At 31.4% G+C, this 46,567-nt stretch carries 46 protein-coding genes, 1 riboswitch and 1 other annotated feature (1 of these 48 running past the window's edge); of the genes, 42 read left to right on the forward strand and 4 right to left on the reverse strand.

From position 1 onward, the window contains the following. The 16 genes from J2Z44_RS12155 to J2Z44_RS12230 form a co-directional block, all read left to right on the forward strand. A protein-coding gene (locus J2Z44_RS12155; RefSeq protein WP_245353272.1) for a M1 family aminopeptidase crosses the window boundary here: on the forward strand, positions 1 to 996 show its 3' portion. Its footprint begins 384 nt before the window's first position; only the last 996 of its 1,380 coding nucleotides appear in the window; the start codon falls outside the window, past its left edge; its stop codon occupies positions 994 to 996. Positions 997 to 1,219: 223 nt separating this feature from the next. Beyond that, positions 1,220 to 1,474 carry a hypothetical protein gene (locus J2Z44_RS12160; protein ID WP_021285263.1) on the forward strand — a complete coding sequence of 85 codons (255 nt, stop codon included), beginning with the start codon at positions 1,220 to 1,222 and terminating at the stop codon, positions 1,472 to 1,474. Between the two features lie 198 nt (positions 1,475 to 1,672). After that, entirely contained in the window at positions 1,673 to 2,119 is a 447-nt protein-coding gene (locus tag J2Z44_RS12165; RefSeq protein ID WP_021285264.1) for a GNAT family N-acetyltransferase, read from the forward strand. A 49-nt stretch (positions 2,120 to 2,168) separates the two neighbouring features. Continuing rightward, positions 2,169 to 2,486: a hypothetical protein gene (locus J2Z44_RS12170; RefSeq protein ID WP_242833448.1), complete on the forward strand. Its 318-nt coding sequence runs from the start codon at positions 2,169 to 2,171 to the stop codon at positions 2,484 to 2,486. A gap of 22 nt (positions 2,487 to 2,508) precedes the next feature. Then, positions 2,509 to 3,399 carry a class I SAM-dependent methyltransferase gene (locus J2Z44_RS12175; protein ID WP_021285266.1) on the forward strand — a complete coding sequence of 297 codons (891 nt, stop codon included), beginning with the start codon at positions 2,509 to 2,511 and terminating at the stop codon, positions 3,397 to 3,399. Between the two features lie 96 nt (positions 3,400 to 3,495). Beyond that, positions 3,496 to 3,942 (forward strand): GNAT family N-acetyltransferase, encoded by a 447-nt coding sequence (locus J2Z44_RS12180; protein WP_021285267.1) that lies wholly within the window; start codon positions 3,496 to 3,498, stop codon positions 3,940 to 3,942. 142 nt (positions 3,943 to 4,084) lie between these two features. After that, entirely contained in the window at positions 4,085 to 4,618 is a 534-nt protein-coding gene (locus tag J2Z44_RS12185; RefSeq protein ID WP_021285268.1) for a GNAT family N-acetyltransferase, read from the forward strand. A gap of 69 nt (positions 4,619 to 4,687) precedes the next feature. Continuing rightward, on the forward strand, positions 4,688 to 5,182 hold the full coding sequence (locus J2Z44_RS12190; protein ID WP_209649602.1) for a GNAT family N-acetyltransferase: 495 nt from the start codon (positions 4,688 to 4,690) through the stop codon (positions 5,180 to 5,182). 32 nt (positions 5,183 to 5,214) lie between these two features. Further along, positions 5,215 to 5,712, forward strand: coding sequence for a GNAT family N-acetyltransferase (locus J2Z44_RS12195; protein WP_021285271.1), 498 nt, complete (start codon positions 5,215 to 5,217; stop codon positions 5,710 to 5,712). A gap of 225 nt (positions 5,713 to 5,937) precedes the next feature. Next, the gene (locus J2Z44_RS12200) at positions 5,938 to 6,684 is read left to right on the forward strand and encodes a hypothetical protein (RefSeq protein ID WP_021285272.1); all 747 of its coding nucleotides are present in this window, start codon (positions 5,938 to 5,940) and stop codon (positions 6,682 to 6,684) included. A gap of 163 nt (positions 6,685 to 6,847) precedes the next feature. After that, a riboswitch (purine riboswitch) is annotated at positions 6,848 to 6,949 on the forward strand. 372 nt (positions 6,950 to 7,321) lie between these two features. After that, the gene (locus tag J2Z44_RS12205; protein ID WP_021285273.1) at positions 7,322 to 7,891 is read left to right on the forward strand and encodes a xanthine phosphoribosyltransferase; all 570 of its coding nucleotides are present in this window, start codon (positions 7,322 to 7,324) and stop codon (positions 7,889 to 7,891) included. A 134-nt stretch (positions 7,892 to 8,025) separates the two neighbouring features. Then, positions 8,026 to 9,132 (forward strand): BMP family ABC transporter substrate-binding protein, encoded by a 1,107-nt coding sequence (locus J2Z44_RS12210; protein WP_021285274.1) that lies wholly within the window; start codon positions 8,026 to 8,028, stop codon positions 9,130 to 9,132. 18 nt (positions 9,133 to 9,150) lie between these two features. After that, positions 9,151 to 10,683 carry an ABC transporter ATP-binding protein gene (locus J2Z44_RS12215; RefSeq protein ID WP_021285275.1) on the forward strand — a complete coding sequence of 511 codons (1,533 nt, stop codon included), beginning with the start codon at positions 9,151 to 9,153 and terminating at the stop codon, positions 10,681 to 10,683. Continuing rightward, positions 10,680 to 11,771 carry an ABC transporter permease gene (locus J2Z44_RS12220; protein ID WP_021285276.1) on the forward strand — a complete coding sequence of 364 codons (1,092 nt, stop codon included), beginning with the start codon at positions 10,680 to 10,682 and terminating at the stop codon, positions 11,769 to 11,771. Before J2Z44_RS12215 ends, J2Z44_RS12220 begins: the two co-directional genes overlap by 4 nt. Next, positions 11,771 to 12,706: an ABC transporter permease gene (locus J2Z44_RS12225; protein WP_021285277.1), complete on the forward strand. Its 936-nt coding sequence runs from the start codon at positions 11,771 to 11,773 to the stop codon at positions 12,704 to 12,706. The genes J2Z44_RS12220 and J2Z44_RS12225 overlap by 1 nt, the downstream gene beginning before the upstream one ends. 271 nt (positions 12,707 to 12,977) lie before the next feature. Further along, positions 12,978 to 14,153, forward strand: a complete 1,176-nt coding sequence (locus tag J2Z44_RS12230; RefSeq protein ID WP_209649603.1) for a Gfo/Idh/MocA family protein — start codon at positions 12,978 to 12,980, stop codon at positions 14,151 to 14,153. Between the two features lie 17 nt (positions 14,154 to 14,170). Here the strand turns inward: J2Z44_RS12230 and J2Z44_RS12235 are convergent, their stop codons facing one another. Next, on the reverse strand, positions 14,171 to 15,070 hold the full coding sequence (locus J2Z44_RS12235; protein WP_021285279.1) for an AraC family transcriptional regulator: 900 nt from the start codon (positions 15,068 to 15,070) through the stop codon (positions 14,171 to 14,173). A 203-nt stretch (positions 15,071 to 15,273) separates the two neighbouring features. Here J2Z44_RS12235 and J2Z44_RS12240 point away from each other — a divergent pair, with 203 nt between their 5' ends. The 3 genes from J2Z44_RS12240 to J2Z44_RS12250 are packed head-to-tail and all read left to right on the forward strand — an operon-like array spanning position 15,274 to position 17,628. Beyond that, positions 15,274 to 15,603, forward strand: a complete 330-nt coding sequence (locus tag J2Z44_RS12240) for a Gfo/Idh/MocA family protein (protein WP_021285280.1) — start codon at positions 15,274 to 15,276, stop codon at positions 15,601 to 15,603. Beyond that, on the forward strand, positions 15,600 to 16,529 hold the full coding sequence (locus tag J2Z44_RS12245) for a sugar phosphate nucleotidyltransferase (RefSeq protein WP_021285281.1): 930 nt from the start codon (positions 15,600 to 15,602) through the stop codon (positions 16,527 to 16,529). The genes J2Z44_RS12240 and J2Z44_RS12245 overlap by 4 nt, the downstream gene beginning before the upstream one ends. Further along, positions 16,522 to 17,628, forward strand: coding sequence for a phosphotransferase enzyme family protein (locus J2Z44_RS12250; protein WP_021285282.1), 1,107 nt, complete (start codon positions 16,522 to 16,524; stop codon positions 17,626 to 17,628). The genes J2Z44_RS12245 and J2Z44_RS12250 overlap by 8 nt, the downstream gene beginning before the upstream one ends. A 167-nt stretch (positions 17,629 to 17,795) precedes the next feature. Here J2Z44_RS12250 and J2Z44_RS12255 read toward each other — a convergent pair whose 3' ends face one another. Further along, positions 17,796 to 17,978, reverse strand: a complete 183-nt coding sequence (locus tag J2Z44_RS12255) for a hypothetical protein (protein ID WP_021285283.1) — start codon at positions 17,976 to 17,978, stop codon at positions 17,796 to 17,798. A gap of 359 nt (positions 17,979 to 18,337) precedes the next feature. Here J2Z44_RS12255 and J2Z44_RS12260 point away from each other — a divergent pair, with 359 nt between their 5' ends. From J2Z44_RS12260 to J2Z44_RS12355, 20 genes are all read left to right on the forward strand, one after another. Next, a complete protein-coding gene (locus J2Z44_RS12260) occupies positions 18,338 to 18,799 on the forward strand; it encodes a MarR family winged helix-turn-helix transcriptional regulator (RefSeq protein WP_021285284.1) in 462 nt (153 codons plus the stop codon). 205 nt (positions 18,800 to 19,004) lie between these two features. Continuing rightward, positions 19,005 to 20,732 (forward strand): ABC transporter ATP-binding protein, encoded by a 1,728-nt coding sequence (locus J2Z44_RS12265; RefSeq protein ID WP_021285285.1) that lies wholly within the window; start codon positions 19,005 to 19,007, stop codon positions 20,730 to 20,732. Positions 20,733 to 22,246: 1,514 nt separating this feature from the next. After that, positions 22,247 to 24,061 (forward strand): ABC transporter ATP-binding protein, encoded by a 1,815-nt coding sequence (locus J2Z44_RS12270; protein WP_483416444.1) that lies wholly within the window; start codon positions 22,247 to 22,249, stop codon positions 24,059 to 24,061. Positions 24,062 to 24,533: 472 nt separating this feature from the next. Further along, on the forward strand, positions 24,534 to 25,829 hold the full coding sequence (locus tag J2Z44_RS12275; protein ID WP_021285287.1) for a helix-turn-helix transcriptional regulator: 1,296 nt from the start codon (positions 24,534 to 24,536) through the stop codon (positions 25,827 to 25,829). 75 nt (positions 25,830 to 25,904) lie between these two features. Further along, positions 25,905 to 26,045 carry a hypothetical protein gene (locus J2Z44_RS12280; RefSeq protein WP_021285288.1) on the forward strand — a complete coding sequence of 47 codons (141 nt, stop codon included), beginning with the start codon at positions 25,905 to 25,907 and terminating at the stop codon, positions 26,043 to 26,045. Positions 26,046 to 26,838: 793 nt separating this feature from the next. After that, complete coding sequence (locus J2Z44_RS12285; RefSeq protein ID WP_209649604.1) at positions 26,839 to 27,276, forward strand: hypothetical protein; 438 nt, start codon at positions 26,839 to 26,841, stop codon at positions 27,274 to 27,276. 69 nt (positions 27,277 to 27,345) lie between these two features. Next, positions 27,346 to 28,140, forward strand: coding sequence for a hypothetical protein (locus tag J2Z44_RS12290; protein ID WP_031271954.1), 795 nt, complete (start codon positions 27,346 to 27,348; stop codon positions 28,138 to 28,140). Beyond that, positions 28,127 to 28,924 carry a hypothetical protein gene (locus tag J2Z44_RS12295; RefSeq protein WP_021285291.1) on the forward strand — a complete coding sequence of 266 codons (798 nt, stop codon included), beginning with the start codon at positions 28,127 to 28,129 and terminating at the stop codon, positions 28,922 to 28,924. Before J2Z44_RS12290 ends, J2Z44_RS12295 begins: the two co-directional genes overlap by 14 nt. 4 nt (positions 28,925 to 28,928) lie before the next feature. Further along, on the forward strand, positions 28,929 to 29,723 hold the full coding sequence (locus tag J2Z44_RS12300) for a hypothetical protein (protein ID WP_021285292.1): 795 nt from the start codon (positions 28,929 to 28,931) through the stop codon (positions 29,721 to 29,723). A gap of 12 nt (positions 29,724 to 29,735) precedes the next feature. Beyond that, a complete protein-coding gene (locus tag J2Z44_RS12305) occupies positions 29,736 to 30,401 on the forward strand; it encodes an ATP-binding cassette domain-containing protein (RefSeq protein ID WP_021285293.1) in 666 nt (221 codons plus the stop codon). Then, a complete protein-coding gene (locus tag J2Z44_RS12310; RefSeq protein ID WP_021285294.1) occupies positions 30,401 to 30,934 on the forward strand; it encodes a hypothetical protein in 534 nt (177 codons plus the stop codon). Before J2Z44_RS12305 ends, J2Z44_RS12310 begins: the two co-directional genes overlap by 1 nt. A 9-nt stretch (positions 30,935 to 30,943) precedes the next feature. After that, complete coding sequence (locus J2Z44_RS12315) at positions 30,944 to 31,852, forward strand: hypothetical protein (RefSeq protein WP_209649605.1); 909 nt, start codon at positions 30,944 to 30,946, stop codon at positions 31,850 to 31,852. A gap of 98 nt (positions 31,853 to 31,950) precedes the next feature. After that, entirely contained in the window at positions 31,951 to 32,859 is a 909-nt protein-coding gene (locus J2Z44_RS12320; RefSeq protein WP_209649606.1) for a hypothetical protein, read from the forward strand. Positions 32,860 to 32,957: 98 nt separating this feature from the next. After that, a complete protein-coding gene (locus J2Z44_RS12325) occupies positions 32,958 to 33,362 on the forward strand; it encodes a hypothetical protein (RefSeq protein WP_021285297.1) in 405 nt (134 codons plus the stop codon). Beyond that, complete coding sequence (locus tag J2Z44_RS12330) at positions 33,353 to 33,865, forward strand: hypothetical protein (protein WP_209649607.1); 513 nt, start codon at positions 33,353 to 33,355, stop codon at positions 33,863 to 33,865. Before J2Z44_RS12325 ends, J2Z44_RS12330 begins: the two co-directional genes overlap by 10 nt. Before the next feature lie 346 nt (positions 33,866 to 34,211). Continuing rightward, positions 34,212 to 34,616: a type VII toxin-antitoxin system MntA family adenylyltransferase antitoxin gene (mntA, locus tag J2Z44_RS12335; protein ID WP_209649608.1), complete on the forward strand. Its 405-nt coding sequence runs from the start codon at positions 34,212 to 34,214 to the stop codon at positions 34,614 to 34,616. A gap of 9 nt (positions 34,617 to 34,625) precedes the next feature. Beyond that, entirely contained in the window at positions 34,626 to 35,048 is a 423-nt protein-coding gene (gene hepT / locus J2Z44_RS12340; RefSeq protein WP_021285301.1) for a type VII toxin-antitoxin system HepT family RNase toxin, read from the forward strand. Positions 35,049 to 35,125: 77 nt separating this feature from the next. After that, on the forward strand, positions 35,126 to 35,572 hold the full coding sequence (locus J2Z44_RS12345; protein ID WP_021285302.1) for a GNAT family N-acetyltransferase: 447 nt from the start codon (positions 35,126 to 35,128) through the stop codon (positions 35,570 to 35,572). A gap of 20 nt (positions 35,573 to 35,592) precedes the next feature. Further along, positions 35,593 to 35,901, forward strand: coding sequence for a nucleoside triphosphate pyrophosphohydrolase family protein (locus J2Z44_RS12350; RefSeq protein WP_021285303.1), 309 nt, complete (start codon positions 35,593 to 35,595; stop codon positions 35,899 to 35,901). Positions 35,902 to 36,220: 319 nt separating this feature from the next. Further along, on the forward strand, positions 36,221 to 37,120 hold the full coding sequence (locus J2Z44_RS12355; RefSeq protein ID WP_021285304.1) for a pentapeptide repeat-containing protein: 900 nt from the start codon (positions 36,221 to 36,223) through the stop codon (positions 37,118 to 37,120). Positions 37,121 to 37,253: 133 nt separating this feature from the next. Here J2Z44_RS12355 and trpB read toward each other — a convergent pair whose 3' ends face one another. After that, positions 37,254 to 38,447, reverse strand: a complete 1,194-nt coding sequence (gene trpB, locus J2Z44_RS12360; RefSeq protein WP_021285305.1) for a tryptophan synthase subunit beta — start codon at positions 38,445 to 38,447, stop codon at positions 37,254 to 37,256. A 245-nt stretch (positions 38,448 to 38,692) separates the two neighbouring features. After that, positions 38,693 to 38,941, reverse strand: a binding site (T-box leader). A gap of 191 nt (positions 38,942 to 39,132) precedes the next feature. Continuing rightward, positions 39,133 to 41,049: an ABC-F family ATP-binding cassette domain-containing protein gene (locus J2Z44_RS12365; RefSeq protein ID WP_209649609.1), complete on the reverse strand. Its 1,917-nt coding sequence runs from the start codon at positions 41,047 to 41,049 to the stop codon at positions 39,133 to 39,135. 844 nt (positions 41,050 to 41,893) lie between these two features. On the opposite strand from J2Z44_RS12365, the gene J2Z44_RS12370 reads away from it, so the two are divergent. From J2Z44_RS12370 to J2Z44_RS12380, 3 genes are all read left to right on the forward strand, one after another. Continuing rightward, positions 41,894 to 42,457, forward strand: a complete 564-nt coding sequence (locus J2Z44_RS12370; protein ID WP_021285308.1) for a nitroreductase family protein — start codon at positions 41,894 to 41,896, stop codon at positions 42,455 to 42,457. Positions 42,458 to 42,824: 367 nt separating this feature from the next. Further along, positions 42,825 to 44,618 (forward strand): ABC transporter ATP-binding protein, encoded by a 1,794-nt coding sequence (locus J2Z44_RS12375; protein WP_021285309.1) that lies wholly within the window; start codon positions 42,825 to 42,827, stop codon positions 44,616 to 44,618. Beyond that, entirely contained in the window at positions 44,611 to 46,374 is a 1,764-nt protein-coding gene (locus tag J2Z44_RS12380) for an ATP-binding cassette domain-containing protein (RefSeq protein ID WP_209649610.1), read from the forward strand. The genes J2Z44_RS12375 and J2Z44_RS12380 overlap by 8 nt, the downstream gene beginning before the upstream one ends. Positions 46,375 to 46,567 lie beyond the last annotated feature (193 nt).

The following is a 46,567-nucleotide window of genomic DNA, read 5'->3' on the forward strand; positions in this document are numbered from 1 at the left end:
CTGAGACCTGATTGTCATGCCTATCCTATTATTGCAGAGCCAAGTTTTAGTAGTATTTTAAAGAGTTATAAAAATAACTTTATTTATAACATTTCAGTAAAGGTTCCTAAGGTCTATAAGGTAGGGTGTGGTGGAGTATTAAAAAATGTTACAGAAATAAATGATTATAATATCTTTAATTATGTAAGTGATTCCCCTACATGGAGATTTGATATTGCTGTTGCGGATTATTCAATTGTAGAAGACAAAGATATTAACCTAAAAATATTTGCATTTCCAGAACATAAAGCAAATGCTGAAAATATTGTAGTAAATGAAATAAAAAGAGCTTTTCATTTATTTGAAGACTTGTTTGGAGACTTACGGGAGGATAAATACTTTACTGTAGTGGAGATAAAAGAAGCTTATGGATCACAAGCAGGAGATAACTATATTTTAATGGAGGAGCATGGATTTAGCAATGATATTAGGAAGTTAACTCATTTATATCACGAAGTTGGACATGCTTGGAATGTTAAAGCAAAACATGACATCCAAAGGACTAGATTTTTTGATGAAGCCTTTGCTTCATATTTTGAAGCACTAGCAATTAAGAATTTTTACGGTTATAAAGAATTTATTGCAAAAATGGACCTCTATAGAAATTTATTTATTGAAAATGTTAATGAGGACAGAATTAACTGTACTACTCCTATATGTAACTATGGAAAGTATGAAATAGGCCATAATAGCTACACCAAAGGACCGTGGGTACTATATTTACTGAATGAAATCTTAGGTGATGAAATGTTTTGCAGGGCTATAAGAATTTTCTTAAGCAAGCATAGGCATAAAGAGGTTGATTTCGAAGACTTTAAGGAATCAATTGAAGAGGTTTCAAATATTGACCTAAGTATGTTCTTTAAAAAGTGGATATATGGAATAGAATCATCAGAGCTTTTATGTAGTGATGTTGACGTAAAACATATGATTAATAACTATAAAAGTGCAGAATGAGGTTTATTAAAGGGATTATTCTAGAAGTTCCTAAGAACGCATAAAAGCCTTAAAACCCGCATAAACACTATATATTGTTATATTCTTATATTTATAACAATATTTCTTGTTATAAATATATAAATACAAGCGGTACTTATGAAGGATAGTAAGCTTTAAAAATTTGTAGTATATTGCACGTTTCTTATGCGTGTAATGGGGAATTAAAGAAGGGGAAGAGAATATGGATGATAGAGTAAAAGCATTAAGTGGTGGAAATTTAGATATAGATTTGGCAAGTGAGGGTGTTGATTGGGCACAGACTCAATGTCCTTGGAACGTTGCTGAGAAAAACAATGAACATAAATGTGCGATAAAAGGCACTTCAATATGCAAATACTTTTGTGGAATTAGATTTTTAGATAGCGTATTGTGTAGTTATCCTTATGAAAACAAAGAGGTACTTACAAGAAGTGATATGGATAGGGATTTATGGTAAAGCTGCAATTTGTTGAGTTTAATCAAGTGATGGTTTTAGAATATCTTTTTTGTAAGAGGACTTAAGATAAGTAATTATGATATACCTTAAAATTTATATATTTTTAACGAGATTTTAAAACATAGGCCCAAAGTAAGAAAATAAATACAGTGAAATTAAGTCTAAAATTAAATTAAGTTAAATTAATGGGGATTTTTCATGAGTGAGGTTATACGTTTAGCTAGATATGAAGAATTAAAAGAAATATTAAAACTTTATAGGCAGCTACAACCAAATGATCCTGATGTTAGTGATAATAGTGAATTAAAAGAATTATGGGACTCTATTAATAAAGATCCAAATCTTTATTATATTGTGGTTGAGGTAGATGGGAAGATAGTTTCCTCATGTAACATAGCAATTATAAAAAATCTTACTAGAAATTTACGACCTTATGGATTAATAGAAAATGTTGTTACAGACCTAAACTTTAGAAAAAGGGGCTATGCAACTAAGGCATTAAATCTAGCTCTTGATATTGCTAAGAAAAATAACTGCTATAAGGTAATGCTTTTAACTGGCTCAAAGAGAGAGGAAACATTAAGATTTTATGAAACTGCTGGATTTGAAAGAGGTGTGAAAACAGGATTTGTAATAAGTTTTTAGTGACATTTAATATGCTTGGTGCTATCAAATTATTAGTAAATAGTGTGGGGTGATTAATTTGGGAGAATACAATATTTTTATAAGTATTTTTGGGTTAATGTATCTAGTATATGCAATTATATTTAGGAATAAGGTAACCTTATACAATAGAAGAAATGACATGGTAGTCCTAAACAAAGAAAGATACTTTAAACTACAATTATATTTTTCTATTGTAAATTCTTTATGGATGATAATTGTAGGTATAATAATAGCAAGAGAAAATCTTATTACTCCAAATATATTTTTGATACCAATTCCCTTTCATATCATCAACCTGATATCAACTTTAGTTGCAAGAGCTCTTGGGTATATTGATTACGATTAATGCAAAACATGGAGGAGAAGTTATGAAGGAATCTTATTGGAATGGAAGATTAGAGTTTTTAAAAGCTATCCGCACTGGAGGGTGTAACGATGACTATATAGAATTCTTGGTTGAAAAGGTTTGGAAAATTGATAAACCGGTAAATGTAATTGATTTTGGATGTGGCTTTGGATACATTGGGTTATTATTAATGCCGCTTTTACCAGAAGGAAGTACATACACCGGAGTTGATATTAGTGAAACACTCTTAGAGGATGCAAGAAAGATTTTTGCAGATTCAACCTTTGTTACTAATTTTATAAAGGCAGATTTAAATGAATATATAACAAATGAAAGTTATGATATAGCTATATCCCAAGCAGTTTTAAGGCATATCCCTAATGCAAAGGGTGTTCTTGAAAAAATGCTTCAATCAGTTGTAAAGGGTGGCTTAGTGGTTTGTATGGAAGGGGATTTAGAAATTGAAAAGACGGGTCAGTACTTTAGTGGATTAGATTATACTGAACTTGGTATGGTACCTTTACATCGAAAAATGTACAAGCAGGAGTTGGAAAATGGAGGAAGAGACTATAGAATTGGAGTTAAAATTCCTGTGTTAATGCAAGAATTAGGGTTAAATAATGTTGGTGTTAGAATGAATGATAGAGTCAAATTTATAAACCCTTTTGGTGATAAAGAAGAACATGAAAAGCATTTTAACGCAGTTACCTCAGCTTGGGGATGGAACAAACAGTTAACTGAAGCTGAGAAGGTGGAATATAAAGCTAGTCTTATAAGTAGAGGCTTAAGTGAAGAGGAAGCTGAAACTTATGTTATGGGTGAGGTTAAAATAAGAGATTATGTTATGAATAATAAGGATAAAGCTTATATTATTCAAAGCCCATGTATTTTGATATCTTATGGCAGGAAGTAAAAAGTTCATTGCATGACAAGGAAGAAACAACTAAAAAGCTATAAAACTATATAAGTATAGCTGATGAAGTTATTGGGAATATTGGGGGAAAATACTATGATAAATATACATTTTAAAGCTATTGATAGTACTAATGAAAGTGAAGTTAGAAATATAAAGTTAAAGCATGGACAGGAGAAGTTTATTGAAACTGTGGATCAGTGTTTAGAGGAAGCAAGTATTTATAGTCAATGGCAGCCAGTGGCTGTGTATAATGGTGAGGAAGTTGTTGGCTTTGCCATGTATGGGTCTTTTGGACCCAATAGGGATACTTGGATTGATAGAATAATAATAGATGAAAAATATCAGGGGAGAGGCTTTGGCAGAGCTGCAATGGTAAAACTTATCGATATAGTTTCAAAGAAGTATGAAGTAAATGTGGTATATCTAAGTATAATTGAAGATAATCATGTGGCTCGTAAGTTATATGAAAGCATTGGATTTCAATATATCAATGAAAAGGATGTAAATGGAGAGCCTATATTTCAATATGTGATTTCTTAACACTGCATCGTAAAAACTTTAAAAGAGAAATAACAAATGCTTTTAACTATAATCAAAATTATTCTTAAATTCAAATATATTGTTTACAGAAAGTAGTTTTTATGATTAAATTTTTTAAATATTTGCTAGGAGAAAATTTATAATGAATGGGTATTTTATGACAACAGAAAGAATAGGGTTTTCTCTTTGGAGAGAAGAAGACCTACTAAAGGCTATTGAACTTTGGGGAAATCCTAAGGTTACAAAATTTATAACTGCTAAGGGAAAGATCACTGAGGAAGAAATAAAGCAAAGATTAAAGAAGGAAATAGAAACCTATGAAAACAGTGAAATTCAGTATTGGCCAATTTATTTGTTAGAAACAAAGGAGTTTGTTGGATGTTGTGGGTTAAGACCCTATGACATAAGCAGCAATACTTTAGAAATGGGTATACATTTAAAAGAAAAGTACTGGGGATTTGGATTAGCTGAGGAAGCCTGCAATGAAGTTATAAAATATGCCTTTAATACCATTAAAGTAAGGTCACTATTTGCAGGTCACAACCCAAATAATAAGGCATCAGAAAGGTTGCTTAAGAAGCTAGGATTTAAGTATACTCATGAGGAGTTTTACCCACCAACAGGACTGAACCATCCATCATACTTAATGAGTAAAAATGATTTCAAGTTTATATAGTTTATAAAAGTGGCTTGTAAAAAGAGTGCTATAACAGAATGTTTCCTAGAGATTTGAGGGGGGATTCAAATGATTTTAGAAACAGAAAGACTTATTGTTAGAGAATTTACTGATGAAGACATTGATTTAATTTATGATATCAATAATGATCCTGAATGTATTAAATTTAATGGGTGGGATTCAATGTCCTATGAACGATGTCAAGAAGAAATTAGAAAATGGATAGAGAAATACTCTTTTAGTCCAGGCACTGGAGCCTTTTGTGTGGAGAGCAAAATAGAAAAAACTAAAATTGGCATGGCATTTATAGTTAGTACAGATAAGGCTGGGGAATACGAAGTTGGTTTTAGGCTCCGTAGAATTCATTGGGACAAAGGGTATGCAAAAGAAATAACTAAAGGTTTTATAAAATACTCAAAGAATAACTTAAATGCCTCAGTTTTAATAGCAGAGGTATATAAGTCCAACATAAAATCTAGAAATGTATTTGAAAAATTGGAGTTTTCAAAGTTTCAGCATCCTCATGGGGAAGATGGACTAGTTTACAAGTATAATCTTAAGTAAAATCAAAGAGTTTTTAGTAAAGGGGATAAAGTATGGGGATTAAAGAAATTACTCAACCAGATATTATTGATATAGATAAGGAATTAAGATTAAGAACTCCAAATAAGAATCAATGGGAAGTTGCCCTGCCATGGTATGAGAATCCAAAGGTACTATACTATTCTGAGGGAGTTACAGATAAAGTTTATGACATGGAAAAAATAAAGGGGATGTACACTTACTTAGGAAGGGTTGGAGAATTATATTTTATTGAGATATTAGAAAGTGGAGTTTGGAAGCCAATTGGAGATGTAACTTTATCAGAAGAAAATATGCCTATTGCAATTGGAGAGGAAGCTTATTGGGGAAAAGGAATAGGTAAAAAAGTTATAGGAAGCCTCATTGAACGAGCAAGAAAAATTGGGCTAAAAAAGCTTCAGGTTCCATCAATTTATTTATATAATAGCCGTTCAGAAAGTTTATTTACATCTCTGGGATTTATACAAATAAATGAAAATGAAAAAGAAAAGTCTTTTGAATTAGTTTTATAATAAAAAGTAAGGTTTGAGTGGATAAGATAATAGAAGAAAAGTTTAATGACTCTAGCTATGAAATGTAAATTTATATAGCTAGAGTTTTGTTATAATTTGCTATTACTAGAGTAGTTGTTATTGTATAAGAAATATTTATTGAATAACAATAAATAATTGTTGATATATTGTTAAAGTGGTGTATAATTATGGTATGAAATACAATAGTTGTTAAGGGGTATTGCTATGAATTTACATAAAGTATCTTCGGATTTTAAAAAAGCACCATTTCCAGCAGTAATGGCACTGATTTCATTTGTTTTATTTGTTTTTATATATTATTTTATAACTGTAAGGTCAGTAAAACCCTATTATTTTATGGGATTAATCTTTGCTATACCGTTTGCTTCCTTTGCAGCGATTACTATTTTTACAGTAAAGGAAAAGCTAAAAAGCAAAGTAGCGGTTATCCTAACAAGTGTATTAACAGTTATTATGCCAATTGTAATGTGTTTTGCTTTTATATTTATGGCTATGATGGCATCCATTGATACTGTAACTGATTTAAGCAAATATCATAGAGTTTTGAAATTGAAGGATTATGAAAATAATGAATTGATAAAACATTTTCCTAGTAAAATACCGAGTAATGCAAAAGATGCTATATTTAATTATCAACCTGGGTTTTTACAAGGAGGCGAGGAATATCGACTGAAATTTACTACTGATGTAAACACTATTGAAAGTTATACTAAGGAACTTTCCCAAATAGCAAAATGGATAGGAAAGTCAAGTAATAGAGAAGTGGAGATTAATGGAGTAGAAATGGTATCCTTTGATAACTTTGGGTATAATAAACTACCCTTAGACTTTACAATTTATCTAATTGTTAGTGAACCCTATAAGCCCTTTGATTGGAATCATGGTGAGTTAAGCCTAGTTGCGGTAAGTAAACAAAGAAGTGAAATAATATTCTTTGCTGAAGACTGGTAGTAAAAACTTTATTGGTAAAAAACTTGAGAAAATAATAAAAATAGGTTTTATTTCTAAAAGGTATTGCAATTAATTTTGTTTTAATATAAGATAATATATAAATAAAGGGTGTTTACGAACTATAAATAAAATAAGTGGTGACAATGTTCGTGAATATATAATTTAATATAGGAATTTTATACTTCGTATATGTTTGGAAATATGGTCCAAGCGTTTCTACCAGGCAGCCGGAAACAGCCTGACTACGAGGGTTTACATAAGCATTTGAGGAATTTTTTGAATCCATTTTAATATGGATTTTCAGAATATTATTTATTAATATTCTTGTTTTCCCTTAATTTGTATTAAACTCTCTAGATTGGAAACCAATTTGGAGAGTTTTTATTTTACCCATTTTTATAGGGAACTAAAGTTAAGACTTAGCTTATACACTATTTCTGCATTAGCTCCCTAAGGCTCTTTGGAAATTAATAAGATAAATTTTCATTATGGAAGCCTAAGTAAAAACTTGGATGAGTAAACTCGTATGCTCATTAACTATTAACTAATCTAAAATGGGATTTTACAAAAGTTAAATCTCCTTACCAGGTTGTAAGAAGTAAACTTAATAACTATTAATTGGAGAAAGGATAAGATTATGAAAATTTTAAAAGAAAGAATTATGAAAGATGGCTTTATAATTGGAACTAAAGTTTTAAAAGTAGATAGTTTCTTAAACCATCAAATTGATGTAGAGCTTTTTAATGAAATCGGAAAAGAATTTAAAAGAAGATTTAGTGATGATGAGGTAACAAAAATCCTCACTGTAGAAGCTTCAGGCATAGGCATTGCTTGTATAGCAGCGCAGTATTTCAAGGTTCCAGTGGTTTTTGCAAAAAAACATGAGGCAACTAACCTTGATTCAGAGGTCTTTGAATCAGAAGTTTATTCTTTTACAAAGAATAAGAACTATAAAATAAGGGTTTCAAAGCAGTTTCTTAAAAAAGAGGACAAGGTCCTAATTATAGACGATTTTTTAGCTAATGGAAATGCAGCTAAGGGACTTATTAGTATTGTAAAACAAGCCGGTGCTGAGCCTACAGGTGTAGGAATTGTTATTGAAAAGGCATTTCAAGATGGAAGAAGTAAGGTAGAAGAAACTGGAGTCAGAGTTGAATCCTTAGCCATAGTTGAATCTATGTGTGAAGGAAATATAGTGTTTAAGTAACTTTAGTTAAATCAGCCTTAAAAGATATTATAAATTAAACTACAGAAGAAATAGCAATGTAAACACCTAGAATTTAGAAGTTTTAAGATTAGCATTGCAAATTTAAATACTAGTTAAATAAGGAGAGTGTAAAAATGAAAAAGGTAATTTCGATGATAACATCTTTATTCATGGCAGCTACAATTTTTGCAGGTTGTAGCAATGGTGGGGCTGCAACAACAAGCAGTAATAAAAAGGACGAGATAAAAGTAGGGTTCATTTATGTTGGACCTCCAGGAGATGGGGGATACACCTATCAACATGACCAAGGAAGAAAGTATCTTGAAGAACAGTTGAAGGTAAAGACAATTGCTAAAGAAAATGTTAAGGAAGATAAGGCAGAAGTAAGAAAAGTAATAGATGGCATGGTAGATGAGGGAGCTAATGTAATTTTCTCTACAAGCTTTGGATTTATGGATGGTACAGAAGAAGCAGCTAAAGCTTATCCAAATGTTAAATTTTTTCATGCATCAGGCTATAAATCAAATGATACAAACTTTGTAAATTACTTTGGAAGAATAGAAGAGCCAAGATATCTTGCTGGTATGGTTGCAGGATTAAAAACTAAAACAAATAAAATAGGATTTGTATCCGCTTTTGAAATACCTGAGTGTATAAGAGGAATTAATGCATTTACTTTAGGAGCTCAAGCAGTTAATCCAGATGTGAAAGTAGTAGTTAAGTGGGCTCACACTTGGTATGATCCAGCTATTGAAAAACAAGCAGCCTTAGCTCTATTAGATGAAGGGGTAGATGTTTTAACTCAGCATATGGATTCACCAGCTGTACAACAAGCAGCTGAAGAAAGAGGAGCTTTTGCTGTTGGTTATCATTCAGATATGGCAGATAAGGCACCAAAGGCAAATATGACTTCTGCTGTATGGAACTGGGGTCCTTATTATGTAGAGCAAGTTAAGAAGATACAAGAAGGAACTTGGAAACCTGAGAACTATTGGGGACATATGAAGGATGGAGTTGTAGATATAGCTCCTTTAACTGCTAATGCACCAGCTGGAGCAAAAGAAAAAGTTGAAGCAGCAAAGGCAGATATACTTTCAGGTAAACTTAATGTATTTACTGGACCATTAAAGGATCAATCGGGGAAAGAAAGAATAGCTGCTGGAAAAACTCTTACAGATGAAGAACAATTAAGTATGGATTGGTTTGTTCAAGGTGTTGAAGGTAGCCCTAGCGCAAAATAATTGAAATAGGTGATTTAAATGAATAAAAGAGTACATTTTATTTCCATGGAAGATATAACAAAATCTTTTGGTAGTGTAATTGCAAATAAAAATATAAGTTTTCAAGTGTATGAAGGTGAAGTTCATGCTCTTCTAGGAGAAAATGGAGCGGGAAAAAGTACTCTTATGAACATGTTGTCAGGGGTTTACACTCCTGACAAGGGTTCTATATTTGTCCATGGTAAGAAGGTAAGTTTTTCTTCTCCAAAGGATTCTATAAAAGCTGGTATTGGGATGATTTATCAGCATTTTAAACTAGTTGAAGCTATGAGTGGAAGAGACAATATAGTTTTAGGACAAAAAAGTTCATTTTTTAGAAGTAAAAAGGTTGTAGATGAAAAGACTAAAAATATATGTGACAAATATGAACTTAATATAAACTTAGACAAAATGGTTTATGATATGTCAGTAGCTGAAAAACAAATTTTGGAAATAATAAAGGTTTTGTATAGAGGGGCAAAAATTCTAATACTTGATGAGCCAACTACAGTATTTACACCTCAAGATGTAGAAAAACTTTTTAAAATCATGAGAAAAATGAAGGAAAACGGTTGTGCAATTATTTTTATAACTCATAAGATGGATGAGGTAATGGAAATTGCAGATAGAATTACTGTACTTAGAAAGGGAGAAACCATAAAGACTTTGGACAAGAATTCTACAAACCCAAGAGAGCTTGCTGAACTTATGGTTGGAAGAAGTATTGATTTATCTATAAAAAAATCTAGTGGTGAAATAGGAAAGAGCCTTCTTCAGGTTAAGGACTTAAAGGTTTGTAATGAAGAGGGAAATTATGCTTTAAACAATATAACTTTTGATATGTATCAGGGTGAAGTTTTAGGTATTGCTGGCATAGCTGGAAGTGGACAAAAAGAAATTTGTGAAGCAATTTCTGGAATCTGCAAAGTAAATAATGGACAGATAATATTTAAAGGTGAAGACATAACACAGAAAAATCCAAGGGAAATAATATCAAAAGGAATTTCTATGAGTTTTATTCCAGAGGATAGACTTGGTATGGGACTTGTTGCTTCTATGGATATGGTGGAAAATCTAATGCTTAAGGCCTATCACAACAACAAAGGTATTTTTATAAATAGAGCTCCTGTAAGAGTTAAGGCTGAAGAGATAAAGAAAAAGCTAGATATAAAGACACCAAGTATATACTATCCAATCAAAAATCTTTCAGGAGGCAATATCCAAAAGATACTTTTGGGGAGAGAATTAGATTGTAATCCCCATTTACTTATAATGGCCTACCCAGTTAGAGGGCTTGATATAAACACTTGTTATGCAATTTATGATTTAATTAATGAACAAAGAGCAAAGGGTGTATCAGTGCTATTCATAGGTGAAGATATAGATGTATTAATGCAACTATGTGATAGAGTTATGGTAATTTGTGATGGAGCTATCACAGGTATAGTAAACCCAGAAACTTCCACAAAAGAGGATATCGGGCTACTTATGGCAGGGGGAATTAAGACACAGGTTAAGGAGGGCATAGCATGATAAGATTTAAAAAGAAAAGCGAAATAACTAAAAGGGAAAGTATGATAATTCGAACCTTAGCAGTTGTTTTAGCCCTTATAGTTTGTTCTTTATTTTTATTATTTCTATCCTTAAATCCTATTGAGATTTATGCATCAATGTTAAAGGGCGCTTTCGGCTCTGTGTATAAGACTAAATCAACCCTTGTTAAAGCAATTCCATTAGTAATTACCTCACTTGGAATTACAGTGGCTTTTAAAATGAGATTTTGGAATATAGGAGGAGAAGGTCAAATTTTAATGGGAGCTCTTGCTTCTTCCTTTGTAGCCTTGAAGCTAACAAGTATTCCAAATTTTGCAGTGATACCAATGATGATTTTAGCAGGTATTTTAGGTGGTGCTCTGTGGGCCATTATTCCAGCAATGCTAAAGACAAAATTAGGTACAAATGAAACTATTATTACCTTAATGATGAATTACATAGCCTTGAAATTAATAACTTTTCTCCAATATGGGCCTTGGAAGGATCCTGGCGCAAAAGGATTCCCTAAAATCCCAGATTTTAAGAAAGCAGCAGTGCTTCCTCAGGTTTTTGGAATTCATATTGGTTGGATATTTGCAATATTATTAGTAATAATCATATACATATTTATTAATCATACAAAGAAGGGTTATGAAATATCAGTTCTTGGAGAAAGTGAAAAAACAGCACTTTATGCTGGAATCAATGTAAATAAAACTATATTATTTGCAATGGTTGTAAGTGGCGGACTTTGTGGCTTAGTTGGAATGATTCAAGTTTCAGCTGTATATAATACACTTTCAATCCAGGTTTCTGGTGGTGTTGGCTTTACTGCAATAATAATTGCCTGGCTTTCACAGCTTAATGCTTTTGCTACCCTTATAGTTTCAATTCTATTTGCAGCACTTGTAGAGGGCGGCACTTATATTCAAACAGCCTTTAATATTCCTGAAGCAGTTGCATTAATAATTCAGTCTGTAATTTTATTTTTTGTACTAGGATGTGAATTCTTTATAAAGTATAAGGTTGTATTTTCAAAAGATAACACAAAGGTTAATTCACTTAAAGTTACAAAGGAGGAGATGTAATGTCAAGTTTAGAACTTTTTCTAGCGGCGGCTATTGTTGCAGGAACTCCAATTCTTTTTGCTACCTTAGGTGAGATAATCACTGAAAAATCAGGAAATTTAAATCTTGGGGTTGAAGGTATGATGCTAATGGGTGCAATTATTGGTTTTACTACAGGGCTAAAAACAGCAAATCCGGTATTAGCACTATTTGCAGCTATGGTAGCTGGAGCTGCAGGGGCAGCTATTTACGCCTTTTTAACTATTACTTTAAGAACTAACCAAGAGGTTACAGGACTTACCTTAACTATCTTTGGAACTGGGTTTTCAAACTTTGTAGGTAAAGGATTCGTTGGACAAGTTGCTCCGGAAAATCTACAACAGTTTTTTAGTAAGGTAGAGATTCCATTACTTTCTAATATACCCTTTCTAGGAAATATATTTTTTAAACAAGATATCTTTGTTTACATAGGATACATTCTTACTTTGGTTTTAGGAATCTACTTATATAATACTTCTAAGGGGTTAAACCTTAAAGCTGTGGGAGAAAACCCAGCTGCTGCAGATGCAGCAAGTATAAATATAACTTTATATAAGTATGTTCATGTTATAGTCGGTGGAGCTCTTTGTGGTCTTGGTGGAGCCTATCTCTCTTTAGTGAACGTACCTACCTGGCAAGAAGGGGTAACCGCTGGGAGAGGCTGGATAGCAATAGCTCTTGTTATTTTCTCTACTTGGAACCCATACAAAGCACTACTAGGAGCATTTTTATTTGGAGGTCTTGAAATAATCGGTTTTAGACTTCAAGGAACCAGTATACAAATATCTCAATACTTAATTGATATGTTACCTTATTTAGTAACCATATTGGTATTAGTGTTTGCATCACTTAAAAAGAGCAGAAAAAACAGTGGACCAAAAGCGTTAGGTGGAGCGTACTTTAGAGAAGAGCGTTAATTAAATAAGTTAATAAGAAGAAAGAAATTAATAAAGTAGTAGAATAGTTAAGGATTTAGTACTACTAGGTGTTTAGATTAATCAGGTAAAATAGGGAATGTTATAACTTAAATTCTAAAAGTCATGGTGTTTTAAAACCTATGGCTTTTATTTTTTTGTCCATTTAATTAAATATTCAGACCAATTTGATAAATACATGAAAAATTAGATAAAGTAAAATAAATGTAAGGGATTTTAGAATGAAAATCTATATGAGGTTGGGAGGAAAAGAATGAAAAAATTTAAAGTTGGTGTTATAGGAACTGGAATGAGAACTATTTTTCTTATGAATGAGGTTTTAAAGAGAGAAGAACTTGAGGTAGTAGCTGTTTGTGATATAAATAGAGAAAGCCTTGATATGGTTACAGACAATTATAAGATAAATTGGACGGAATATGATAGTTATAAAGATTTATTAGCTCGTGAAGATATAGAAGGAGTTATAATTGCTAGCCCAGATTATTGTCATGAAGAACAAGCAATTTCAGCTTTTGAGGCAGGAAAGCATGTATTTCTTGAAAAACCAATAGCTATCTCCATAGAAGGAGCTAAAAAAGTTCTTAGGAAAAGAGATGAATCAGGAAAGACTCTTTTGATAGGTTTTGTTTTAAGATACAACAAGCTGTATAAGAAGATGAAAGAGATAATAGATAGTGGAGTTATTGGCGAAGTTAAGACAGGGTGGATACTCCACTCCGTGGGAGCAGGAAGTGATTGGTATTTCCATGACTGGCATGGCTTAATGGATAATACAGGAGGACTACTACTTCAAAAGGGAAGTCATGATTTTGATATTATTAATTGGGTTGTGGACTCCAAGGTTAAAAGAATTGCAGCTATGGGAAGTAGAGACTTTTTTAAAGGCGATAAACCAAATGACTTAGTGTGTGAAAAATGTGATGACAGAACCACCTGCACAGAAGCTATTAAAGAACATAGAATATCATGGAAAACTGCAAATGGAAATAATGCGGATATACTATACAACAGATGGAGAAATCAATGTGTTTATAGACAAGAGGTTGATGCGCTAGATAATCATCAAGTTTTATTAGAATATGAAAATGGTGTGAAGGTCACTTACCTAGAGTGCCACTATACTCCTGATGATAACAGAGAATATATTTTTATTGGAACTAAAGGAAAGATTAAGTTAGATGACGCCAATGATACTATAACTGTCCAAATAAGAAGTGGAATGTATGACAGGAAGGAGGAAATTGTATATAAAAACCTCCAGTCTTCAGAAGGCCACGGAGGTGGAGATAAATATATTCTTGATGATTTTATTTATGCTCTAAAAACTGGAAAGCAGCCAAATGCAGGTGGAGAAGCAGGCTATTATGCCATAGAAGCAGGGCTTTTAGCTCATAAAGCCATAAGAGAGGAAAAAATTATCCAAGTATAATTTAAAAGGCCAACCAGTTATAGGTTGGCCATTGCTTTTACAGAAGTAGCATACTCAGATGGAGACATATCTGTTGCTTCTTTAAAGGAACGAGAAAAAGTGTGTACTGATTTGTAACCAAGCATATAAGCAATCTGAGTAAAGTTATATTGTTGCTCTCTTATAAGAGTTTTTGCTTCATTGATTTTAAGATTCTTAAAATATGTCATAGCCCCAAGGTTTGTGTTGGTCTTAAATAAAGTTTTTAAATAAGTCTTCCCTAAGGAAAAATGATTGCAAATATCTTCAAAGGTTAAATCAGAAGCTATATTTTCATGCATATATTCAATAATATCATCAACTAAGCCTTTTTCCATCTTTGCTAAAGTGCTTTCATTGAGCCTTTTAGAAGAATGGTCAAAACTACCTTTTCTTATTAATTTAATTAACAGAAGTTCAAGATGAATTTTAATTAATTGTTCCGAACCGAAAAGAGGGTTTTCATGCTTAAGTAGTTTGTTATGGCCACCTAGGGCATTGCTATAAGCCTTTTGAGATTCTTTTACAATTTCGGCAATTAAATTTTTTTCAGAAGCTTCTATTTGCATAATCTTATTAGAGAAGTAGTCCATAGCTGGATCTTTACACTCAAAACTCATAATCATGAGGTTAGGTGCTACTTTGCCATTGGCCCATTCGCTATGAAACTCATTAGGTTTATGAAAAATAATATCTCCTTGGGTAAGTTTGTAGCCTTTAGTGTCGGCCATTACTTCTACCTCACCTTTGTCTACATATAAAAACTCCCAAAAATCATGTTTTTCTCCTCTGAAAATGTAATCAGAGGCAAATTCGAAATAATGTATGGTAACAATTTTATCTATATTAATAACAAGATTAATGGGTGTTTTATAATATTCTTCTGCATAATTATTCATTCATATATCCCTCCCCCATTACTATATTAAAGGTAATATAAGGGGTTTGTCTAGTAAATAATGGTATATTTGTTTGTTAAAATAAAGATTAATTAAAGGTGCATAAAAAGTACTAAATGAAAGCTGTTGAAGTCTATTGCTCAAAAGGAGAAATAAAAGATGGTAAGGAAGTTTTAAATAAGAGGATTTAAGGAGGAAGGATAATGAGAAAGTTTAAAATTGGAATCATTGGAGCGGGAATGAGAGCTATGTTTCTTATGAATGAAATTTTAGAAAGAGAGGAGCTTCAGGTTGTTGCAATATCAGATATTAGTGAATATAGCATGAATCAATTATGTAACAAATTTGATAAGCCGTGGGACAAATACACTAACTACATTGAGTTACTTTCTAGAAAAGATATTGAAGGAGTTATTATACTAAGTCCTGATTATGTCCATGAGGAACAGGCAGTTGCAGCCTTTCAAGCAGGAAAACATGTGTTTTTAGAAAAACCCCTAGCAATAACTTTGGAAGGGGGAATACTGTTATGATAAAACCTACATTAGTAGTTATGGCTGCAGGACTGGGAAGCAGATTTGGGGGATTAAAGCAAATTACTCCTGTGGGACCTAATGAAGAAGTAATAATGGACTATTCAATCTATGATGCTATTAGAGCAGACTTTGGAAAAGTTGTATTTGTAATAAAAGAAAAAATGCTAGAGGTTTTTAAAAATAGCATAGGAAAAAGAATTGAAGGGTTAGTAGAAACAGTCTACGTATTTCAAAAGTTAGATATGCTTCCAAAAGGCTATAGTTTGCCCAATGGAAGAAGTAAACCTTGGGGAACAGCCCATGCGGTGATGTGTTGTAAGGACTACGTAAATACTCCTTTTTTAGTGGTAAACGCAGATGACTTTTATGGTGTTACTACTTATAAAATTATTTATGACTACCTTATTGGTTTGAAGGAGGAGAAGGACTTTTATCAATACTCTATGGTAGGTTTTAAATTAGGTAATACACTTTCTGAAAATGGTCATGTTGCTAGGGGAATATGCCAAGTTGATGATTTAGGCTTTTTAAGAGGAATTGAAGAAAGAACTGAAATTAAGAAGTTTCAACATGATGTAAAATATCGTGAAGCTGAGGAAAATTGGGCTAGTATTTCCGAAAACACCATAATTTCCATGAATGCCTGGGGACTTACACCTAGTATATTCAATGAGTTAGAAAAGAAGTTTTCAAGTTTTTTATTAGAGAAGCAAGATGAAATTTTAAAGGCCGAATATTTTTTGCCTGCTGTAATTGATAGTTTAATTCGTGAAAACAAGGCTAAGGTAAAGGTTCTTAAATCTGAAGAGCAATGGTATGGTGTTACCTATAAAGAAGACAAAGATATTATAGAGAATGCAATTTTAAAGTTCATTAATAATGGCATATATCCAGAAAATTTATGGGGGAAACAAAATGAATAATGATTATAATTTTGAAGAAGTTATAAAGCAATTTAATTATAAAGGTGACTTAGTTGATATACAACCTTATGGTGCTGGTCATATAAATGATACCTTTGCTGTGACTTTTCATAGGCCTCATGGAAACAATGTTAGATATATTTTACAAAGAATAAATACAAGGATTTTTAAAGAACCTGAAAAACTTATGGAGAACATAGAGAATGTAACAGAATTTCTAAAAAAGAAAATTATAGCTTCAGGAGGCAATCCCAAAAGAGAAACATTAAATTTAGTGTATACAACTAATCATAAGCCTTTCTACTGTAGTTCTTTTGGAGGTTATTGGAGAAGTTATGTATTTATTGAAGGAGCACAAACCTATCAAGTAGTTGAAAGCTTGCAGCATTTTTATAATGCAGGAAAGGCTCTAGGAAACTTCGAAGAATTACTTTCAGACTTTCCAGCAAAAAAACTCCATGAAACAATTCCAAACTTTCATAATACAAAAATTAGGTATGAAGAATTTTTACAGGTTTTAGCTGAGGATAAAATGAATAGGGCTAAGGATGTTCAAAAAGAAATTGAGTTTGTATTGGAAAGAGGAAAGGAAACCACTGTTTTAGTAGAACTTTTAAATAGTGGAAAGCTACCACTTAGGGTTACCCATAATGATACAAAATTTAATAATGTTATGATAGACAATGACACTGGAGAAGGAGTTTGCGTAATAGATTTAGATACTATAATGCCAGGGTCAGCTCTTTATGACTTTGGAGATTCAATTCGCTCTGGAGCTAATCCAGCTGAAGAGGATGAAAGAGATTTATCTAAGGTATCTATGGATTTACAATTGTTTGAACACTTTACCCGCGGTTTCTTAGAAGGAACTAAACATTCACTAACGGATACTGAAATAGAGTACTTACCTTTTGCTGCTAAGCTCATGACTTTTGAGTGCGGAATAAGATTCTTAAGTGATCATCTAAATGGTGATACTTATTTTAAAATTCATAGAGAAAATCATAACTTAGATAGAGCAAGAACACAATTTAAAATGGTTGAAGATATGGATAAAAAGTTTAATGAAATGAAGGCCATCGTAGATAAATATAGATAACTTATAGAAACATGTAGTTTAGTAAATATTATAAAATTCTTACCAAAACTATTGAAAGTTAAACAGGTAAAGAATATAGGATAAAGGGGCGTTTGAAATGATGGGAAAAAGGGAAGCTATTAAGTTTTTGGAGAAAAATAAAAATAATATAAGGAATAAAAAGGTCACTATAGGTTTTCTCTAACTGTTATAGCCGGCATATTTACTACAGCAGTACCCCTTCTTTGGACAGTTTCTTCAAGAATTGCAGATGAAAAAAGTAGCAAGTTTAAACTCATTACCCTTATCCTTGCAGCTATAGGGGCATTTATTGGACTTAAGGTTCCCTTTGATAGACTTGTTAACATCATATATGTAATCAATGGATATGTGGGTATATTGCTACTATTATTAATGATAATTAAAAGTGCTAGAAATTTTGTAAGTACCAACAAAAACAAGGTGTTAGAAAATAAATCAGTATAAATATTAGTTAGGGGACTATTCAATAGGCAAAACATACTTATTGAATAGTTTCTTTTATTTTTTGATGAAAATTATTTTGGAACCTTTAAAAATAAAAGGTTATAGAATAATTTAAAAGGTAAAAAATTATTAACAACAAAGACATATTATTAATATTGACTGTTAGTCGGCTAAATGATATTATGAATTATGTTAGACGGCTAATTAATTTTAGCATGTGATACATAGAGGAGGAATATAATAAATGGAGGATAAAGGGTGCTTTAATCCAGATAATTTATACCATGTATTTGGGCAAATAATAAAGTTGCATTTTACCCGTTCTCATAACTTGTTAGAGAAACAAGGGATTTATCCAGGACAGCCACCGTTGTTATTTACATTATATTATAAGGATGGTCAAAGTCAAAAGGAACTTGCAGATAAACTTAGAATTAAGCCTGCAACTGTAACTGTTATGATAACAAGAATGGAAAAGTCAGAACTGCTTACAAGAAAACAGGATGAGCAAGACCAAAGAATCTCTAGAGTTTTTATTACAGAAAAGGGTAGAGAAATGTGTAAGAAACTTAAGAGTATTTTTGAAATTCTTAATGAAGAGTGTTTTAGTAATTTTACGGAGGAGGAGAAGGTGTTGCTTCGTAGATTTTTCCTTCAAATGAGGGATAATTTAACAAAAGCTAGTTTAGATAAATTAGGTGACTAAACAATTATTAAGTTGATTCATATGAATTTCAGGTAAATATTAAGATGTTTACATTTTGGATTTGTATAATATTAGTAGGGGTTAAGCCATAAGTACCTATATATTTTTAAAATTGGTAAGCAATTAAATATATAAGTTGAAGAAAAAATTAATTAATAAGTAGTAAATAAAAAGAAGTTATTTAATTGTCAGGAGATGATTATCAGTGATTAAGTTATATAAAAACTTAAAGCCATATACTGCTATGGTTATTGCAGTGCTATTTTTTGTGGCTTTACAATCAATAGGAGATTTGTATCTTCCAACTTTAATGTCTGACATTATCAATGAAGGGGTTATGCAGGGAGATACAAGTAGAATTCTACAAATTGGAGGCACTATGCTATTAGTAGCTGGAGCTGGAGTTATTGCTTCTATTCTAGCGAGCTTATTATCAGCAAAGGTTGCTACTGGACTGGGAACAATTTTAAGAAGTAAGATATTTAGAAAAGTAGAAAGCTTTTCTTTAAATGAGTTTGATAAACTTGGAACTGCCACTCTTATTACAAGAACTACAAATGACGTTACTCAAATTCAAACAGTTACTGTTATGATAATGCGTATGATGATTAGTGCGCCTATTATGGCAACAGGTGGTATTTTTATGGCTCTTAGCAAGGATAAGCCACTTACTTGGGTGCTAGCAGTTTCAATACCTGTTCTTGCAATAGTTGTAGCTATACTAGCATCAAGAATGATGCCGCTATTTAAGCAAGTACAAGTTAAAATTGATAGAATTAACTTAGTTTTGCGTGAAAAATTAACAGGAATAAGAGTTATAAGAGCTTTTAACACAATTGAACGTGAGAGAAAGCGTTTTGATGATGCCAACGTAGATTTAACCGGAAACTATATTAAAGTTAATAGAATAATGGCTTTTATGATGCCTTCTATTATGCTTGTGATGAACTTCACTTCCTTAGCAATTCTGTGGTTTGGCGGAATTAGAATAAGTGAAGGTAACATGGACTTAGGAGCTCTTGCAGCTTTTACTCAGTATGCAATGCAAATAATGATGTCAATGCTTATGCTAGCAATGATGTTTATAATGGTTCCTCGTGCTCAAGCTGCGGCAGTAAGAATTAATGAAGTTTTAGACACTGTGCCAGATATAACAGATGCAGAAAATACAAAGGATTCCTTTACTGGAAAGGGTTATGTAGAATTTAATGATGTAACCTTTAGCTACCATGGAGCTGAACAGCCTGCACTTAATAATATATCCTTTGCTGCAAAGCCAGGAGAAGTTACTGCTATTATAGGTAGTACTGGTTCAGGTAAGTCTACCTTAGTTAACTTAATTCCAAGATTTTATGATATAGATAGTGGAAGCATTCTTGTAGATGGGGTAGATGTTAGGGATATTTCCCAAGAGAATCTTCGTAGTAAAATAGGCTTTGTACCACAAAAGGCTGTGCTATTCTCAGGAACCATTGCTGAAAATATTAAATTTGGTAGTGATAATGCTACTGAAGAAGAAATTAAACATGCGGCAGAGGTGGCACAAGCAGCGGACTTTATAGCTACTATGGATGGAGGCTATGATCACGAAATTGCACAAGGTGGTACAAACGTATCAGGTGGTCAAAAACAACGTCTATCTATAGCTCGTGCTCTAGTTAGAAAACCTGAAATATATATATTTGATGATAGCTTTTCAGCTTTAGACTTTAAAACAGATGCAAAGCTAAGAGCTGCTCTTAAAAAAGAAACTTTAGAATCCACAGTACTAATTGTTGCTCAAAGGGTTGGTACAGTTATGGATGCAGATAGAATTATTGTTTTAGATGAAGGAAGAATTGCGGGAATGGGTACTCACAAAGAGTTACTAAATAATTGTGATGTTTACCGTGAAATTGTGTCCTCACAACTTTCAGAGGAGGAGATGAGATAGCCATGAGTGAAGATAGAAAAGTAAGTCGTGGACCAAGAGGTGGCAGAGGCGGTCATGGGCCGATGGGAAGACCTGTGGAAAAGCCAAAGGATTTTAAAGGCACCTTTAGAAGATTAGTTAGATACTTAAGACCCCATAAAATAAATTTAATTGTTGTTTTAATATTTGCTATTGCTAGTACTTCTTTTACAATAGCAGCACCTAAAGTTACTAGTAAGGCCATGAATAAACTGCAAAATGCATATATGGCTCGTAAAATGCTTACAGAACTTTCAAAGGGTCAAAATGAAGCAGTAGACCAGATGAAAGATAAGATGGGCGAGGTTCAAAAGAAGGTTGTAGATCAAATCAATGACAATATGGCTGAAGGTCAAACTAAGGCTGTAGATTCTATTACCACAAGTATGGCAGATGCACAAATTAAAGCAGTGGATGAAATGTATAAGGGAATTGCTATACAATTACATCAAGGAGTAGCTAGTGGACAAGTAACTGCTGTAGATAAAATAACTGCTCAAATGGGAACCGTTCAAAAAGGGTTAGTTGCTCAAATTCAGCAGCAAATGCAACAGATGCAACAAATGCAGCAAGGAGGAGCACAATCACCTCAAACTCCAGGGGGGGCTCAACCTCAGCAAATGGACCCTAAAACTATTGAAACTATGCAAAAATTAATGAAGCTTCCAATGATTGAAGCACAAGGAAGTAGACAAGAAAAAATTAAAACAACTCTTGAATTCATTGATATTTTAGAGGCTATGCCAGCTGATGGAAAAATAGATAAGAGTTCTTTAGCTACTACAAGAGATTTACTAAAGCTTCCTATGCTTAATAGTGTTAGCGATCCAAACCAAAAGGTTAATGTAATTAAAAAGTTTATGAATATGGCAAAAACTATGCCTGGTGGACAGAGTTCATCTATGCAAGTAGATGCAGCAACCATGGATAAGGCATTAGCTAAGATCCCAGAAATAAGTGACTTTAGCACTAGTTCAAACTCAAATTCATCTAAAACTATGGATGAAAGTGCAAAGACTTCTATGGAAAAATTATTAAAGCTTCCACTTATTAAGGATATACAAGATCCAAAGGAAAAGCGTGATAATTTAATTCAACTTGTAGATATATTTAAAAATATGCCAGCTATGTCAAGTGGTAGTGCAGACACAGAGAGCAAAATTAAACCAGAAGATATGCAAACTATTCAGAATTTATTAGCACTACCAGATATAAAAAGTATTACTGATGAAGCAGAGAAAACTGCTACAGTAAGTAAATTAGTAGATATCTTTAGTAAGATGCCAAAGATGAATGAAGATAGTGCAACTAGTGAAGAAAGTAAAAACATGAGTCCTGAGAAGCTTAAGAATGTTCAAGATTTATTAAATCTTCCTATGATAGATACTATCACTGATCCAGAGGAAAAAACTAAAGTATTAAACCAAATGCTTACAATATTTAGCAACATGCCAGATATGGGTAGCAATACTGAAAATGCTACTTCAGAAACAAAAATGGATGCTGAAGGTATAAAATCCCTTCAAGAGTTCCTTGGTCTTCCAAAGCTTGATACTTTAACTAATGCTGATGAAAAGGCAGATGTAGCAAGAAAAATAATGGACTTAGGAAAGAAAATGCAAGGTACAATGGAGGATGCTCCAGCAAATCCAGAGGATAACATTAAGTTTACTGATGAGCAAGTAAACTCAGTGATTAATGCCATAAGAGAAACTAATGGGGAGTACGATTTTGTATACATTGGGCATATTGCATTAATCCTAATAGGCATGTATATAATCAGTGCAATCTTTAGTTTAGTTATGGGACTTGTAATGTCAGGAGTGTCCCAAAAAACCGTTCGTGATTTAAGAAGAGAAGTAGATGAGAAGCTTTCAAGATTACCACTTAAGTATTTTGATATGCATGCTCATGGAGATATACTAAGCCGTGTTACAAATGACGTTGATACTATAGCAACAACTCTTCAACAAAGCTTAACACAGATAATTACATCAGTTATTACTATAATTGGTTATATCATAATGATGCTTACTATAAGCCCAATTCTTACTCTAATTGTTATAGCAACACTACCACTATATGTTATTGCTACTGCTCTTATTGCAAAGAAATCTCAAAAATACTTTGCTGTTCAGCAAAAGGAAATTGGACTTTTAAGTGGGCACGTAGAGGAAATGTACACAGGACACAAAATTGTTAAAGCTTTTGGACATGAAAAAGACTCTATAGAAGAATTTGAAGCTATAAACAACAGACTTAGAGATACAGGTTGGAAAGCACAGTTTGTTTCTGGTATTATGTTCCCATTAATGAACTTTATCAGTAACTTAGGTTATGTAGGCATAAGTATTGTAGGGGGAATGTGGATTACTAAGAGTATCCTTGGAATCGGTGATATCCTTGCCTTTATCCAATACTCAAGATCCTTCACAATGCCAATTGTTCAAACTGCCAATATAGCTAACGTTATTCAATCAACTGTAGCTTGTGCTGAGCGTGTATTCCAAATCCTAGATGAGGAAGAGGAAATTAAAGACAGCAGTGATGCAGTGGTTCTTGAAAACCCAAGAGGAGAAGTATCCTTTGACCATGTGGCCTTTAGATATAAAGAAGATGTACCACTAATTGAAGACATGAATCTACAGGTTAAACAAGGAGATACTATAGCCATAGTTGGACCAACTGGTGCAGGTAAAACTACCCTTGTTAATCTATTGATGAGATTCTATGAAATTAATTCCGGTAAGATAAGTATTGATGGAGTTGACATAACTAATATTAAACGTAGTGAACTTCGTAAAATGTTTGGTATGGTGCTTCAAGATACTTGGCTATATAATGGAACAATTAAAGAAAATATAGCTTATGGAAAAGAAGGAGCTACTATGGATGAAGTTGTAATGGCAGCAAAAGCAGCCCATGCAGATCATTTCATAAGAACTCTTCCTCAAGGTTATGATACTGTGCTTAATGAAGAAGGAACTAACATTTCTCAAGGACAAAAGCAGCTTTTAACCATAGCTCGTGCAATTCTTGCAGACCCAGCAATATTAATACTTGATGAAGCTACAAGTAGCGTTGATACTAGAACAGAAGTATTAATTCAAAAAGCTATGGCTAACTTAATGCAGGGCAGAACTAGCTTTGTAATTGCTCACAGACTTTCAACCATTCGTGATGCAGAATTAATTTTAGTTATGAATAAGGGAACAATCATTGAAATGGGAAATCATAAAGAGTTGTTAAATGAAGGTGGCTTCTATGCTGATCTTTACAACAGCCAATTTGCTGGAGAAGATGCTGTTTAAAATATAACCGTATAAATAAAAACGTGAGAAAACTGCTGATAGATAAATTGTCAGCAGTTTTCCTTTAGGTAAAAAAGTATTTCCATAACTTTTCCTAAAATGATTGTAGTTGTGGTGGCAATTCTATTATTAAAATCCATGATAAATTTAAAGATTGAGTTGAAAAGTTACATATTTTTCTTGACACAACATAAATCCTATACTAAAAATAATATATACATAAACTCTTTAGCAACATTTTGGAAGCCTTAAGTATGCCATGTTCCTTAAGTGGCAATTGTTCAGACTAGATAAGATACTTTGTTGTAACATACGCAGTTTGTTCACAAAGATATCTTTCTTCACAAATATCTATTTGATTAGTCTAAATAAGCTTCTAAAGTTGTTGCACACAATGAACTTGTTCACAATGAACTTGTTCATTATTTAAAAGTATATTTTATTGGGCAAATAATTATAAGAAGGTGGCATAATGGCATTTTTAACACCAGGGGAAAAGTTAAAATATTTGAGAAAGCAGTTAAATGTTACACAAGAACAGTTAAAGGCTGCTAATATATCAAGAAGTTTTATAAGTTTGGTAGAATGTAATAAACGTAGATTAACAAAGGAAACTGCAGAGAGACTTATAGAGGTATTAATGAAAGCAGCTGCTGATAATAAAGTTAGTATAGATGTTGATTTGAACTATCTAACAATGTCTGAAGTTGATGCAGCTATTTATTATTGTAATAATATCATAAAAACTTATGATAAGTTATTAAACATAGAAGATTTAAATGAAGTAATTGAAATTTCAAAGAAGTATAGGTTAAATGATATAGCTTATGAAGCATTTTTAATTAAAGCAAATATCTTGTATGACGAAAATGAATACTTACATGCCTTTCAATGTTATGAATCAGCTTTAGAATTTAGTATTTTATTACAAAATGCTGATAGTATGAGTATGCTATACAATAAATTGGGTAAGTGCAAATTAAAGCTAATTAGCTATGAGGAGGCATTAGCCTACTTTAATAGAGCATATGAAATTGCTGAGGATCAGGATAATAAGATACGTAAAGAAAACGCTTTGTTTAATAGAGCTTTGGTATACAAATTTCTTGGTGATATTCCACTTGCTTTAAGCAATTTAGAGGAATTCTTGAAGATAATTACTAAAGAAGAACGCCTTGATATATATTTAAATGGAATGATGCTGAAAGGGAATTGCTATGTAGCTATCAATGAATATAAAAATGCTTTAGATATTTTTTTACAATTGAATGAAATAATAGATAAAATTAAACAGCCCACATTAGCTGGCTATATGTATAACAATACAGCTGTATCATATTCAAAGTTAGGCTTTATCCAACAAGCATTAGATTACTTTGATAAGGCTGAAGAGATTAGAAGAAATGGTGAAGAATTAAATTTAGCCTACACTTATATAGATAAAGCTACCATGTTAATGGAGCAAAGTCGTACATGTGAGGCAACTAATTTATTGGAGAAGGCCATGTTCATTGGAGAGAAGTTTAATGATATAAAATGCGTTTTAGATGCAGTATCATTGTTAGAAAGAATTTATATAGACATAGGTGATAACGAAAGGCTTGAGGAAGTTTATATACACTCCCTATACATACTTGAGAATAACAATGCAAAAAATAAAATCTTAGAGTTACTACCAAAATTAACTTTATTAAGTATACACAGCTTGAACTTAGATTTATCAAAAAAATATCTAAACCAGATGATTAATTTACAAAAATGTAACTAAAAGTTCACTTAAATACTGTAACTATACGTGGAAGTCTATGATATAATATAAAACAAATAATGGGGGGGAGAGTTTATGAGAAATACTAAAGTCAAAAAAGTAATTATTCTTTGTATAGTGCTAGTTGGCTTATTTGTTGGAGCACCAAAGAGATTTGGTCATGATCCTGAGCCTGTGGGAATGAATAATAATATTTACCAGGAAAAACTACTTTAGCATTGAAGTTTCAAAAGGTACATATTATTTTTTAAAACAAGTTTTATTTAATAATTTTGAACTAACAATAGATTCTATACTTTTGTATAGGGTCTATTTTTTTATTATATATGAATTTTAACTTTTTTGTATAAAAAGTGTGCCTAGAAAGTGTTGAAACTACTAAGTTCTAAAAAAGTGTAAAAAATGCAAGTAGCTGCAGGTATTTAAAAAGCATGTGCATACACGCTTTTGTTCCTGTATGATAAACTCCACCTTTTTATATAGCAATAATATGAGAAGTATTAAAATATAATACCTTTATACTCTCTGAGACTCTTAAAATAAGGTATAGTTATAAATTGATATTTTCTTTACAAGCATCTTTATGTTTTTACCACGGCTCTATAAGCTTAATAATTACTAATGTGTATAATTATTGGGAAAAAACCTAAAATGAAAACAAACAAATAAATTGACTGAAAAAGTAACAAAATTCAAAAAATATGTAGACAAATAAAATACTAAGTGATAAAATTCAATTAAAGAAACTAATGTTACTTAAAAAATAGAAAATTAAGTAACATACTAAGTTATGGTAGTATGGGTAAATATTTTGGGTATATTGCAAAATGGTTTCAATGTTAGGTTAAATTTTCTGCTGGGCATTTAGGTAGTAAACTTCCTATAGCATCTTAATGGTAGGTAGAAATTTTAATAAAAAGATTAAAGTAATATAGTGTAAATGCTTTACAGAAAACTGTAATGTTTTCTAGGGATCTTTGCAGCTATGTTATAAGAGGGGGAAAATATTATGAGAAAAAAATTTTTAGTAAGCCTTGCATTAGTAGCAGGGATTGGGATCACAGGATTTGCAACAACTGCATTTGCTGGAGATGTTAGTGATGAAAAGTATGAATTTGTTTTTAGTTCTGGCGGCAGTGTTTCGCATACAGAGGCTAGAAAAAAGTATGACTCAACTTCAGTATATATGAGACATGACTGGATGACAAGTGGTCATGGAAGATATCATGTAAAAGTAGTTAATTCAAATGGTAACGACTTCTCACAAGTTTTTTGGAGTGATTATTTCTATGCTTCAACACCTTCAGGAACAGTAGCAAGGATTCCTAACTATTCTTATGAGGACAGGGGAGTAGGAATGATTAAACTGAAAGGAGAAGGTCGTGGTGGTGCAGCAGGCACAGGAATGTGGTATGCCAAAGGCGTGTGGAGTCCAGATTCAGTATAATAACATATAAAATAAAATTATGCTATACCAGTTTAAAGTGGTATAGCATAATTTTGATAGGAGAAGCTTATGGTGAAAGTTGAAATAAAAAGATTATTAAAAAGACCATCCTTTTATATAGCACTTTTAGTTGGCATAGCAATAACTGCTTTAGAAGCATTAACAAATAATCAGATAAAATTAAAACCTGAGAATTTCTCTAATTTTTCAAGTGGCGTTTATAGCAATTTTATTCAATATAGCTTAGGGAAATATGTGAGAATGCTTCAAATGGTATTTCCCCTGATTGTTACTATTGCCTTTTCAGATGCCTATTTGGAGGATGTAAAAAGTGGTTTTATAAAAAATATTGTTACTAGATACGATAAGAAAAAATACTTAATCAATAGATTTTTAGTGAACTTTGTTGTCAGTGGATTGATTATTAGTATTCCACTTATAGTAAATTACATGATTTATGCAGCTACCATTCCTAGTATAGAGCCCCAGGTTTCTTATAGTTCATTAGCTTTGAGTTCAAGGGATTTTCTACCCTATATATACTATGAATACCCCTTACTCCATGTATTTATAAGAATTATGCTTTTATTTATATATGGAGGAACCTTTAGTAGCATTGCTTTAGCTATTAGTATATTTTTTAGGAGTAAATATGTAATTACAATTATTCCTTTTATACTTTATATAGGTATGGATGTTATGTCCTCTATGATAGCACATTCTGTTTATGATGACTATTCTCCAATGCTTTATTTATTTAGTCAGTCTCGCTATAATCATATGTTTGCATTATTTCCACTTATAGTAGTTGCTGCTTGTTTTTATGTATTCCTAGCTGGAGGAATGAAAAATGAGCTTAATTAATAATTTAAAAAGAGAAATTAAAAATAAAAAGCTGTATTTTATTATAATTTCAGTGTGCATTTTAGTTTATTCATTATCTATTTACTTTATTATGTCTTCCTTTGAAGAGAAATCAGTAATTAGCATTGTTTCAACTTTAGATGGACAAAATGGCATGGCTGGATCAGCAGCTTTTATATATTTATACACACCCATTTTATTTTTTGGAATTAATTCTCACATTATAAGTAGTGAGAAGGAAGGCTTCATAATAAAAATGAAGACCCGTAAGAATATACTTAATAACCATGTGTTTTTTGTTATTGCTCTTTCAGCTATTGTGTCATTACTTATTGTATGGTTAGGGTACTCTATAGGGTGGGTATATGGAGGGGGATTTGAGAATCTATGGCCTAAACGAGATCGATTATATAAGTTACCGCAGTATAAAAATTTAGATATACTTGGAGTCCTAAACTCTATCCCAATATATATAGTGTTTTTGAAAACTTTTATAATAAAGTTTCTTGGCCTTTCAGTGATAGGGTTTCTTATTATAATTCTAAAGAATATCATAAATAACAATGGAATATTAGCAATAGTTGTGTTACTAGTTCCTTTTATAGATTTTGAGTTTCTTAATTCTGCAATATTAATGAATAAATTTTCTTTAACCCTAGAAACTTGGGTTAGCTCAAGTGATTTTATAATAAATATTGCATATTTACTATTTCTTCTTATAGCTCTTTATTTAGTAGGTAGAGAGATGTATAAGGATAAAGATTTTATAAGTAAAGGATTTTAATGAAATGAATAATTTAAAAGCATTTAGAAATATATTAAAGCTAGATTTAATTCATGGTTTTAATTTTTACAAGAAGAAACTTATATTATTCTTAGTTATTATAATTATTTTAAATATAGGAAACATAGTAGCAGTAAGGAATTATCAGGGGAATTTAATTGATTTGTTCTTTATAATGTATAAAGATGTAAAGTTTGATCCAACAGCTCTAGATATTCCCATAAATTGGCTAATCATAAATGTTTTTGTAATATTTATTCTAGGAGATTTTATTAGTGAAAACCTAAAGAGAGACTCCAATTATATCTTGCTGAGAAGTAAAAAAATCCTATTATATTGGCTATCAAAGTGCACTTGGATTGTTGTAAATGTGCTTCTTATATATTTAGTAGTAATGGGATTAACTTATCTCTTAGGAGGAGTATCTTTAGGCTTTAACCTAGAAAGTAGCAAGTTTATAAAAGAAGTATTAGTTATGGAAGTACCCCATTTAAATATTCTTATGTGGCTGGTTATAACTTATATATTTACATCCTTAGCACTGGTACTTTTTCAAGCCATAATATCCATAGCTCTAAATTCTAGATATGCCTTTTTAGCAACAACTATAATTTTAACAATGCCTATATGGTGGAACAATAAGTTTCTTGTAGCAATTCATTCTATGATTCTAAGACATGATTATTTCAATAATGAAATTGGATTATCAATAGCCTTTTCTCTTGTTTATACCATAGGAATAAGTGTTATATTAATGGGTTTGGGATATAAATTAGTAGAACATAAAGATTTTATATAGTGGGGTGTAATTATGAATGAAAACTATTATTTAAAGGTTGAAAATTTATCTAAAGAAATAAAAAATACAAAGGTTCTTAATAACATAGATTTAAAGCTTAGTAAGGGAAAAATATATGGGTTTAGAGGAAAAAATGGCTCTGGAAAAACTATGTTATTTAGAGCTTTATGTGGATTAATAAAACCTACTGAGGGAAAGGTAGAAATTGATGGAAAAGTACTGGGATCAGATATATCCTTTCCTGAAAGTGTGGGAGTTATTATTGAGTACCCTGGATTTTTACCAAACTTAAGTGGATATGAAAATCTTAAGCTTATTGCAGAAATTAATAATAAAATTGGAGAAAAGGAAATTAAAGAGATTATATCGGCAGTAGGATTAAATCCAGAAGATAAGAAGAAATTTAAAAAATACTCCTTAGGCATGAAGCAACGATTAGGAATTGCCCAAGCTTTAATGGAAAATCCTGAGTTAATAATATTAGACGAGCCTACTAATGCCTTAGACTCAGAGGCAATAGTATCAATTAAAGAATTACTTATGAAAATGAAAAACAATAATAAGTTAATTTTAATAGCAAGTCACGATAAAGAAGAATTAGAGGTTTTATCAGACGAAATTTTTTACATAGAAAATGGTTCTATTGTTAATCATGAAATATTAAGGGAGGGACACTAATGAAAAAAAGTAAACTAACAATGCTTTTGTTAGTTAGTATTTTACTCTTATTTGGATATCGCTATTATAAGGTTAATCACAATGTTCCCCTAAAATTCACAATGGAATGCTATGAAAAGGGAAGTTATGCAGATTGTGAAGGTATTAAAGTAAAAGTGGTTTCATCAGAAACCAGAAAATCTGATGCAAAAAATAACATAGGAACAGAGTATATAGACTTAGTAGTAAACACTGAAATTGTAAATACCACTGCAGAGGTGAAAAATGCAATGCATTTGATAGAATCATCAATGGTAATTGAGTATTATAGAGTGCAAACAGGTAACCTTAAATTAGATAAGGGTGATTTGAAAAATGTTCAACCAGGAGAAAAATTATTACTTACTCAGGTTTACACCCTTGAGAAGGAATATTACGAAAAGGGTATAGAAAAGGACAATATCTACATTTATTTACAAGAAAAGTTTTACCCCAATGAAATAAAGGAGAAATATAATGAAGGGATTAGATATAGAAAGATAATGAAAATTTAGGAGGAAGAGATGAATAGAAAGTCGAAAAATTATATTTTAGCAATAGTGTTGACAATAGTAGCTATATCTCTTGGATTATATGTGGCTGAAAAAAGTGGTGTTAAGCTAAATATTTTTAATAAAAATAAGGAAGTAGTAATAGAAGAAGAGATAAAGTTAGAAGAAAGTAATACTGATGGAGAAACAAAATTGTCAAAGGAGGCTGAAGCAAAACTAAAGGCAATACCTGAAGGCGAAAAAATTAGAAAAAACTTTAATTATCCAGAAAAGGAAGAAATACACTTTAAGATGCTTAATGCTATGGACAATTTTAAAACCTGTAAGGGTGAGTTTATTGAAGAAAGAGCAAAGGATGACTATAAAATGAAAGTCAGCTTTGTAGTAGATACGGAAAATAAAGCTTCAATGTCAATAACAGATGAAAAAGGTAAAAAAAACGTAACTCTAATTCAACATAAGGATAAAAGTAAATCCTTTGATGATAATGATAAAGTTTATAGAGAGTTTGAAGAACCTATGTTTAAGGGAAAACCTACAATATTAAAACCTATGGAGATGTTTTTGAATGGAGGACGAAAGAGAGAAGATCGTGATTATTTAGGAAGAAGTGATTATATTATTTGCTCACCCATTACAACATATATGTATTTTTATGAGGATTGGAATTACACAGAGTCAACTTTTTTAGGAAGAGATGTGTATAAACTAGAAGGTATAATTGATCGGGCATTCACTGAGCATAATCAAGGTAAATTTTCTTTAATGATGGATAAAGAAACTGGAATAATTCTTCAATTTCTATCCTTTGATGACAATGGAGGTATAAAGAATAAAGTAGAGTGTACAAAACTAGAGTTAAACACACCGATAGATGAAAGCGTATACAATAAAGACACCTCTGGATATGTGAAAAAATAAGAAGATAAGAATTAGAGGTCATAGGAGCTACCATAAATTATGGTAATGAGGCCGTTTAGATATTAAGGGAGAATAGATATGGGAAAATGGGGAGAAATATGAATAAAAAATCGAAAAACTATATTTTAGCAATAGCATTGACAATAGTAGCTATATCCCTTGGATTATATGAAGCTGAAAAAAGTGGTGTTAAGTTCAATATTTTTAACAAGAACAAGGAAGTAACAATAGAACAAGAGACAAAGTCAGAAGAAAGGAATACTGACGGAGAATCAAAATTGTCAAAGGAGGATGAAGCAAAACTAAAGGTAATACCAAATGGTGAAAAAGTCTTAAAAATTTTCAATTATCCAGAAAAGGAAGAAATACAATTTAAGATGTTTAATGCTATGGACAATTTTAAAACCTGTAAAGGTGAATTTATTGAAGAAAGAGCTATGGGCAATTATAGCATGAAAGTCAGCTTTGTGGTGGATAAGGAAAATAAATCTTCCATGTCTATAAATGATGAAAAAGGCAAAGAAAATATAACTATAATTCTTCATAAGGATAAAAGAAAAGTTTTTGATGATAATGATAAAATTTATAGAGAGTTTGAGGAACGAACATTTAAGGGTAGACCTACAATATTAAAACCTATTCAATTATTTTTAAATCCAAGTAAGAAAAGAGAAGATCGTGATTATTTAGGGATAAGTGATTATATTATTTCTTCCCCCATAGTTACATATATGTTTTTTTATGAAGATTGGAATTACACAGAATCAACTTTTTTAGGAAGAGATGTGTATAAATTAGAGGGTGTAATTGACAAATCGTTGACTCAGCATTACCAGGGTAAATTTTCTTTAATTATGGATAAAGAAACTGGAATAATTCTTCAATTTCTATCCTTTGATGACAATGGAGGTATGAAGAGTAAAATAGAGTGTACAAAACTAGAGTTAAACACTCCAATAGATGAAAGCGTATACAATAAAGACACCTCTGGATATGTGAAAAAATAAGAAGATAAGAATTAGAGGTCATAGGAGCTACCATAAATTATGGTAATGAGGCCGTTTAGATATTAAAAGAAATTAGATATGGGAAAATGGGGAGAAATATGAATAAAAAATCGAAAAACTATATTTTAGCAATAGTGCTGACAATAGTAGCCATATCCCTTGGATTATATAAGGCTGAAAAAAGTGGTGTTAAGTTAAATGTTTTTAATAAAAGCAAGGAAGTAGCAATAGAACAAGAGACAAATTCAGAAGAAAGTAATACAAGTGGGGAATCAAAATTGTCAAAGGAGGATGAAGCAAAACTAGATATAATACCAAATGGTGAAAAAGTTAGAAAAAACTTCAATTATCCAGAAAAGGAAGAAATACACTCTAAAATGATTAATGCTGTGGACAATTTTAAAACCTGCAAAGGTGAGTTTATTGAAGAAAGAGCAAAGGGCAATTATAGCATGAAAGCCAGTTTTATAGTGGATACAGAAAAAAAGCTTCATTGTCCATAATTGATGAGAAAGGTAAAAAAACCATAACTTTGATTCGTCATAATGATAAAAGAAAAGTTTTTGACGATAATGATAAAATTTATAGTGAGTTTGAGGAACGTACATTTAAGGGAAAGCCTACGATAGTAAGACCTATTCAATTGTTTTTGCATCCTAATAAGACAAGACAAGATTATGATTACTTAGGAATAAGTAGTGATATTATATGCTCTCCTATTAGAACATATATGTTTTTTTATGAGGATTGGAATTACACAGAGTCAACTTTTTTAGGAAGAGATGTGTATAAACTAGAAGGTATAATTGATAGGGCATTTACTGAGCATAATCAAGGTAAATTTTCTTTAATGATGGATAAAGAAACCGGAATAATTCTTCAATTTCTATCCTTTGATGACAATGGAAATGTAAAGAGTAAATATGAGTGTACAAAACTAGAGGTAAACACACCAATAGATGAAAGCGTATACAATAAAGACACTTCTGGATATGTGAGAAAATAAAGAAATAAAAGCTAGAGGTCTCATTTTCGAGTAGTATGAAAGTGAGGCTTCTTTCGTACACAGACATAGTGAGATGAATTTGTTGATAAATTTTAAAATTATTATTGAACTTACTAAAATTCACTTAGTTTGTGCACTGTATTTATGAAGTTTTTACTTTAAAATAATGGTTAGAAGTTATTAAAGAACAGCAAGTAGGATAAATGAAAACTCTTTAGCAACATATTACGTAGTATTACTTCTATGATATTTAGTATATAATATAAATAAGTAATTGAATCTTTATAAGATTATTGAATCTTATAAGGAAAAGTTTTAATTAAGTGATGATTTAGGGGTACATGATATGATTAATATTGAAAATAAAATAAATAACCTTGTAAATTATTTTAAAACAAATGAAAAAATAGTAGGAGTTTGGATTATAGGGTCCTATGGCACAGAGTACCAAAGAGAGGATAGTGATATTGACTTTGCAATTCTCTTTCAAAATGATTTATCTTTAATGGAAGAAATGGATGTAGCTTGCAAGATTTCTGATGCTATTGCCTATGAAAATGTTGATATTATAAACCTGAAAAAAGCCCCTATACTACTTCAGTTTAAGACTATTAAAGAAGGGCGTACTTTATATGAGAGGGATTATATAAAGGTATCAGATTATATAGAATATGTATTAAACAGGTATAGAGAAGAAAAACATAGAATAGAAGCTTTTAGAAAAGACTTTTATGATAGCTTCAATACTTAGGGGGAAAATATGAATATAGATGTGAATAAAATTGAGGAAAAAATATACTTCATGGAACAAAATTTACTAAAGCTAAAGAAGTTACGAGAGGTTAAGAAGGATATATTTTTAGAAGACTTTAGAAATGTTGATAGTGCTAAATATTTGCTTCAAGTAACCATAGAGGCTATGTTAGATATTTCAAGTCATATCATTGCAAGAAATAGGTGGGGGAAGCCAGAGGATAATAAGGCACATTTTCAAATGTTAGCTGATAATCAGATTATTGAAACTAAAGACATAGATATATACTTCAGCATGGCAAAGTTTAGAAATAGAATAGTTCATATGTATTTTAAAATTGAGGATGAATTTATATATGAAATAGTTCAGAATAATTTAGAAGACTTTCAAAGATTTATAACTAATATTGTTAAAGTAATTAAAAATTAGATATCTAAATGTATTAAACATCTAAGGGATTGATGAGATATCTCATAGGTGTTTTACTTAGTTAAGGGGGAAACTACATGGAGAATTTTATCATTAGACAATGCATCTATGATGATTTGGATTATGTTATTTCGCTACAAGAGCAATGGGCTAAAGAAGATATAACCTACGGTCTCATACCTGCTAATAAGGAATATCTTTTTGAAAGGTTAGGAAAATACTTTTTGGTTGCTGAAGAGCAAGAGAATATCATTGGTTTTGTGACCGGAGTAATAAATAAAGCTAAGAATATGACAATATTCAGTGATGGGGAATTATATATTGAAATAGAAGATATATATGTGTCAAAAAACAATAGAGGACAAGGGATTGGAAATATTCTTTTAAATAAAGTATTGGAAATCTCAAAGGAAAATGGTATTGAGAGATCCTTACTTTATTCATCTACAAAGGATATGGAAAGCATCATAAAGTTTTATAAGAATCACCATTATAAAACTTGGTGTATACAAATGTTCAAATAACAATGATGGGGGAGAAGAAGATGGAGAGATTTTATAAAATGGTGGAGGGAAGCTTCAAGCGTTTCCCAGAGGGGGTAGAGCCCTTTCAGATGGTTACAAGACTACTAGAAGAATGTGGTGAGGTGGCAAGTGAAGTTAATCACTTTGAAGCTAGTGGTGTAAAAAGATTAAAACACGGTGAACCAAGCAAGGATGCTTTAGCTGGGGAAATACGACAAGCTATGGTGGCTTTAATGCAAATAGCTGTATACTACTCAGTTCAAGAGGAATTAGAAAAGTCAATGAATGAATCACTAAAGAGAATGAAAGATGAAAATCTTATTGATTAGTGGAGTTATATAGTATAATGAAGGTGGGCTATTTAAAATGGTCCATCTTATTTGTTATACAGCAAATTTAGATTTTTTTACTTAAAGAAGTACATGTACGATAGAAGTTTAAATATAGGAAAGTTAAATGTAACAAAAGAAGACATCTGATTAAATAAAAACTATAAAGTTGAATAAGTGTAGTTCAAATGATAATATTAGATTAAAAACTAAGACATCTTCATAAAATAAGTCAGTATAACTCAGAATATCCTTCAGATATTTGACTTATTATTTTTTTAGATGCTAATGAACTGTTAAAATATGAGGTGCAAGAAATATGAAATCTTTAGATAATAATATAAACGACAATATAAATGATAATAAACTAAGTGCTTCTTCAAGTATTAGTTGTGATAATTTAAGAGTAGATTGTGAAAAGTGCTTTGGTCTTTGCTGTGTAGCTTTATATTTTTCATCTTCTGAAGGCTTTCCAGAAAATAAGGATGCTGGGAAACCATGTATAAATCTACAACAAAACTTTCAATGCAAGGTTCATGAAAACTTAACACAAATGGGACTAAAGGGTTGTACAGCTTACGATTGTTTTGGGGCTGGCCAAAAGGTAGCTCAAGTGACCTACAATGGGGAACATTGGAGAAAAAGTCCAGAATATGCAGAGGAGATGTTTCAGGTATTTCTAATACAAAGGCAACTTCATGAAATGCTTTGGTATTTAATAGATGGACTTAAGTTTCAGGAAGATCATAAGATTCAAGAAAAGTTTAGAGCTATTATAAGTAAAACAGAAGAGCTAACTAATCTTAGTGCTGGAAAGCTTTTAGCTTTAGATCTGGTTCCACATCGAATGGCAGTTAATTCACTGCTAAAGGAAACTAGTGAGATGGTTAGAAAAAAGGTTGGAGGAAGTAATAAGAGTACTCTTGGACGGAAAAAGGCCTTTGGTGGAGGATTAAATCTTATGGGAGCAGATCTTAGAAAAAAGGATTTAAGAGGACAAAATTTAAGTGGAGCCTTTTTAATTGCTGCAGACCTAAGAGGAACAGATTTATCAGGAGCTGACCTTATAGGTGCAGATCTAAGAAATGCAGATTTACGAGGAGCAAACCTGACTAATTGTATATTCTTAACTCAAGGGCAAATTAATAGTGCAAAAGGTGATTTAACTACAAAATTGCCGTACACACTTATAACACCACTGAGTTGGAAAAATAAATAATAATTTTTAAAAAGTAAGTGGAATCAGAAAATAAACTTAATCTTGTTAAAGAAGTTAAGGGGAGTGCATAGATAACTATTAAGTTAGCTGAGCACCCCTCCAACTTATATTTTAATCTGAAATATTTACTTAATTACATAAGCGTTTTGTTAAGGGATAGTATTTCCTTAATCTGATATATATCCTTATCACCTCTACCAGAAAGATTTACTATAATAATATCATTCTTAGATAGTGTTTTAGCTAGTTTAATGGCATAGGCTATAGCATGTGAACTTTCTAAGGCGGCAATGATTCCTTCTGTTTTTGAAAGTAACATAAAGGCTTCCAGAGCCGCATCATCTGTAATAGATTCATAAGTTGCTCTTCCTATGTGTTTATAGTGGCTGTGTTCAGGACCAACACCTGGGTAATCTAGTCCAGGTGCAATAGAGTAGGTTGGAAGAGGAGTACCGTTCTCATCTTGTAGGGTATAGCATTTAAACCCGTGTATAATTCCAGGAGTACCCTTGCATAATGAGGCAGCGTGAAGCTTGGTATTAAGGCCTTTACCTGCTGGTTCAACACCTATTATATTAACATTTTTATCATTTTCAAAGGCACTAAAAAGTCCAATAGCATTGCTACCACCACCTACACAAGCAATAACATAGTTTGGTAATTTGCCTTCAACTTCTAATATTTGTTTTCTGGCTTCTTTCCCAATAACACTTTGAAACTCTCTGACCATTGTAGGATAAGGATGAGGACCTACTGCTGAGCCAAGTAAATAGAAGGTATTAGCAGAGTTTACTACAAAGTCTTCTAGAGCAGCATCTACTGCATCTTTTAAAGTTGCAGTGCCACTACTAACTGGTATAACCTTAGCTCCTAAAAGTTCCATCTTGAAAACATTAATTTCCTGACGTTTCACGTCTACTTGCCCCATATAAATAACACAGTCCATATTAAATAGGGCACAAACCGTAGCTGTAGCTACTCCATGCTGACCAGCACCTGTTTCTGCAACAATCCTTTTTTTATCCATTCTTTTTGCTAAAAGCACTTGCCCTATAGCATTGTTTATTTTATGTGCACCTGTATGATTTAAATCTTCTCTTTTAAGATATATCTTGCTGCCACCAATTTTTCTAGTAAGTGATTCAGAAAAATAAAGTGGATTTTCTCTTCCGATATATTGTTTGTAATAGTAATTCAACTCATTAAGAAATTCCTTGTCTTCAATATACTTATAAAAATTTTCCTCAACTTCGTTTAATACGGTTTTCAACTGGTCAGGGACATAAGCCCCTCCAAATTCACCAAAATAACCTTTACTATTTTTCATTTTATTACCTCCTGTAAATAATAGTGGTGCTACCACCTAATTTGATATAACTCATATAAATTGAAGCTACATATTTATATAAGTTGTTTTCTCTGTTTTCTGTAAATTTGCCTGTTAAACTATAAAAATTGGTTTTAGTATTGGAGTAAGAATTAGGTCTTTTAATTGAACTTCATGACATATTGCACCACCACCTTTGGAAGTTAATTTAATGTTTTATAAAATAAAAAACTCCGTCCTAAATAAATTAGGACGGAGTAATATCCGCGGTACCACCTAAATTGCAACTAAAATAAATTGCCACTTATAAGTTCAAGCACTAACATGCTCTATCCATTATAACGTATGGATTACGGTAATTACTACTTTTCATAAATGAATTTCGGATTACTCCTCAGAGGCCCATTCACCAGCCATTATCGTACCAGGATTCCACCATCCCCGGCTCTCTTTAACTAAATCAGCTGTCTACTACCCCTCTTCAAAGGATTCAATGTTTTTACATATTACAATGATAATAACAATACTTGATTTTATTGTCAACAAATAAATTGATAATTCAGAAGGAAGTTCACTTATTTATATTTATATTAACTTATAGATGGATTCAGATTTGCAGTTTTTAGATACAGGGCAAATTAAAAAGATTTAACCTAAAGTTTATTCTATAAGGTAAGGTTTATAGCTAATTAGCTTCACTATTTAAAGCAACCCATGCAGCAATCACATCTTCTAATTTCTCATTTAATTCCGCTTTTTTAGAATAAAGCTTATTTAATTCTTCATAATTAGAGGCTGAGCTATCCATGAGGTTATCAATTTTATCAAGTTCTTCCTCTAAGGATTTTATGCTGTCATCTAGTTTCTCCAATTTAAACTTAGACTTATTAAAATCATTATTTGGTTTATTAATTGGGTTACTTGAAGCCGCTTTTTTGGGAACTTCAATGGTATTTGACTTTACTAGCTCCTGAATTTTGCTGTTCTTATAGAAATCATAGTCACCAGAATAACTTACCAGGTTGTTATCTTCTAGTGAAATTATTCTATCACAGACTTTATTAATAAAATATCTATCATGGGAAATGAAAAAGATAGTTCCTTTAAAATCTTCAAGTGCTGCCTCGAGAGTTTCAATGGAGTCAATATCAAGGTGGTTAGTTGGCTCATCTAGTATGAGAAGATTTATCTCATCATATAGTAGCATACTTAATTTAAGTCGAACCTTTTCTCCACCAGATAAATGTTTCACCTTTTGATAAGGAGTTTTTCCAAAGAACATAAACTTAGAAAGATATTCTCTAGCTTTTCCCTCTAAAATATCTCTATCTTCTCTGAAGCACTCAATAACAGTGTCCTCTTCATTATTAAAAACGATTTCTTGTGGCAAGTAGGCATATTTCACATTAGCTCCTATTTGTAAAATTCCACTATCTAAATCCATGTTACCTAAAAGCATTTTTAAAAATGTAGTTTTGCCACTACCATTGGGACCTATGAGAGCCACTCTTTCACCATAGTAAATGTTTAACTGAGCTTTACTTAATATAACTTTATCATTAAAGCTCTTACAGATTTCAGAACCTTTTATTACATTAGAACCTGACCTTTCTGTATTTTTAAAATCTAGTTTAATAGTTTGTTTTTTAAATACTGGTTTATCAACTCTATCAAGCTTATCTAACTTTTTTTGAATACTTGCAGCCCTTGTATAATGTTCCCAAGACCTAAGCCTCTTAACTGCACTTTCCATAGCTTTTATTTTACTTTGTTGATCTTTATAATCCTTAAATTGCTCCAGCATATTATCTTCTTTCTGTCTAACATAGTCAGAATAGTTTCCATCATACTGTGTATTTTGTTTATTTTCTATTTCAATAACCTTAGTAACCACGTTATCTAAGAAATACCTATCATGGGAAACCACCATAACAATGCCATTGTAGTTTCTAAGATATCCTTCAAGCCACTCTATAGAATCCATATCTAAATGATTTGTAGGTTCATCAAGAAGTAAAATATCAGGGCTTTCTAACAGGATTTTTCCAAGACTTACTGTGGTTTTTTCACCACCACTTAAAATATTAAAGTCTTTATTTAGAAAAGCATCATCGAATTTTAATCCTTTGCATATTTTACTTAATTTCTCCTCTATATCATAGCCGCCTTTAGTGATATACACCTCTTGGAGATCACTATACCGTTTTAATACTCTCTCCAGTTCTTCTCCATCTAGAGTAGACATAGTATTTTCCAGCTCTCTAAGATTTTTTTCGATGGTATAAACTTCTTCAAAAGCAGATTTTAATATATGAATAACCTTTAAGTTTCCTGGATAATCTGGAAGCTGATTAAGATATCCAACGGTAACTCCCTTAGGAATTTTAATCCAGCCTTTTAGCCTTCCATCACGTGAATCTAATCTATCATCTCTATCCATTGGTTCTATGCCAGCTAGTAGTTTTAAAATAGTGCTTTTTCCGCAACCATTCCTACCTACAAGGGCAACTCTTTCTTTATCATATACAGTAAAAGTTATATTATTTAATACTAAGTTATCTCCAAATCTTTTCATAATACGATACATTGTAAATTCAATCATCTATAATCCCTCATCTCATAAAATAATAATTCAAGTACTTAAGGCAATTAGTTGATAACTTACTAACTTCTAAGATTTCACGCTAGAAACCTTAGAAGGATTAATAAAAATTCATGAAAAATAAAAAGACCATAAGAAAGAATATTCTTACGGTCTAAAAATAGCTATAATTTATAAAATCAAAGATATATAAATATAATCAACCTTAAATAAAGAACAGGCTTATTTTATTCAACGACTTGGGATGCAGATTAAATTCCACCCTAAGCTTGCTTAAGAGTAACAATGGGGGAGAATAATCATTCAAAAGTGTCATTAAATAAGAACAGTAAAATGTTACCTTATTTAAGTAGTAGATTTATATAAAAATCTTGTTTAAAAATTAAATATATTTCAGTAAAGTAAGTTATCTTCTAAATTGCTAAATTCATTTAAAGAGCACAACAAAAAGGTCTACCCCAAAACAGGAAAAGACTATACTCCTTAAAAATATCTATTAATTTTAAAATAAAATTAATGTTAGCAATTAGCTGGTGTCATAACTTACGTCCTCCTTTATATTTAACAATACCTATATTTTACATTATATTCATATAATTGTAAATAGTTTAAATTTAATGTAATATTACTTTTATAAGAATGCTGCAATAAAAATAAGTAAAATATAAAAAACTTACAAAGTTAAACCATTTGAGATGTAAGTGTTAAGCTGATTTTACAGATATATGTTACCTAGGCTGGCCCTAGCCATATCTTAAATGCTATGGAAAAGGCAATCCTTAAATTTTGTAGTGATTTTTGTATAGAACCAGCTGATGGATTGGATGAATAAAGGGGGATTAACATGGAAGTAATCGAAGCCATTTATAAAAGAAGAAGTATTAGAAATTACTTAGACAAGAAAGTAGAAAGAGATACGATTATGACCTTATTAAAGGCAGCCACTGCAGCGCCAACAGCTGCTAATTGTCAACCTTGGGAGTTTGTGGTTATTGATGAAGAGGACAAGCTATTTGAGTTAAAAGATAAATTGGTTTTTGCAAGATACAATGCACCAGTTGCTATTGTGGTGTGTGGAAATATGAAACTAGCTTTTAAGGGGCCAGGAAAAGAAATGTGGGTACAAGATTGTAGTGCAGCAATAGAAAATATTTTAATTGCTGCTACAGGAAGTGGACTTGGTTCAGTATGGATAGGCGTTTATCCTGTGGAAAGCAATGTTAGTGCAGTTAAAGCATTGTTGAATATGCCTGAACATGTTATCCCTCTTGGGGTTGTGTTAATTGGATACCCAGCAGAGGAAAAAGAAGCAAGAAGTAGACTAAATGAAAAAAGGGTATATTGGCAAAAATATGAACCTGATCGTAAGCATAAGAAAAAGGACAAACCGGTTATAGGACATTATTAGAGAAGATGCACAAAAGCTATCACTGTTACAATGGGTGGTAGCTTTTGTGTTAAGAATGATATAGAAAGGATTATTACCTTTTATTTTGATGTGCAGAAACGTTAAAATTATATAGGCATCTTCAAAAAATAAATAAGTTAGTATGCTCGGCTATTTTGTGTTATACTGCGTCAACAGAACCCTTAGATAGCTCTACTATCTGCGGAACCTGTTTCATTGTCGGCACAAGCTTGCTTGTGAACACAAGCTTGCTTGTGACCTCAAAATATCCTTCACATCTTTGACTTGTTATTTATTTTCAGATGCCTAGAATACATAATTCATTGAATTTGTGAGGGTTAATTATATTGTAGGGAGTGGAATAGCTTTGATTGAAAACAAAGGTTTTATAGATGGTAATTATAAAAGAATATCCATTTTAAGTACTATTAAATTATGTGCTAGATATTCACCCATGCTTTTTATAGCATGCTTCGCTTTAACGGTGATGGATGGGTTACTAGTTCCTCTAATGCTGGTGATTGTTGGAAAGTTTATTGATTCTGCAATGACATTAGCATCCAAGGAGCCTCAAACTTATATAATGCTAAAAAATGCTATGTTTATGGGGATAGGCTATTTCTATATGCAGTTTAGTGAAGAATTAAAAATTTACTTTTATCAATTATTCGAAGATGCACTAAGAAATAAATTAAAGCCAGAAATCATAAAAAAGCAATTTTCTATTGATTATTTATTATTTGAGTCAACTGAAACCCAGGATTTAGTATTAAGAGTTACTAATAACATAGAAAAGAGGATCACTGAAATTCTCAAATGGAGCAATTTGATTATCTCTATAGCTATACAAGTAATTTCTATTCTATATGTGTTATATAAATATAATTGGTGGATAGACGTAATTTTTGTTTTTATTATAGTTCCAATAATTTTTCTGACTTTTAAGGGTGGTAAAGCAATCTATGAGTCAGAGAAGAAAGTGGGTTTTATAACAAGACAGATGAATTATCTATCTGATGTGTTGTCAAATAGAGAAGCTAGTGCTGAAAGAACCCTATTTAATTATTCGGATGCACTAAATAAAAGGTTTAAGGATGCCCATCTTTATAGATCAAATTTTAATACAAAGAAGCTAGCAAGTGAAACTTTAAGAATCAAATTATGTAATATAGTGATGAATATATTTATTATTTTAATTATTGTCTCTTTATCTCGACAAGTATCCAATAAACTATTAAGCGTTGGGTTATTTACATCAATATTAGGTAGCATGATAAATTTAACAAAAGTAATTTCAGTTCAAGTATCAGAACTTTTCTTTGAGTTTTCTTCACATAAGGAATATGTTAAAGACTTTAAGAAATTTATAGCATTGGAAGAAAATAAAGAAGTGTTTAATGATAAATATGAAAAGTTAAAATTTGAAAGTTTGCACATTAAAAATTTGTATTTCAAGTATAGAGACTCTAAAGATTATATAATCAAAGGTTTAAATTTATACTTAGAAAAAGGTAAATCATACTCTTTAGTGGGCTTAAATGGAGCAGGAAAAACAACTTTAATTAAAATATTAGTAGGTTTATATAGAGATTTTGAGGGCGAAATTTTAGTCAATGGTAAGAATATAAAGCTTTACAGCTTCAATGAACTAGGTGGTATGTTTTCCCTTGTTTCTCAAGACTATGCCAAATACTATGTTTCTCTAAAAGATAATATTGCCTTTGGGGATCATGAAGCTGACATTAATTCTGTTATAAAAAACCTTGAGCTGAGTGACTTGATTAATGATTTACCAAAGGGAGAAAATAGCTACTTAGGTAAAATCTATGATAATGGAATAGATATCTCAGGGGGACAGTGGCAAAGAATCGCTATAGCTAGAGCTCTTTATAAAGATGATCCATTTATTATTTTAGATGAGCCAACATCAAGTTTGAGTCCAACTGCTGAGAGCAAAATTTATAGTAATTTTTCAAAAGTAGCTAAGGATAAAACTTTATTGATGATCAGTCACAGGTTAGGTTCAACAAAAATATCAGATGAAATAATAGTACTTAATTGTGGTACCATTGCTGAGCAAGGTTCTCATGAAGAGTTAATGAGAAAAGATAATATATATGCAAAATTATTTAACAAGCAAAGAGAGATGTATTATGAATAAAGGAAAAGGAATGTCTAATATCAAGGTTTTTTTAAAGTTAATTAAATATACATGGCTAGCAAGTCCCCTTACCTTTTCGGTGCTTATAGTCGCTTCACTAATATTTAGTATTCTACGGTATTCAGAGATAGTAGTGTTACAATCATTATTTGATAATATATTAAAGGTTGCTAACGGATCCACCTATGACATTATGATAACACCTATATTAGCTATACTAGTTATCTTAATTCTTAATCCAGTTGCTGAATGGTTAGAGTTTTTAGCACAAGGTTATTTTTGGAGACGAGGCAATGGATATATGCAATCCCTGTTTCATAATCGTATAAATGAAATGGACTTAATTGATTATGAAGATGTAAAAAAGTTTGATGACATTAAGAAGGCAAGCTTAGGAAATCAAGAAGCACCAAATGGAATCCGTATTATAGTGCAAATATTGTTTTTATATTTACCTTTTCTATTAATAACAGCATTATATCTGATTTCTGTAAAACCTATGTTGGTATTTGCAATAGTATTAATATTTATTCCAGTATTAGTTTCTGAACTAATTAAAATCAGTGATAATTATGATTTTGAAGACAAAATAGCCAATAGAAGAAGAAAGACCGAATACTTCGAAGGTTGTATCACTTCTAAAGAATATTTCAAAGAAACCTTAGTTAACGGATCATTTAATTATTTCTATAGCCTGTTTGTAGATTCTAACAAAAAATTTAGCAAAGAGTTTGTTAATGTTAAAAACAAGCTTCTAAAAATTGCTATAGTTATGCGAGGTGTAAATACTTTAGGGTACCTCAGCACACTAGGTCTATTAATTTACTATTTATATAATGGTTCTATTTCAGTAAGTCAATTTGCAGCTGTTTATTATTCCATAGATAAAATCACCACTATGCTAAAGAACCTTATTGCAAATATTGGTGAAGCTCTTGCAGGAATTTCAACTACATCCTTTCTTGTTAGATTTATAAATGAAAAAAAAGAAATTGAAATTGAGGAAGAACTCTCTAAAACAGGAGACATTGTATTAAGAGATGTTTCTTTTATATATCCAAATGCAAATAAAAATGCTTTATCAAATGTAAACCTAAGGATAAAAGCTGGTACATCCGTAGCAATCGTTGGGGAAAATGGTTCTGGTAAAAGTACATTAACAAAAGTAATCATGGGTTTATATAAACCATCACAAGGAGAAGTGCAATATGATGGTAAAAATATGGAAAAATACTCTAAGTCCTCTAAATTCACAAACATTAGTGCTGTATTTCAGAATTTTATAAAGTATAAGCTACCAGCAGAGGATAATATAAGAATTAGCAATTTTTCCTCACAAGATTCAATTGGAAATGTTTCTTCACAGATAAATCTAAGCTTTGATGATTTAAAAATCAACAATGAAACTATTTTATCAAGAGATTTTGGTGGACAAGAACTTTCTGGAGGTGAATGGCAACGCCTTGCAATTGCACGTGGCTTATATCGTCCACATAATTTAATTGTTTTGGATGAACCAACTGCGGCTATTGACCCTATTGAAGAAGCTAACGTGTTTTGTACTTTTAAGAAATTAAGTAATAATAGGACTTGTATTTTTGTTACTCATAGATTGGGATCAACTCAAATTGCCGATAAAATTGTTGTAATGGAGGATGGCAAAATAGTGGAAGAAGGGACAAATCAAGAGTTAATTAATTTAAAAGGAAAGTATTATGGTTTATTAGAATCTCAAGCTAAATGGTATAAACGCTGATCTGCACTTGATGAGGGAAATTTATATGACAATGCATTTATAACTTAAAGAGAATTCTCTAACCTTTTTAGTGTTGAAGCCGTAGAGTAATTTGCGGCTTTTTTATTATATAGGAAATTCAACTTTTTTTGCGCTAGCAAAATGCCTGGAAGGCCTTGGAATTGTTGCTTTTGAGAGTTTGTGTAAAAAAATG

Origin of the sequence: Clostridium punense, from assembly GCF_017874425.1 — a bacterium.
In the GTDB taxonomy this organism is placed as follows: domain Bacteria; phylum Bacillota; class Clostridia; order Clostridiales; family Clostridiaceae; genus Clostridium_J; species Clostridium_J punense.

Coding starts and splice junctions, on each gene's coding strand:
- J2Z44_RS12175 (WP_021285266.1), top strand. CDS start 2,509: ATGAAGGAATCTTATTGGAATGGAAGATTAGAGTTTTTAAAAGCTATC.
- J2Z44_RS12350 (WP_021285303.1), top strand. CDS start 35,593: ATGGAGAGATTTTATAAAATGGTGGAGGGAAGCTTCAAGCGTTTCCCA.
- J2Z44_RS12230 (WP_209649603.1), top strand. CDS start 12,978: ATGAAAAAATTTAAAGTTGGTGTTATAGGAACTGGAATGAGAACTATT.
- J2Z44_RS12220 (WP_021285276.1), top strand. CDS start 10,680: ATGATAAGATTTAAAAAGAAAAGCGAAATAACTAAAAGGGAAAGTATG.
- J2Z44_RS12315 (WP_209649605.1), top strand. CDS start 30,944: ATGAATAGAAAGTCGAAAAATTATATTTTAGCAATAGTGTTGACAATA.
- J2Z44_RS12300 (WP_021285292.1), top strand. CDS start 28,929: ATGAATAATTTAAAAGCATTTAGAAATATATTAAAGCTAGATTTAATT.
- J2Z44_RS12195 (WP_021285271.1), top strand. CDS start 5,215: ATGGGGATTAAAGAAATTACTCAACCAGATATTATTGATATAGATAAG.
- J2Z44_RS12165 (WP_021285264.1), top strand. CDS start 1,673: ATGAGTGAGGTTATACGTTTAGCTAGATATGAAGAATTAAAAGAAATA.
- J2Z44_RS12180 (WP_021285267.1), top strand. CDS start 3,496: ATGATAAATATACATTTTAAAGCTATTGATAGTACTAATGAAAGTGAA.
- J2Z44_RS12190 (WP_209649602.1), top strand. CDS start 4,688: ATGATTTTAGAAACAGAAAGACTTATTGTTAGAGAATTTACTGATGAA.
- J2Z44_RS12380 (WP_209649610.1), top strand. CDS start 44,611: ATGAATAAAGGAAAAGGAATGTCTAATATCAAGGTTTTTTTAAAGTTA.
- J2Z44_RS12280 (WP_021285288.1), top strand. CDS start 25,905: ATGAGAAATACTAAAGTCAAAAAAGTAATTATTCTTTGTATAGTGCTA.
- J2Z44_RS12235 (WP_021285279.1), bottom strand. CDS start 15,070: ATGAATAATTATGCAGAAGAATATTATAAAACACCCATTAATCTTGTT.
- J2Z44_RS12320 (WP_209649606.1), top strand. CDS start 31,951: ATGAATAAAAAATCGAAAAACTATATTTTAGCAATAGCATTGACAATA.
- J2Z44_RS12210 (WP_021285274.1), top strand. CDS start 8,026: ATGAAAAAGGTAATTTCGATGATAACATCTTTATTCATGGCAGCTACA.
- J2Z44_RS12325 (WP_021285297.1), top strand. CDS start 32,958: ATGAATAAAAAATCGAAAAACTATATTTTAGCAATAGTGCTGACAATA.
- J2Z44_RS12225 (WP_021285277.1), top strand. CDS start 11,771: ATGTCAAGTTTAGAACTTTTTCTAGCGGCGGCTATTGTTGCAGGAACT.
- J2Z44_RS12200 (WP_021285272.1), top strand. CDS start 5,938: ATGAATTTACATAAAGTATCTTCGGATTTTAAAAAAGCACCATTTCCA.
- J2Z44_RS12290 (WP_031271954.1), top strand. CDS start 27,346: ATGGTGAAAGTTGAAATAAAAAGATTATTAAAAAGACCATCCTTTTAT.
- J2Z44_RS12185 (WP_021285268.1), top strand. CDS start 4,085: ATGAATGGGTATTTTATGACAACAGAAAGAATAGGGTTTTCTCTTTGG.
- trpB (WP_021285305.1), bottom strand. CDS start 38,447: ATGAAAAATAGTAAAGGTTATTTTGGTGAATTTGGAGGGGCTTATGTC.
- J2Z44_RS12365 (WP_209649609.1), bottom strand. CDS start 41,049: ATGATTGAATTTACAATGTATCGTATTATGAAAAGATTTGGAGATAAC.
- J2Z44_RS12245 (WP_021285281.1), top strand. CDS start 15,600: ATGATAAAACCTACATTAGTAGTTATGGCTGCAGGACTGGGAAGCAGA.
- J2Z44_RS12255 (WP_021285283.1), bottom strand. CDS start 17,978: ATGATGTTAACAAGTCTATCAAAGGGAACCTTAAGTCCAATAAATGCC.
- J2Z44_RS12160 (WP_021285263.1), top strand. CDS start 1,220: ATGGATGATAGAGTAAAAGCATTAAGTGGTGGAAATTTAGATATAGAT.
- J2Z44_RS12240 (WP_021285280.1), top strand. CDS start 15,274: ATGAGAAAGTTTAAAATTGGAATCATTGGAGCGGGAATGAGAGCTATG.
- J2Z44_RS12345 (WP_021285302.1), top strand. CDS start 35,126: ATGGAGAATTTTATCATTAGACAATGCATCTATGATGATTTGGATTAT.
- J2Z44_RS12305 (WP_021285293.1), top strand. CDS start 29,736: ATGAATGAAAACTATTATTTAAAGGTTGAAAATTTATCTAAAGAAATA.
- J2Z44_RS12270 (WP_483416444.1), top strand. CDS start 22,247: ATGGATGCTGAAGGTATAAAATCCCTTCAAGAGTTCCTTGGTCTTCCA.
- J2Z44_RS12250 (WP_021285282.1), top strand. CDS start 16,522: ATGAATAATGATTATAATTTTGAAGAAGTTATAAAGCAATTTAATTAT.
- J2Z44_RS12215 (WP_021285275.1), top strand. CDS start 9,151: ATGAATAAAAGAGTACATTTTATTTCCATGGAAGATATAACAAAATCT.
- J2Z44_RS12355 (WP_021285304.1), top strand. CDS start 36,221: ATGAAATCTTTAGATAATAATATAAACGACAATATAAATGATAATAAA.
- J2Z44_RS12370 (WP_021285308.1), top strand. CDS start 41,894: ATGGAAGTAATCGAAGCCATTTATAAAAGAAGAAGTATTAGAAATTAC.
- hepT (WP_021285301.1), top strand. CDS start 34,626: ATGAATATAGATGTGAATAAAATTGAGGAAAAAATATACTTCATGGAA.
- J2Z44_RS12285 (WP_209649604.1), top strand. CDS start 26,839: ATGAGAAAAAAATTTTTAGTAAGCCTTGCATTAGTAGCAGGGATTGGG.
- J2Z44_RS12275 (WP_021285287.1), top strand. CDS start 24,534: ATGGCATTTTTAACACCAGGGGAAAAGTTAAAATATTTGAGAAAGCAG.
- J2Z44_RS12205 (WP_021285273.1), top strand. CDS start 7,322: ATGAAAATTTTAAAAGAAAGAATTATGAAAGATGGCTTTATAATTGGA.
- J2Z44_RS12260 (WP_021285284.1), top strand. CDS start 18,338: ATGGAGGATAAAGGGTGCTTTAATCCAGATAATTTATACCATGTATTT.
- mntA (WP_209649608.1), top strand. CDS start 34,212: ATGATTAATATTGAAAATAAAATAAATAACCTTGTAAATTATTTTAAA.
- J2Z44_RS12310 (WP_021285294.1), top strand. CDS start 30,401: ATGAAAAAAAGTAAACTAACAATGCTTTTGTTAGTTAGTATTTTACTC.
- J2Z44_RS12295 (WP_021285291.1), top strand. CDS start 28,127: ATGAGCTTAATTAATAATTTAAAAAGAGAAATTAAAAATAAAAAGCTG.